The sequence below is a fragment of the Paenarthrobacter sp. E2MeOHC11 genome, from assembly GCF_058744955.1.
This window is the reverse complement of record NZ_CP196673.1, coordinates 2,341,839-2,397,512: the sequence shown is the minus strand read 5'-3', so window position 1 is coordinate 2,397,512 and position 55,674 is coordinate 2,341,839. Positions and strand designations below refer to the sequence as shown.

General features: G+C 63.9%; 54 protein-coding genes (2 of these 54 running past the window's edge). 19 read left to right on the top strand and 35 right to left on the bottom strand.

Annotation, left to right across the window (positions count from 1 at the left end):
* The 4 genes in view from ACSSVG_RS11200 to ACSSVG_RS11185 are tightly spaced (at most 59 nt apart) and all read right to left on the bottom strand, a layout consistent with a single transcriptional unit that may run on beyond the window.
* A protein-coding gene (locus ACSSVG_RS11200) for an AMP-binding protein (RefSeq protein ID WP_492418933.1) crosses the window boundary here: on the bottom strand, positions 1-810 show its beginning. 885 nt of this gene lie to the left of the window's left edge; only the first 810 of its 1,695 coding nucleotides appear in the window; its start codon is at positions 808-810; its stop codon lies beyond the left edge, outside the window.
* 59 nt (positions 811-869) lie between these two features.
* Complete coding sequence (locus ACSSVG_RS11195; RefSeq protein WP_253465103.1) at positions 870-1,742, bottom strand: acyl-CoA thioesterase; 873 nt, start codon at positions 1,740-1,742, stop codon at positions 870-872.
* A 3-nt stretch (positions 1,743-1,745) separates the two neighbouring features.
* Positions 1,746-2,228 (bottom strand): cupin domain-containing protein, encoded by a 483-nt coding sequence (locus tag ACSSVG_RS11190; RefSeq protein ID WP_026541145.1) that lies wholly within the window; start codon positions 2,226-2,228, stop codon positions 1,746-1,748.
* A 26-nt stretch (positions 2,229-2,254) separates the two neighbouring features.
* Positions 2,255-3,118 carry a fumarylacetoacetate hydrolase family protein gene (locus tag ACSSVG_RS11185; protein ID WP_492418930.1) on the bottom strand — a complete coding sequence of 288 codons (864 nt, stop codon included), beginning with the start codon at positions 3,116-3,118 and terminating at the stop codon, positions 2,255-2,257.
* 136 nt (positions 3,119-3,254) lie between these two features.
* On the opposite strand from ACSSVG_RS11185, the gene ACSSVG_RS11180 reads away from it, so the two are divergent.
* Both ACSSVG_RS11180 and ACSSVG_RS11175 read left to right on the top strand, forming a co-directional pair.
* The gene (locus tag ACSSVG_RS11180; RefSeq protein WP_159708016.1) at positions 3,255-3,653 is read left to right on the top strand and encodes a RidA family protein; all 399 of its coding nucleotides are present in this window, start codon (positions 3,255-3,257) and stop codon (positions 3,651-3,653) included.
* 131 nt (positions 3,654-3,784) lie between these two features.
* Positions 3,785-4,654: an alpha/beta fold hydrolase gene (locus ACSSVG_RS11175; RefSeq protein ID WP_492418929.1), complete on the top strand. Its 870-nt coding sequence runs from the start codon at positions 3,785-3,787 to the stop codon at positions 4,652-4,654.
* Between the two features lie 130 nt (positions 4,655-4,784).
* Here ACSSVG_RS11175 and mhpA read toward each other — a convergent pair whose 3' ends face one another.
* Complete coding sequence (mhpA, locus tag ACSSVG_RS11170; RefSeq protein ID WP_492418927.1) at positions 4,785-6,485, bottom strand: bifunctional 3-(3-hydroxy-phenyl)propionate/3-hydroxycinnamic acid hydroxylase MhpA; 1,701 nt, start codon at positions 6,483-6,485, stop codon at positions 4,785-4,787.
* 108 nt (positions 6,486-6,593) lie between these two features.
* Entirely contained in the window at positions 6,594-7,169 is a 576-nt protein-coding gene (locus ACSSVG_RS11165) for a helix-turn-helix domain-containing protein (protein WP_253465115.1), read from the bottom strand.
* Between the two features lie 133 nt (positions 7,170-7,302).
* Between ACSSVG_RS11165 and ACSSVG_RS11160 the strand changes: the two genes are divergently transcribed.
* A complete protein-coding gene (locus ACSSVG_RS11160) occupies positions 7,303-8,115 on the top strand; it encodes an IclR family transcriptional regulator (RefSeq protein ID WP_231340380.1) in 813 nt (270 codons plus the stop codon).
* A 2-nt stretch (positions 8,116-8,117) separates the two neighbouring features.
* Here the strand turns inward: ACSSVG_RS11160 and ACSSVG_RS11155 are convergent, their stop codons facing one another.
* From ACSSVG_RS11155 to ACSSVG_RS11125, 7 genes are all read right to left on the bottom strand, one after another.
* Positions 8,118-8,579 carry a hypothetical protein gene (locus tag ACSSVG_RS11155; protein ID WP_253465118.1) on the bottom strand — a complete coding sequence of 154 codons (462 nt, stop codon included), beginning with the start codon at positions 8,577-8,579 and terminating at the stop codon, positions 8,118-8,120.
* Positions 8,580-8,585: 6 nt separating this feature from the next.
* The gene (locus tag ACSSVG_RS11150; RefSeq protein WP_492418925.1) at positions 8,586-10,148 is read right to left on the bottom strand and encodes an acyl-CoA synthetase; all 1,563 of its coding nucleotides are present in this window, start codon (positions 10,146-10,148) and stop codon (positions 8,586-8,588) included.
* Positions 10,149-10,156: 8 nt separating this feature from the next.
* Positions 10,157-11,008 (bottom strand): 3-(cis-5,6-dihydroxycyclohexa-1,3-dien-1-yl)propanoate dehydrogenase, encoded by an 852-nt coding sequence (gene hcaB / locus ACSSVG_RS11145; RefSeq protein ID WP_253465124.1) that lies wholly within the window; start codon positions 11,006-11,008, stop codon positions 10,157-10,159.
* Positions 11,009-11,074: 66 nt separating this feature from the next.
* Positions 11,075-11,644 (bottom strand): aromatic-ring-hydroxylating dioxygenase subunit beta, encoded by a 570-nt coding sequence (locus ACSSVG_RS11140; RefSeq protein WP_231340376.1) that lies wholly within the window; start codon positions 11,642-11,644, stop codon positions 11,075-11,077.
* 27 nt (positions 11,645-11,671) lie between these two features.
* Positions 11,672-12,883: an NAD(P)/FAD-dependent oxidoreductase gene (locus ACSSVG_RS11135; RefSeq protein ID WP_492418922.1), complete on the bottom strand. Its 1,212-nt coding sequence runs from the start codon at positions 12,881-12,883 to the stop codon at positions 11,672-11,674.
* A 31-nt stretch (positions 12,884-12,914) separates the two neighbouring features.
* The gene (locus tag ACSSVG_RS11130) at positions 12,915-13,256 is read right to left on the bottom strand and encodes a non-heme iron oxygenase ferredoxin subunit (RefSeq protein ID WP_492418921.1); all 342 of its coding nucleotides are present in this window, start codon (positions 13,254-13,256) and stop codon (positions 12,915-12,917) included.
* Complete coding sequence (locus ACSSVG_RS11125) at positions 13,249-14,610, bottom strand: aromatic ring-hydroxylating dioxygenase subunit alpha (RefSeq protein ID WP_492418919.1); 1,362 nt, start codon at positions 14,608-14,610, stop codon at positions 13,249-13,251. Before ACSSVG_RS11125 ends, ACSSVG_RS11130 begins: the two co-directional genes overlap by 8 nt.
* A gap of 378 nt (positions 14,611-14,988) precedes the next feature.
* Between ACSSVG_RS11125 and ACSSVG_RS11120 the strand changes: the two genes are divergently transcribed.
* From ACSSVG_RS11120 to ACSSVG_RS11090, 7 genes are all read left to right on the top strand, one after another.
* Entirely contained in the window at positions 14,989-16,356 is a 1,368-nt protein-coding gene (locus ACSSVG_RS11120) for an MFS transporter (protein ID WP_492418917.1), read from the top strand.
* A gap of 135 nt (positions 16,357-16,491) precedes the next feature.
* Positions 16,492-16,944 carry a PaaI family thioesterase gene (locus ACSSVG_RS11115; RefSeq protein ID WP_231340371.1) on the top strand — a complete coding sequence of 151 codons (453 nt, stop codon included), beginning with the start codon at positions 16,492-16,494 and terminating at the stop codon, positions 16,942-16,944.
* A 116-nt stretch (positions 16,945-17,060) separates the two neighbouring features.
* Positions 17,061-18,002 (top strand): 3-carboxyethylcatechol 2,3-dioxygenase, encoded by a 942-nt coding sequence (locus ACSSVG_RS11110; protein ID WP_231340370.1) that lies wholly within the window; start codon positions 17,061-17,063, stop codon positions 18,000-18,002.
* Positions 18,002-18,814, top strand: a complete 813-nt coding sequence (locus ACSSVG_RS11105; protein WP_231340369.1) for a 2-keto-4-pentenoate hydratase — start codon at positions 18,002-18,004, stop codon at positions 18,812-18,814. The genes ACSSVG_RS11110 and ACSSVG_RS11105 overlap by 1 nt, the downstream gene beginning before the upstream one ends.
* 8 nt (positions 18,815-18,822) lie before the next feature.
* Positions 18,823-19,761, top strand: coding sequence for an acetaldehyde dehydrogenase (acetylating) (locus ACSSVG_RS11100; RefSeq protein WP_492418914.1), 939 nt, complete (start codon positions 18,823-18,825; stop codon positions 19,759-19,761).
* Positions 19,762-19,763: 2 nt separating this feature from the next.
* Entirely contained in the window at positions 19,764-20,786 is a 1,023-nt protein-coding gene (gene dmpG / locus ACSSVG_RS11095; RefSeq protein WP_492418913.1) for a 4-hydroxy-2-oxovalerate aldolase, read from the top strand.
* A gap of 103 nt (positions 20,787-20,889) precedes the next feature.
* The gene (locus tag ACSSVG_RS11090) at positions 20,890-21,234 is read left to right on the top strand and encodes an iron chaperone (RefSeq protein ID WP_231340366.1); all 345 of its coding nucleotides are present in this window, start codon (positions 20,890-20,892) and stop codon (positions 21,232-21,234) included.
* On the opposite strand, the gene ACSSVG_RS11085 is transcribed toward ACSSVG_RS11090, so the two are convergent.
* The 12 genes from ACSSVG_RS11085 to ACSSVG_RS11030 all read right to left on the bottom strand — a co-directional run bounded on the left by ACSSVG_RS11085 (position 21,235) and on the right by ACSSVG_RS11030 (position 32,791).
* Positions 21,235-22,038: an IclR family transcriptional regulator domain-containing protein gene (locus ACSSVG_RS11085; RefSeq protein ID WP_231340365.1), complete on the bottom strand. Its 804-nt coding sequence runs from the start codon at positions 22,036-22,038 to the stop codon at positions 21,235-21,237.
* A 191-nt stretch (positions 22,039-22,229) separates the two neighbouring features.
* Positions 22,230-22,898 (bottom strand): 3-oxoacid CoA-transferase subunit B, encoded by a 669-nt coding sequence (locus ACSSVG_RS11080; protein WP_492418910.1) that lies wholly within the window; start codon positions 22,896-22,898, stop codon positions 22,230-22,232.
* Between the two features lie 2 nt (positions 22,899-22,900).
* Positions 22,901-23,587, bottom strand: coding sequence for a 3-oxoacid CoA-transferase subunit A (locus ACSSVG_RS11075; RefSeq protein WP_231340363.1), 687 nt, complete (start codon positions 23,585-23,587; stop codon positions 22,901-22,903).
* Between the two features lie 14 nt (positions 23,588-23,601).
* A complete protein-coding gene (locus ACSSVG_RS11070) occupies positions 23,602-24,816 on the bottom strand; it encodes a thiolase family protein (protein ID WP_492418908.1) in 1,215 nt (404 codons plus the stop codon).
* A gap of 36 nt (positions 24,817-24,852) precedes the next feature.
* A complete protein-coding gene (gene pcaC / locus ACSSVG_RS11065; protein ID WP_231340361.1) occupies positions 24,853-25,299 on the bottom strand; it encodes a 4-carboxymuconolactone decarboxylase in 447 nt (148 codons plus the stop codon).
* A complete protein-coding gene (locus ACSSVG_RS11060) occupies positions 25,296-26,099 on the bottom strand; it encodes an alpha/beta fold hydrolase (RefSeq protein WP_492418906.1) in 804 nt (267 codons plus the stop codon). The genes pcaC and ACSSVG_RS11060 overlap by 4 nt, the downstream gene beginning before the upstream one ends.
* A complete protein-coding gene (locus tag ACSSVG_RS11055; protein WP_492418904.1) occupies positions 26,092-27,510 on the bottom strand; it encodes a lyase family protein in 1,419 nt (472 codons plus the stop codon). Before ACSSVG_RS11055 ends, ACSSVG_RS11060 begins: the two co-directional genes overlap by 8 nt.
* A complete protein-coding gene (gene pcaG / locus ACSSVG_RS11050) occupies positions 27,507-28,100 on the bottom strand; it encodes a protocatechuate 3,4-dioxygenase subunit alpha (RefSeq protein ID WP_231340358.1) in 594 nt (197 codons plus the stop codon). Before pcaG ends, ACSSVG_RS11055 begins: the two co-directional genes overlap by 4 nt.
* A 4-nt stretch (positions 28,101-28,104) precedes the next feature.
* Positions 28,105-28,974 (bottom strand): protocatechuate 3,4-dioxygenase subunit beta, encoded by an 870-nt coding sequence (pcaH, locus tag ACSSVG_RS11045; protein ID WP_231340357.1) that lies wholly within the window; start codon positions 28,972-28,974, stop codon positions 28,105-28,107.
* A gap of 53 nt (positions 28,975-29,027) precedes the next feature.
* The gene (locus ACSSVG_RS11040; RefSeq protein WP_492418901.1) at positions 29,028-30,902 is read right to left on the bottom strand and encodes a bifunctional sugar phosphate isomerase/epimerase/4-hydroxyphenylpyruvate dioxygenase family protein; all 1,875 of its coding nucleotides are present in this window, start codon (positions 30,900-30,902) and stop codon (positions 29,028-29,030) included.
* Positions 30,902-31,816 (bottom strand): shikimate dehydrogenase, encoded by a 915-nt coding sequence (locus ACSSVG_RS11035; RefSeq protein ID WP_492418899.1) that lies wholly within the window; start codon positions 31,814-31,816, stop codon positions 30,902-30,904. The genes ACSSVG_RS11040 and ACSSVG_RS11035 overlap by 1 nt, the downstream gene beginning before the upstream one ends.
* A 204-nt stretch (positions 31,817-32,020) precedes the next feature.
* Entirely contained in the window at positions 32,021-32,791 is a 771-nt protein-coding gene (locus ACSSVG_RS11030) for an IclR family transcriptional regulator (RefSeq protein WP_231340354.1), read from the bottom strand.
* Positions 32,792-32,994: 203 nt separating this feature from the next.
* On the opposite strand from ACSSVG_RS11030, the gene ACSSVG_RS11025 reads away from it, so the two are divergent.
* A complete protein-coding gene (locus ACSSVG_RS11025; RefSeq protein WP_231340353.1) occupies positions 32,995-34,332 on the top strand; it encodes an MFS transporter in 1,338 nt (445 codons plus the stop codon).
* 140 nt (positions 34,333-34,472) lie between these two features.
* Here the strand turns inward: ACSSVG_RS11025 and ACSSVG_RS11020 are convergent, their stop codons facing one another.
* Together ACSSVG_RS11020 and ACSSVG_RS11015 are read right to left on the bottom strand one after the other, a co-directional pair.
* The gene (locus ACSSVG_RS11020) at positions 34,473-36,356 is read right to left on the bottom strand and encodes an S-layer homology domain-containing protein (protein ID WP_492418896.1); all 1,884 of its coding nucleotides are present in this window, start codon (positions 36,354-36,356) and stop codon (positions 34,473-34,475) included.
* A gap of 110 nt (positions 36,357-36,466) precedes the next feature.
* Positions 36,467-39,190 (bottom strand): FG-GAP-like repeat-containing protein, encoded by a 2,724-nt coding sequence (locus ACSSVG_RS11015; protein ID WP_492418894.1) that lies wholly within the window; start codon positions 39,188-39,190, stop codon positions 36,467-36,469.
* A 229-nt stretch (positions 39,191-39,419) separates the two neighbouring features.
* Here ACSSVG_RS11015 and ACSSVG_RS11010 point away from each other — a divergent pair, with 229 nt between their 5' ends.
* The gene (locus ACSSVG_RS11010; RefSeq protein WP_089597727.1) at positions 39,420-39,656 is read left to right on the top strand and encodes a hypothetical protein; all 237 of its coding nucleotides are present in this window, start codon (positions 39,420-39,422) and stop codon (positions 39,654-39,656) included.
* A 23-nt stretch (positions 39,657-39,679) separates the two neighbouring features.
* On the opposite strand, the gene ACSSVG_RS11005 is transcribed toward ACSSVG_RS11010, so the two are convergent.
* Both ACSSVG_RS11005 and ACSSVG_RS11000 read right to left on the bottom strand, forming a co-directional pair.
* Entirely contained in the window at positions 39,680-39,967 is a 288-nt protein-coding gene (locus ACSSVG_RS11005; protein ID WP_159707990.1) for a MoaD/ThiS family protein, read from the bottom strand.
* Between the two features lie 7 nt (positions 39,968-39,974).
* Entirely contained in the window at positions 39,975-41,222 is a 1,248-nt protein-coding gene (locus tag ACSSVG_RS11000; RefSeq protein ID WP_492418892.1) for a WD40/YVTN/BNR-like repeat-containing protein, read from the bottom strand.
* Positions 41,223-41,764: 542 nt separating this feature from the next.
* On the opposite strand from ACSSVG_RS11000, the gene ACSSVG_RS10995 reads away from it, so the two are divergent.
* Both ACSSVG_RS10995 and ACSSVG_RS10990 read left to right on the top strand, forming a co-directional pair.
* Positions 41,765-42,976 (top strand): GGDEF domain-containing protein, encoded by a 1,212-nt coding sequence (locus ACSSVG_RS10995; RefSeq protein WP_492418890.1) that lies wholly within the window; start codon positions 41,765-41,767, stop codon positions 42,974-42,976.
* 158 nt (positions 42,977-43,134) lie between these two features.
* On the top strand, positions 43,135-43,914 hold the full coding sequence (locus ACSSVG_RS10990; protein WP_231342822.1) for an isocitrate lyase/PEP mutase family protein: 780 nt from the start codon (positions 43,135-43,137) through the stop codon (positions 43,912-43,914).
* 54 nt (positions 43,915-43,968) lie between these two features.
* On the opposite strand, the gene ACSSVG_RS10985 is transcribed toward ACSSVG_RS10990, so the two are convergent.
* Entirely contained in the window at positions 43,969-44,892 is a 924-nt protein-coding gene (locus tag ACSSVG_RS10985; protein WP_492418888.1) for a LysR family transcriptional regulator, read from the bottom strand.
* Positions 44,893-45,074: 182 nt separating this feature from the next.
* Here ACSSVG_RS10985 and ACSSVG_RS10980 point away from each other — a divergent pair, with 182 nt between their 5' ends.
* Together ACSSVG_RS10980 and ACSSVG_RS10975 are read left to right on the top strand one after the other, a co-directional pair.
* Positions 45,075-45,419 (top strand): CBU_0592 family membrane protein, encoded by a 345-nt coding sequence (locus ACSSVG_RS10980; protein WP_492418886.1) that lies wholly within the window; start codon positions 45,075-45,077, stop codon positions 45,417-45,419.
* Between the two features lie 109 nt (positions 45,420-45,528).
* On the top strand, positions 45,529-46,560 hold the full coding sequence (locus ACSSVG_RS10975; protein WP_492418884.1) for an LLM class flavin-dependent oxidoreductase: 1,032 nt from the start codon (positions 45,529-45,531) through the stop codon (positions 46,558-46,560).
* A gap of 9 nt (positions 46,561-46,569) precedes the next feature.
* Here the strand turns inward: ACSSVG_RS10975 and ACSSVG_RS10970 are convergent, their stop codons facing one another.
* A complete protein-coding gene (locus tag ACSSVG_RS10970) occupies positions 46,570-46,770 on the bottom strand; it encodes a hypothetical protein (RefSeq protein WP_231342827.1) in 201 nt (66 codons plus the stop codon).
* Positions 46,771-46,937: 167 nt separating this feature from the next.
* Between ACSSVG_RS10970 and ACSSVG_RS10965 the strand changes: the two genes are divergently transcribed.
* Genes ACSSVG_RS10965 through ACSSVG_RS10955 form a run of 3 tightly spaced genes read left to right on the top strand, consistent with a single transcriptional unit; the run spans position 46,938 to position 50,498 of the window.
* Complete coding sequence (locus tag ACSSVG_RS10965; RefSeq protein WP_492418882.1) at positions 46,938-49,595, top strand: CHAT domain-containing protein; 2,658 nt, start codon at positions 46,938-46,940, stop codon at positions 49,593-49,595.
* On the top strand, positions 49,592-49,933 hold the full coding sequence (locus tag ACSSVG_RS10960) for a CU044_2847 family protein (RefSeq protein ID WP_231342830.1): 342 nt from the start codon (positions 49,592-49,594) through the stop codon (positions 49,931-49,933). The genes ACSSVG_RS10965 and ACSSVG_RS10960 overlap by 4 nt, the downstream gene beginning before the upstream one ends.
* A 58-nt stretch (positions 49,934-49,991) precedes the next feature.
* Complete coding sequence (locus tag ACSSVG_RS10955; RefSeq protein WP_231342833.1) at positions 49,992-50,498, top strand: universal stress protein; 507 nt, start codon at positions 49,992-49,994, stop codon at positions 50,496-50,498.
* A gap of 306 nt (positions 50,499-50,804) precedes the next feature.
* Here the strand turns inward: ACSSVG_RS10955 and ACSSVG_RS10950 are convergent, their stop codons facing one another.
* The 4 genes in view from ACSSVG_RS10950 to ACSSVG_RS10935 are tightly spaced (at most 23 nt apart) and all read right to left on the bottom strand, a layout consistent with a single transcriptional unit that may run on beyond the window.
* Positions 50,805-52,196 carry a GntP family permease gene (locus tag ACSSVG_RS10950; RefSeq protein ID WP_231342835.1) on the bottom strand — a complete coding sequence of 464 codons (1,392 nt, stop codon included), beginning with the start codon at positions 52,194-52,196 and terminating at the stop codon, positions 50,805-50,807.
* A 23-nt stretch (positions 52,197-52,219) separates the two neighbouring features.
* Positions 52,220-52,855: a bifunctional 4-hydroxy-2-oxoglutarate aldolase/2-dehydro-3-deoxy-phosphogluconate aldolase gene (locus ACSSVG_RS10945; RefSeq protein WP_159707966.1), complete on the bottom strand. Its 636-nt coding sequence runs from the start codon at positions 52,853-52,855 to the stop codon at positions 52,220-52,222.
* Complete coding sequence (locus ACSSVG_RS10940; RefSeq protein ID WP_492418879.1) at positions 52,852-54,495, bottom strand: N-acyl-D-amino-acid deacylase family protein; 1,644 nt, start codon at positions 54,493-54,495, stop codon at positions 52,852-52,854. The genes ACSSVG_RS10945 and ACSSVG_RS10940 overlap by 4 nt, the downstream gene beginning before the upstream one ends.
* A gap of 10 nt (positions 54,496-54,505) precedes the next feature.
* Positions 54,506-55,674: the 3' portion of an alanine racemase gene (locus ACSSVG_RS10935; protein ID WP_231342838.1), read on the bottom strand. The gene runs 151 nt beyond the window's last position; 1,169 of the gene's 1,320 nt are visible here — the last part of the coding sequence; its start codon lies beyond the right edge, outside the window; the stop codon is at positions 54,506-54,508.

The window sequence follows — 55,674 nt, the reverse complement described above, 5'->3', positions numbered from 1 at the left end:
CAGCGAGGACGCGCCAAAGCGGAGCGGGAAGACCACCAGGCCGCCGAGCCCGAAGGTGAAGGCAAGCGGTGGGGATCCGGCGAAAACGTCATCCGCGGTGGGCTGCAGGATGTACCGGGCGAAGGTGTCCGCATTGGCCAGGATGTCCCGGTGGAAGTGCATAGTCACCTTCGGCACGCCGGTGGTGCCCGACGTCGGACCCAGCAGGGCAACGTCGTCAGCGGCTGTGTCCACCGGGGTGAACATGCCGCTCTTGTGCCCGCAGCGCGAGGCGAGGTCGCCGTCGTCGTCGAATCCGTTATCGGCACCGTAGGTCAGGACGGTGACGTCTTCCCCGGCCGCAACCAACAGCTCATCCACGAACCGGTGATCAGAAATAGCCACCGCCGGCTTGGTGAGTTCGATCAGCGTGGAGACCTCGGTGGAGCGCAGCATGGGCATGGTGGTCACCACTACGGCGCCTGCTTTGAGAACGCCCAGCCAGGCGGCCACGATCCAGGGGTTGTTGGGACCGCGCAGCAATACGCGGTTGCCGGGAACAACTCCGAGGTCCTCGGTGAGGACCTGCGCCACCTGGTTGGAGCGCTTCTGGAGCTGACCGTAGGTCCAGACCGAGCCGTCAGGGGTCCACAGGGCCGGGCGGTCCGCGCCGTACTGTTCGACAGCGTCGTCGATCAGTACCGCGGCAGCATTAAGCCGTTCCGGGTAATGGAGTTCGGGAAGGGTAAATTCAAGCGCAGGCCAGGTATCGGCGGGCGGCAGGTGGTCGCGGGTGAACGTGTCCACGTGGGCCGATGGCATCATGCTCATGGCCGTTCCTTTCAGTGGTGCGTCGTTGAAGCTGCTGGTTGGTGGGGTTAGGAAGATGTTTAGGCGCCGGCCCGGATCATGCCCTCTTGGGCCACCGTGGCGAGGAGCCTTCCTTGCTGGTCGAAGAAGCGGCCCATGGCCAGGCCCCTGTTGCTCTGCCCGGATATGGCTTCCTGGGCATAGAGGATCCAGTCATCCGCCCGGCCGTCGCGGTGGAACCACATGGAATGGTCCAGGCTTGCGGTGGCGAGTCCCGGGCTGGACCAGTTGAGTCCGTTGACCCTGAGCAGAGGCTCCAAAATCGTGTAGTCGCAGACGTAGGCCAAGGCCGTGCGGTGGAGGTCGGCGTCGTCAGGCAGGGCGTCAAAGGCCTTCACCCAAATCGCTTGCTGCGGTACCGAACCGCCTTCCAATTCGATATATACCGGACCGGGAATATGCCGCATGTCGAAACTGCGGCCAGAGGACCAGTACTCTGCGGCCGGTCCGTCAGTCCCGTCCAGCACTTCGGCTGCCGTCCGCAGCGATTCAGGCTCGACGGCGGCGGGGGCGTCGGGTTGGAAGTCCGGCCCCTCTTCGGGAACCTGGAACGAACCCATGGCGGCATAGACGGGCTTGCCGTTCTGGAAGCCCCGGACCGTGCGGGTGGAGTACCCGCGACCATCGCGCAGGCGCTCCACTTCATAGCGGACACTGGAACCGATATCCACGGGACGCATGAAATAGCTATGCATCGAGTGCAGAGTCCTGTCAGCATCAACGGACCGCATCATTGCGGCCGCAGCCTGTGCCACCATGTCTCCACCATAGGCTTTTGGCCACGGCACGTACTGGGTGGTTGCTTCGTAGGCTTCGTCAAAAACCTCGGCCGTTGCGGGCGTGAGCTCAACGGCCTTGAGGAACGTCTCCGACGTCAGGGTTCCAGTGATCATGGCTTAGGCCCGGCGGTAGTCGGCGAGCGTTTCGTCGGCGACGTCTTCGAGGTTGACCACCAGGTTTTCCGGCGTACGGGCCGTCAGCCAGACGAGTTCCTCAGTGACGGACATGTTGGCTTCGACGTGGGGCATGAAGGGCGGGACGAAAACCCAGTCGCCGGCCTTCATGTCGAGGAACTCCGAGTAGTTCTCGCCGAAGTAGATACGGCCGTGGCCCCGGAGCACGTAGCCGCCGGTCTCAGCCTCGCCGTGGTGGTGCGGGAGCGAGCGGTAGCCGGGAGTGTTGGACACCTGGCCGAACCAGATCTTGGTTGCTGGGGTGTGCTGGATGCTCACGCCGGAGACGCGGATGCAGTCCCCGGACTGGGCGGTGTTGGTGTCCTCCGCACCGGCGCGGGTGACGACGGGAACGACCTTGCCATCGGCCTGGGCGTAGATGGAGTTGTCGCCTTCGAGGACGTATTCGGTGGTGCTCTGGCTCATGGGGTTCTCCTTCGGGGTGGTGTGGTTCAGGCGTTTGCCGGGACTGGTACGTGGATCCGGAACTGGTTTTCCAGCCGGCCGATCCCGTCGATTTCGGTGGTGAGGACATCGCCGTCGTTGAGGTAGCGGGGCGGGTTCATTCCCATGCCTACACCCCCTGGCGTACCCGTCAGGACGAGGTCGCCGGGGCGCAGGACGGTGAACTGCGAGATATAGGACAGGAGCTGCGCGGGGCCAAACACCAAGGTGCTGGTGTTCCCCTGCTGCACCAGCTCGCCGTTGACATAGCCGCGGACCTCGAAGCTCTGTCCTGCCTCGTCGGCCGTCAGCATGACCGGCCCCACGGGAGTGCTGCCGTCCCAAGCCTTCCCCTGGAACCACTGAAGGGTTCGGCTCTGCCAGTCGCGCATGGAGACATCGTTGGCCACGGTATACCCGGCAATTGCCTCGCTCGCTTGGTCTTCGTCCGCGCGGAACAGTTCAGAACCCACGACGACGGCGAGCTCGGCTTCCCAGTCGACGCGGACGCTGCCGTGGACTTCTACAGCGTCGTTTGCTCCGACCAGGGTGTCTGCGTATTTGGCGAAGAGCGTGGGGTACTCAGGAAGTTCGCGGCCCATCTCTTGGATGTGGTCGCCGTAGTTCAGGCCGCAGCAGATGACCTTGCCTGCACGGGGCAGGAGTGGCGCCAGGTCGGCGTCGGCTGCAGCGATGACGGCCTGCCCGTTGGACGCTGCAGCCTCTGCTGCCTTCTCGACGACCAACCGCCACTCCGGCTGGGCCAGGAGGGCCCCGACGTCAGTGGCGGGAAGCGCGAGGTAGGAGTCGGCGCCCGTGGCGAGCGCCGCCGTCGTACCTCCGTTGGCCGTGCGCAAGGTGGCGAGTTTCATTGCGGGATCCCTTCGAGTCTTTGTGATGTGTCGACTTTTTTACGATCGTCACATATGCTCAACGTAGCACGGCAGAAATGATCTGCACAGAGGCTTTCCAAAAGTTTTTGCAGTTGCCACAACGAGGAGGAACAGCATGAGCCACCAGACGATCAACCCGGAATCGCTGCCCAAGCCATCGGGTTTCGCGCACGGCATTCTTGCCGGAAACACTGTTTTCCTGGGCGGGCAGACGGCCTTGGACAAGAACATGAACATCGTTCCCGGCGGCATCGTGGAACAGTTCACACAGGCGTTCTCCAACGTCATCACCACCCTCCGAGAAGCCGGCGGACAGCCCGAAGACCTGGTCAACGTGACGATCTACCTCACGGACGTGGACGACTACATGGCCAATGGCCGGGAAATCGGGCGCATCTGGCGTGACATGGCAGGCTCGCAGTACCCCGCAATGGCGGGCATCGGCGTCACGCGCCTGTGGCAGAAAGAGGCCCTGATCGAAATCCAGGGCATTGCTGTGATCCCGGAGCGCTAAAGCTGACCCCGGCGGGGCGGGCGTGCCGGGCAGCGGAACGAGCAGCCCCAATGGCGGTGCAGGGTGCATAACGTGAGACGGAACCCTTGCAGGGCATGACCCTGCGATTCCAGCAGTTCAGGAGCCACGCTATGTCTGTTTCAGTCCCCATTCCCGCCTACACCACCGATACCTTCTTTGGCCTCGACGACAAATGGCTGGAGACAGCCGAGGGCGAACTCACCCACTATCACGACGTCGGCGAAGGCACCCCCGTCCTCTTCCTGCACGGTTCAGGGACGGGTGTCACCGCCGCCGCAAACTGGTGGCTCAACCTTCCCCGGATTTCCGAGCAAGCACGGTGCATCGCCATCGACTCGATTGGCTACGGGCAATCCGTGGTGGCACCGGGGACAGAGTACGGGATCAAGGAATGGGTGCGCCACGCAGTCCGCACCCTTGACGCGCTGGGCATCGACAAGACGTGGATAGTGGGCAATTCGCTGGGCGGCTGGCTTGCCTTTCAGTTCGCCATCGACTTCCCGGAGCGCCTTCTTGGCATCATCTCCATGGGCACTGGCGGCGCCAAGCTGACGGGAGCCCTTGCAGGGCATTCCACGCCCGATCTGTCCGAGGCCGGCATCCGCCGCACCTTGGAGCTCTTTGTGGTGGACAAATCATTGGTGACCGATGAGTTGGTTTCGCTCCGCTACCAGGCAGCACTGAACGATACCGCCTCGGACCGCTTGGCAGACGTGGTCAGCGCGCGGGACCGGGACCGTACCGGGCTGCCCCTGGATTTTGACGTATTGTCACGCTTGGAAGTTCCGGTGCTCTTGATTCACGGTGTGCAGGACGTGGTGATTCCCGTGTCGCGTACGTGGGAGCTCTTGAACGTTGTCCCGTCCGCAGATGCGCATATCTTCAGCCAGTGCGGTCACTGGTCCCAAGTGCAACGGGCCAGCGACTTCAACGCCGTAGTGACCCAGTACCTGGCCTCCCACGGAGTCACCCGTCCATAGACTCCGCCGGCAGGGTCCACCCTGGCAGGGCAGACCCTGGCAGCACGCGCAATGGACAGCGTGTTATGGACAAGGATGGCCGGCTCCCCCAAGACGCCGGCCATCCTCTTGTTTGCCTGCGCCAGCGCCTCTAGTGCTGAGGAAGCACGGGGCTGCCGGCGAAGGACATTGATGCCAGGATCGCGTCGAGAGTTTCGGGCGCGTGCTGGATGAGGCAGGCACCTGCCACAAAGCGGTCCGGGCGGAGGAACACCATGGGCGTGGGCCTGTCGTCAAACCACTTCTTGACGGTGCCCGTATGGTCACCCAGGACCAGGACGTCCGGAGACATGTACGCCTCCGCCCATTCACGCTGGGTTTCCGGCAGGATGCACACCAGGCGGGCGCCCAGGGCTTCCAGTTTGGCCAACGCCTCCCCGGGGAGGACATCCCGGGGGCTGTTGCCCCACAAGATGACTGTCCACCAGTTGCCCACAGCGTCGTCCAACAACAGATTGCGCCCGGCCCAGGAGTTCACCCGGGGCTGGGGAAACTGCAATCCCACTGGTGACACCTTGTTTCTGGCTGTCCGGACGGCTACCAGATTGCTGCTCAACCTGGGGGCTGCGCGGCCCGCCTCCCGCGTGCTGGGATCCGCCAGGACTCCCTCGGAGTACCGCGGCATGGGTTTGAACCGCATGTCCGCAAAGTAGCTCTTCACCTGGGGGAATAGATTGAGCACTGTGGCGGCGGCATCGCGGGCAGCCACGGCCACCGGATGCGTCAGTTTGATCACAGATCCCATGGTCAGTGACAGATCCACCATGGCTTTCGCATGCGCCCGCCGCTCCGACGTGTAGGTATCCAGAATGTCGGCGTCGGCTGTACCGGCCAGCACTGTGGCCAGTTTCCAGCCAAGATTGGTGGCATCCCTGATGCCCGAATTCCACCCCTGGCCCATCCACACGGGCATGAGGTGGGCAGCGTCGCCGGCAATCAGTTGGCGGCCGCCGCGGAAGGAGCCGGCTACCCGCCCGTGATGGGTGAAGACCCGGCGCCGGATGTAGTCCAGGCTGGCTGGATCCGGAACGTGACCCTTGAGCATGCCGTTGACGAAGTCCGGATCCGTGACCTGGTCTTCGGTCTCGTGCGGATGCAGCATGAACTCAAATCGGCGGACGGCATGCGGCAGTCCGATCGAGACATAGGGGCGTTTGGGGTCGGCCCCCAGGAAGACATTGGGAGTTCCCAAAGGATCGTTGTTCACGTCCACAACCAGCCAACGGGTAGACGGGGAACGTCCCTCGAAGGTGACACCCAACCGCTTTCTGGTGGGCGACTTACCGCCCTCACAGCCCACCAGAAAACGTGCCCGGAACCGCTGCTCAGTTTCTGCCCCTCCTGCGGTCACGCGGGCTACGGCAGTCACGCCCCCGGCATCCTCCTCAACCACATCCACCTGGTGCCCGAACAGGACGCGTACGTTCTCGAAACGCCCCAACCCATCCAGGAGCACCCGGTCAACATCGGGCTGGATAAAACCATGCTTCCGGTCCCAGCCGAATTCGAGCGTGCGGGGGTTGTTCTCAAGGATGACCTTGCCGGCTCCATTGACCAGCCTCATGATGTGCTGCGGGGTGGTGTGGGGCTTTACCTGTTCGGCGAGGCCTATGGTCTGAATGGTCCGGAACGACTCATCGTCGAGTCCCACGCCCCGGGGGTAATCGATCAGTTGGTCACGGGCCTCCAGGACCGTCACAGAACGGCCGTACATACCGAGGATGTTGGCAAGCATCAGTCCGGCCGGACCGGCACCCACGATCACGACTTCGCTGTCCGCAGTGGTTTCCATCGCTCAATCCTCGCGACGGGCAGTCACAGCAGCCAGCGTGTGTTCCGGCAGGCGGCATGCAAACCGTAGCGCGCCAACACGCTGCCGTAGCCTACTGGCCGGGTGCGCTCACTGCTCAGGGGGCGCCGTGAACTGGGGAACCTCGGGCGCCGTGGTGGTCAGGTGAATCACTGCCTTCCCGTCAACACCCCGGAATCCGTGGTCAACATCGCCGGGGAACCTCACAAAATCACCCGCGTTCAGGGTCAGGAGCTCCTGGAGGGGGCCGGCCTCAAGCTGCCCCTCGATGACGTAGACCTGGTGCAACGTGCCCGGACTTTGCGCAGGCACCTTCTGTACACGTGGAGTGTCGTGGAGCTCTATGACCTGTGTGCGGACGTACCCGGAGCCGTAAATCTTGTCCAGGTTCCGCTCGTTACCCGCGGCCGAGTCCTCCCAGGTAGCATCCGCGGCGCGGGAAACATAGGTCTTGGTCCCCCACTCAGTCACTAAACGCCGGAAACTCAGGCCCAGCGCCTCGCCGATCAACTCCAAGGTACCAATGGTGGGGTTGCCCTCGCCCTGCTCGATTTTGGAGAGCGTTTGCTTTGACAAGTTGGCTCTCCGGGCGAGTTCACCCTGGGTGATGTTTCGCTCTGCCCGGAAGCGGCGGATGTTGCGGGAGACCAGATCGTTGAGAGTCACAGCTCAAGTGTCACTTATAAATGACGAAGTGTCACGTTTGACATACCTGTGATCCGTCGGGACACTTTAAAAAACCGATCACCGGCCCATCTGGCTCCATTCTGGTCAAAGCTGCCCATACCTGGAGGTTTCCGTGACATCCACCCTTTCCACGCCACCCCGAGACGATCGCGCCGCCGTCGACAAAGCAATGGCGCTGCTCAGCTCCTTCGGCAACGATGCCTTCACGGGAGTGGGCGTCAGTGAACTCGCCCGTAGGGCGGACATGTCCAAGTCCACCGCCTTCCGGGTACTCGGAATGCTGCAACGCAGCGGTGCGGTGGAGCGGGCCGGGAACGCCTACCGTTTGGGAAAACTGATTCACAACCTGGGCGCAGGACAGGAAACTGCAGCCCACGGCAGGATGCGGGATGCGCTGACGCCGTATCTGGCAGATCTCTACGAGCTGAGTCGCCAAACCGTGCATCTGGCCGTGCTCGTCGGAACTGAAGTGGCCTATTTGAACAAGCTGTACGGACACCTCCAAGTCAAAAGTCCCTCGCGCATCGGCGGCCGGGCGCCTGCCTACTGCACCGCCGTAGGCAAGGTACTGCTCGCCTACAATCCTGAGGCAAGCGAACAAGTCATGGCCTCGGAACTCGCGGCATGGACGCCGTCCACCATCACCGATCCCGAAGCATTGCAGGTGGAGCTCCAACAGGTCCGCCTCAACAATCTGGCCTACGACCGTGAAGAAATCCTGCAGGGCCTCAACTGCATCGCAGCGCCCGTTATGGGGCCGAACGGACGGCCGGTTGCTGCCCTGTCCGTTTCCGGACCGGCTGGAAAATTCATCCCGGAGTCCCAGTCAACCGCCCTGCGCAAGGTTTGCTACGCCGCCAGCCGGGCGGTGGCCGCCGCCACTGCCAGGCGTCAACATCAGCTGCGCCTGATCAACGGCAGCTAGCTTCACTTGGTAGGAACGTCGTCAAGGTAGCGCGAGGCTTCCATGACCCATCCTGGTTCGGCTGCCAACAGGGCAAGCGAGCGCCCGGGGATGTCCACGTCCACCACATAGCGGTAGCCGGCCGCTTCCCCCAGGGCAATGGCAGCAATGTCCCCCTCATCCACGGCCCTCACCAACCGCCGGCAGGCCGGGTCCATCTGCAGGATTCGTTCGGAAACCAGCTGCAGCGCCTCAGCGCCAGCCCCGGCATCGGGAGTCACCAGGCGGTCGCGGGCGCTGACAGGGTAGCTCGCCGCCAGCGGAGTAGCCACAACGAACTCCACCGCAACCGTCCCAGCCGGCCGGCCGTCGTCGAACACTGCGTATCGGGTGACCTCAGCGTCCGCTGCAGGACTCACGACGGCGGTCCACGAACCGGGCAACGGGTCCGGCCACTTGAGCAGGTCTACTTCATTGGACGACACGACGCCTCACTTTCCATCAACCGCGAGTTGGCGGATGCTCTGCTTGTCCAGCTTGCCGGCACCGTTCCGCGGAACGCTGCCCACCAGGACCAGCTTCTTGGGGAGTTTGTAACGCGCCAGATAATCACCGGCAAAGGCCCTGACATCCTCGATCGCGGGAACTTCACCGTCCCGGCAGCTCATCACCGCAACCACGGATTCGCCCCACTGCGCGTCCTCAACTCCCACCACAGCTACGTCCAGAACCCCCGGGAATTCCATCAACGCGCGCTCCACTTCGGCAGGATAGACGTTCTCCCCGCCGGTGATGATCATGTCCTTCAATCGATCCACGATGTAGAAGTAGCCCGATTCATCCTTGTAGCCGATGTCACCGGTGCGGAACCAGCCCTTGTGGAAGGCCTGCACGGTTGCTTCAGGATCGTTCCAGTAGCCGCTGGTGACGTTGGGGCCTTTGACCCACATCTCACCGCGGGCGCCGGGTTCCGTCACTTCCGCGAACGTCACAGGGTCCACGATGCGTACTTGGGTGTACGGCATGGGAATTCCACACGATCCAGCCTTCTGATGCGTGAGCTCGGCAGGAAGATACGTGGCAAAAGGAGAGGTTTCGGTGAGTCCCCACGCCTGCTGCACGAAGACGCCCTTGGCTTGGTACTGCCGGAGGAGGACCGGTGGCACCGGAGCTCCCGCGCAGATCAGTGCCCGCAGGCTGGATATGTCCCTGACCGGAAAATCCTCAGTCTGTTGCATTGCAGAGAGCTGGGCCGGCACTAGAAATGCCTGGGAAACTCCGAACTCCTCGATGTCACGGAGCGCCTGCCGGGGGTCGAAGGCCCGCCGGACCACGGTTGTCCCGCCCCGGACCAGCGAACGGATAGTCAGGGCGTTGAGCGCGCCGATGTGGAACAAAGGGGCCACAGCAAGGTTGACGTCTCCCCGGCGGGTGTCCACCAGGGAATCGACATTGACCGAATTCCACCAAAGGTTCCCAAAAGAGATGCACACGCCCTTGGGCTTGCCAGTGGTTCCGGAAGTAAACATCAGCACCGCAAGGTCCTCATCCCCGGCCGGCAGTGGTTCACATGCTTCCGTGGTTTCGCCCACAGCCAGGAAACTGCTCAGCGACACCCACTGGGAGCCAAGCTCAGACCGCAGGGGCGTCAGGCCGTCATTGTCCACCAGCACCACGGTGGGCTCGCCTGGGAGGGACTGGCCGATCGCTTCCACGATTGCCTGGTGGCCCGGTTCCACCACCAGGATGGCGGGGGTGGACCTTTCCAGCAACCCCTCCACTTCGCGGGGTGCCAACCGGAAATTCAGTGGCTCAAACACGGCGCCCACCCACCAGGACGCCATCATGGTTACAAGGAAGGTGCTGCTGTTCAGGCCTAGATACGCCACCCGGTCACCCCGCTGTGTCCCCTGTGCCAGCAAGGCCTTGGCCATGGCTTCCACGGTTTCGACGAAGGCCCGGTAGTCCATCTTCTGCTCTTCATAGACCACGGCGATGCGATCCGGAAAGTACGCCGCCTGGCGTCGGATTCCGGTGGCAGGATTGAGATCCACACTGCACGTCACAGCTCATCACCGCCCGCCGCGGTCGTCCCGAAACCGCGAACAGCGATGCCGCCATCCACCGGAATGATGGCACCAGTAACGTTGCTGGAATTCTGCCGGGAAGCCAAGAGGACGTACGGGCCCGTAAAGTCCTTGGGATCAACCGAGGCGTCGTGCAGCGGAATCAATGGATTGTTTCCGGTGACAGTGCTCCGCGCAAAGGACTGCGAGATGGAGCGGTCATTGAGGCCAATGGACTCCGGTCCGCGGAGGTCGGTGTTCATCCCGCCCACCGCCACGCCATTAACCCGGACCTTCGGGGCAAGTTCGTAAGCCAACTGATTGACCAGGCCACGGCAAGCAAACTTGGACGCCGTGTAGACAGGACCACCGCCGGCCGTATGGAAGGAGGCGTTGGATAAGGTCATCACAATGGAACCCCGGGTCTTGACCAGTTCGCGCCACGCCGCCTCCACGGACAGGAGGTAGCCCTTGACGTTGATGGCAAAGAGCTCATCAAACGCTTCCGAAAGCTCTGCACCCGTCAGCTTGGTGACCGAGCGGTTGTAGTCCCAGATTCCTGCGTTGGGGACCAGCACGTCCAGCTTGCCGAAGTGCTGGACCGTTCGTTCCACAGCCTCGTGCAGCGACCCCGAATCCCTGACATCTCCTGCCAACGGCAGAATCCGCTCACCAGCACCAGTGGCGTCAGCCATGGCCTTCAGTTTGTCCAGGTCCCTCCCGAAAATCGCTACTGACGCACCCTCGGCAAGGAACCGTTCTGCCACTGCCCGGCCAATGCCCGAGCCTCCACCGGTGACCAAGGCAACATCGCCGTTGAGCCACCCCGCGGATTGGTTTTCACTCATTTTTACCTCTCTGCCGCAGCAACGACCCGCCCAGCGCCGGGCCTCCTGTGAAATTAGTGAAGGACGCTAGAAGAACGTGCTGAGGTTTTTGGCCTGAAGAACATTTGCGTCGAAGAGCAACTCGCGCCGCGCCACGCGGAAACTGCCGTCCGGCTGAATCCGGAGAATATCCGTCCGGCCACCAGCGTAGATGTCAGTTTCCGTCTGGAGGCGGTTCCTGTAGACCAGGAATGCGCTCCTGACCTTGAGCTCTCCCCCAGCAGTAATCCGCACGGTGACATTCGAGATCAGATGGCGGGTACGTGAGGGCGGATCTTCTGCCCATGCCATCCCGGAATCGTAGCGCCGGATGCGCCAGGCAAGGGATTCCTTGGTCTCGTCGAAGTACGCGGCTTCGCCCGGGGCCCCAATGGACAGGGCCGCTTGGCGGCGGAGCCGGTTGGTGCGCAACGGAGCCCAGTAGCTGAGGTCTTCGTCGAAGATTTCCAGCCAGTCGGCAAACCGTCCATCATCCAGCAGTTCCGCCTCATGGAAATAAAACTGTTGGACGCGGTAGGCCAGCGTTGCATCGGCCAGGCCACCCTCGATGTCGTCCACGGCTTGGGCAGCCGCCGCCGCAATAACATGTTCGGTCATGGGTTCACGCTTCCTTAAGCTGTGGGACTACCGTGCGAGTTTCTTGAGATCAATGGACGGATCCGCCAGCTGCTTCGGATCCACTCGAATCCGGCGATCAATGATGCGGCGGGCGGCCCGAACAGCCAGGCCCCCGTCCACCGCGGCGCAGCCAGCCAAGTAGCCCCCGACGTCGAGCTTGAAGACGACGGCGGGTTCGCCGTCCTTCTCGCGGACGATCGTGGCCCCTTCTCCTGTCATGCTGCCCACGCCCTCAACATGGACCCCGTGGCGATCGGACCAGAACCAGCTGGCGCCGTGCTCCGGCAGATCGTCCCCCACAAGTGCGGCAGCCGCCGTCGCGCCTGTTTTCATGGCGTGCTCCCAGTGCTCGGCCCGGCGCAGCAACGTTCCATTCGCGAGCCGGACGCGTGAGCTGTCCCCCACGGCGTAAACGTTGGGGTGCGTGGTCCGCTGGGACTCATCCACCAGCGTTCCATTGTCCGTCTCCAGGCCCGCAGACTCGGCCAAAGCGGTTTCGGGAACGATGCCGATGCCCACCAGTACAGCGTCGGCCGTGATGGTGTGTCCCGATTCAAGAGTGACCTTGTGGCCCGTGGCATCAACAGTGATGGACGTGGGTACTCCCGTCACCACCTCAACACCATTGGCCGGGTGCATCGCGTGAAGGCGGCGGGCCAGCTCGGGGCCAACCGCAGGAACCAACGGAGGATCCACGGGATCGATCAAGACAACATCGGCACCGAAGGGCAACGCCGATGACGCTACCTCGGCGCCAATCAGGCCGGCCCCAATGATCGCCAGGCGGGAACCCGGAACCAACAGGGAACGCAGGCGGTCGGCATCTTCGCGGGTACGCAACTCCAGAACCGAGGGGAGGTCTCCGCCCGGAATGGGCAATCGACGCGCAGTCCCCCCGGTTGCCAGGACAACCTTGTCACTGGTGATCCGGCGCCCATCCTCGAGGACAACAGACCCCTCATCCGGCCGGAGGGCAGCAACCGTGCCCGTGACGATCTCCACGTGGTGTTCAGCGAACCAAGCCCGCCCAGCCAGCTGGATATCCTCTCCGCTGCGCGCGCCGAGCAGGTAGTCCTTGCTGAGCGGCGGGCGGTCGTAAGGAACCCCGGCGGGGTCGATGATGGTCAGGTCGCCCGAAAACCCCCGGCCCCGAAGCTCCTTGGCAACGGTGAAGCCGGACATTCCGCCGCCCACGATCGTGACTGATGCCAGCGTCATGGTGTTGTCCTCTCAAGGGTTCCACGCACGTCTAAACCACGGCGTCGATGTTGGGGTACAGGAGAAGCTCGCCATCCCGGACTTCAACCTTGTGGGTGCGGGCCGGAAGAGTGGCCGGCATGCAAAGGGCTGTGCCGGACTTCAAGCAGAACTTGGCCGAATGCACGGGACATTCCACCTCCGTACCCTCGACCCAGCCGTCAGCCAAGGACGCCGTCTCATGGGTGCAGGTGTCGTTCAAGGCGTAGAAGTTGCCATCCTCGGCATGAAACACCGCGATGTCCTGGTCCGTGCCGTTGGTACCGGCGGGAACCACTGTTGCTTCGCCCTGCTCGATGTCCCCGGCGGTACCGATGCTGATAACTTCATTCATTGCTTGCTCCTGCAGTGTTCTCGTGCCAGGCGGGTTGGTTCATCAGAGCCGCCCAATGTCGGTAGAAGGACCGTCCTGCGGCGTCTGAATACAGCTCGCTGGTCTCGCCTGGATAGGTGCCGTCATGGCGTTCACTGCCAATCCCCATCTGGAAGTTCAGAGGCACCTGGTTAGTGACGAAACCACCGGAAATGGCTTGGATCTCGGACCAGTTCTCGCCGTCGTCGGCCTCGAAGATTCCCGACGGCCCGAAGGTTCTGAGGTTGTAGAGGCGCTGGGCATCCTTGACGTCGTCCGGCATTGACTTGTCCACCAGAATCCACGCCCACACCTCGATCTTGTTGGGGCCCTTGGGGTGCCACACACGGATGGAGCCGTTGACGGGCAGGTACGAGAAAGACGGAAACACCGTTGCGTGGCCGGTAGTCAAAGGGCCCTCCACGGCGGCATCACCCAGCCGCTCCCGCAGGGCCTGGTAATCGTAGTAGTCGTGAACGGCCTCGGCGTCGAAGCGGGACTTGGGGTGCGTAGGAAAACCAGCCCCGTGGCCCTTCGGAGAGAGGAACTGGCGGCCGGGAGTCTCAGCAACCTCCGGTTTTGGTCCGCGCCCGGTGGGGGACATCACCATGAGGGCCGAAGCATGGGACATATTGACGTGGTACCAGTCTGTGGCGAACTGTTCAGCGGCCAGCTTCCAGTTTCCTTCCAGCTCCCATTTCATGACCCCGCCCATGACCTCGGTTCCCTCCGGGTCCCTGTCCAGCATGGCGTCCAGGTAGTACCGCATGTCTCCCAGGGCTTCTTCGAGGGGTTCCGCAGCGGGGTCCCAGTTTCCAAAGAGCAAGCCCTTGTACTCAGCAACGTTGGGAACATCGATGAGTCCCCAGTCCTTCTTGTCGAAGTCCTCTGGATAGGCCTTCTCATTCGGCACCGATTGAAGGGCACCCGCAAGGTCGAAGGACCACCCGTGGTAAGTGCAGGTGAACATCTTGGTGGCGCCGGCATCTGCCCGGCACAGCCTGACACCGCGGTGCCTGCAGGCATTCAAGTAGGCCTTGATGGACTTGGATTTGTCCATGGTGACGATCACAGGATCCTCGCCCATGAAGGTGGTGAAGAAGTCTCCGGGTTTGGTGAACTGGCTCGTGTGCGCCAGGAACAGCCAACTGCGTGCAAAGATGCGGCGCAGTTCCTGCTGGTAAATGCCGGTGTCCGAATAGATGGACCTGTCGATGAGCCCGGCTTCGGCGTCCACCAGTGGCGAGACGTCAATGTTCGCCGTCATGGAAGCCGGCCGGGGCATCCGGCCGATGGCTGCATGTGCTTGTGACGGGCAGGAGTCCGTGGTGGTCATGGGTGGGCCCTTCGTTCACATCGAAGAATTGGGTGTTCGTCCCATGGGACACGAAAGCCGACACCCCGCACTAGCTGCCGTGCCGAACCCCGGAACAGCGGGCACTGTCAATCACGCATGCCCGGCATGGTTCCCCACCTAGCGGCCCGCCTATCGGAGCCCACGCCGCTCCTTGAACGCTGCCACTCCCTCGGCACCATCGGCTGAACCCAGCACGGCGGCTCCGGCCGAGGGCGTCGATGAGCTGGCTGGCCAGCATGTATGCAGCATTTGTGCCGCCGTACGGAACGTGGCATTGGTCACACGTGCCGTCCGGACCCATTGTCAACGTGATCTCTGAATCCGTCCACTGATAGATCCCACCCCCTGGAGCATGCAATGACGCAATACCCCACTCCCCCGGCGCCTGCGGCCACCGGGAAGAAGGACACCCGCCGCGCGCTGGTCTCCAGCTTCCTTGGTTCCACCGTTGAGTACTACGACTTCCTGTTGTACGGTGCGGCTGCCGGCTTGGTCTTTCCCAAGCTGTTCTTCCCGGCGGACATGGACCCGGGCCTGGGTACCGCGCTTTCGTTCGTGATTCTCCTTGCCGGATACCTCTCCCGGCCTATCGGTGGTGTCCTGTTTGGCCACTTCGGTGACAAGTTCGGCCGCAAGAACATGCTCTTCATCACGCTCATGATGATGGGCTCCGTATCCATCGCCATCGGCCTCATGCCCACCTACCAGGCCATCGGCGTGGCTGCGCCGCTCACCCTGGTGCTGCTCCGGGTGGTCCAGGGCCTGGCCGTCGGAGGCGAATGGGCCGGCGCCACACTCATGGCAGCAGAACACGTCAAAGAGAAGAACCGCGGCTTTGCGGCATCCATCGCAGTGACTGGCGGGCCCACGGGATCGGTGCTGGCAACCTTGGTCCTGGGAATCTTCGCGGGGCTGCCCGATGATGCCTTCCTTAGCTGGGGGTGGCGTATCCCGTTCCTGCTCTCCGCCGCCCTGGTGGTGATCGGCCTCTACCTCCGATACCGGGTCACTGAATCACCCGATTTCGAGCGGGCCAGGGCTGCCGGCGAGGTCCACACCGGGGTTCCCATCGTCCGGGTGCTCAAGAAGTACCCTCTATCCACGTTCTACGGCATCATGGCTGCTGCAGGACCGTTGTTCATGCAGGCCCTCCTCGCGGTCTGGGCAGTTCCCTACGTCGCGGCCCAAGGCGTGGTGTCACGCCAGGACGCACTCATGATGCTGACCTTCTCGTCATTCCTGCATATCTTCGCCATCCCGTTCTTCGCCTGGCTTTCGGACAAGTTCGGCCGCCGGCCCGTCATGCTGGCCGGAGCTGCCGTGTCAGTGGTCCTCGTCTTCCCGATGTTCGCCCTCTTCAATTCCGGCAGCTACTGGTTGGTGGCGTTGGCGTTCGTTGTGGGAAATCCGATCATTCAAGCGTCCATGTATGGCCCCATCGGAGCCTTCCTGGCCGAAAAGTATGAGACCCAGGACCGCTACACGGGCGTTTCGCTCAGCTTCCAACTGGGCTCAGTAATTGGCGCGGGAACGGCACCCCTCATGGCAACCATGCTCATGGGCCTCTCCAACGGCGCCACAACGGACAACATCGCCTGGTACTTCATCCTTCTGATCGCCATCGCTGCCCTGTGCGTCTTCCTGTCCAAGGAAACCAGAAGCAGTGCGCGGCAGCAGGCTGAAGAGCCCTCCACGGGATCCGGGGAACAGGCCTCCGTCCGCTGACGACAGCGACGATCGGCGGACGCAGCCGTGTTCCGCCTACCGGCACCCGCCCTGCCACGGCGGGTGCCGCCGTCGTTAGCCTGATCCCGAACCACGGGGGCCGCCGGACGGCCCCACTCACACCAGGAGCACACCATGGGCCACCCCGCTTCCCTTGAGGAATTCCAAACTTTCGTAGGCGAGTTCACCTCCAAACGAGGTTTCGATGACATCGCTGCGACTCTTCAGCTGGAACCTCACGCCGTCACCGAAGACACCGTGAGCATGTCCATGCCGCTGCAGGAGTCATACGCCCAAGCCTCCGGGCTGTTCTCTGCCGCTGCGCTCTTCGGCGCAGCGGACATCACCGGCACCCTGCTGGCCATGCAGACCTACGCAGGCAGCGGGCAGTTCCCCTTGGCTGTGCAGTCGAGCGTCAACTTCCTGTCCAATTCCCAGGCGTCTCCGGCCATCGCCACGGCACGGATCCTCCGCGGCGGCAACACCGTAGCCGTGGCCGAAGTGGGCGTGACGGACGCGGACGGAAAAGCCCTGATGCACTCCACCTTTACCTACGCCATCAAGGAGCGCCGCCTGGGCACCACGTAGGCCCCCGCCCGCCGTACCACCCTGCGGAACATACGCCTGACGGATGGTTATCCGCAGGGGTGCAATGGAACCCACAAGCAGCTGCCCCGGCAGCACATCCCACAAAAGGAGTCGTCATGAACCAGGCACTGGTGTGCATGTCGCACAGCCCCCTGCTGGAACACACGAACCCGCCCGCCGACGTCAAAGCCGCCGTCGAGTCAGCCTTCGATCACGTCCGCGGGTTTGTTTTGGATTTCGAGCCCGACCTCGTGGTCAACTTCGGCCCGGACCACTACAACGGCTTCTTCTACGACCTGATGCCACCCTTCTGCATCGGCTACGAAGCTTTTGGGACCGGTGACTACGACTCCTTCGCCGGGAAGCTGGACGTCCCCACGGACATCGCGGAACGGCTGGCCCAGTATGTGATCGATCAGGACATCGATACCGCCATTTCCCGCCAAATGGAGGTGGACCACGGCGCTGTGCAGCCCCTGGAAAACATCTACCGCGGCGATGTCGGCGGCCGCCAGGTGATCCCCATCTTCATCAACTCTGTAGCCCCGCCGTTCTCCAAAATGGCCCGCGTCCGCCGCTTCGGCACCGCCGTCGGCGAATTCTTCAGGGACCTCGACAAGAGGGTACTGTTCATTGGCTCCGGTGGCCTCTCCCACGACCCTCCTGTTCCACAGATCGCCACGGCCACGGAGGAACAGCGCGCGTTGCTACTCAATGGACGGCACCCAACAGCGGAGGCCCGTGCCGCCCGGCAAGCGCGAACCATCGCCACGGCAGAGGCGTTCGCGCGGGGCGAGGCGGACATCATGGACCTCAATCCCGACTGGGACCGGGCCTTCCTGAAGGTCTGTGCATCAGGCGACGTTGCCGGTTTCGACGCCTACGAAGCGGCGGAAATGAACCGGGTGGCCGGCCATTCCTCACACGAAGTCCGCACATGGGTTGCCGCTTACTCGGCACTGCGTGCCTGTGGTGAGTACAACGTCACCTACGAGTTCTACAAACCCATCAAGGAATACATTGCCGGCTTCGGAGTCACGACGGCGGTGCTGCGGTAATGGCCAACGTCACCACCGCCACTGGTCGCCAAGAGGACCAGCTGGCCGCCGTGGGCGCGGAGCTGCTGGCAGCCAGCGAGTCGTTGATCCCCGTTCCCCCCTTGCGGGACCGGGTACCCGGCATGACCCTTCAGGATGCGTACACCGTCCAGCAGTACCAACTTCACCATCACCTTGCCCGGGGCCGCGTCCTGGCAGGCCGCAAAGTGGGGCTGACGTCGCGGGCCATACAACAGCAGTTGGGTGTCGATTCACCGGATTTCGGGTACTTCTTCGAAGACATGGTCCACCACCACGGGGCGGAGATCCCGGCGTCGCACTTTATTCAGCCCAAGGTGGAACCCGAGTTTGGCTTTGTCCTGAAGACGACACTGGCAGGCCCCGGGGTGACCCGGGGTCAAGCCGCGGCCGCGATCGAGGCGGTCTATCCGGCCATTGAAATCATCGACTCCCGCATCACCGATTGGGACATCAAGCTGGTGGATACCGTGGCGGACAATGCGTCCTGTGGAGCGATCGCGGTGGGCTCGGTCCCCCTGCCGGTGTCCGTGGATGCCCTGGGCTCAGTCACGTGCGATCTCCTGATCAACGGTGAGGTCCGCGAAAGCGGCACCGGCGGGGCCGTCATGGGCGATCCCGTCATTCCTTTGGCCTGGCTGGCAAACATCCTGGGCCAGCAAGGTGTGCCCTTGGAGGCCGGCCAACTCATCCTGCCCGGTTCCTTCACCAAGGCGCTGCCGGTGGTAGCCGGAGAATCCGCGACGGCCGACTTTGGTGCGCTGGGCGCGCTGACAATCCATTTCACAGATTAGGGAATTCCATGGCTAAGAAAACCGCCGCGATCGTCGGATCGGGCAATATCGGCACGGACTTGATGTTCAAACTCATGCGCCGCAGCAACAACGTCGAGGTCAAGTACATGATTGGCGTAGACCCCGCGTCGGACGGCCTCGCCCGTGCAGCACGCTTGGGCATCACTACGTCCGCAGAGGGCGTCGACTGGCTGCTGTCGCAGGACGAACTCCCGGACTTCGTCTTCGAATGCACTTCAGCCAAAGCCCACCAGGCCAACGCTCCCAAGTACAAGGCTGCGGGGATCCACGCGATCGACCTGACGCCGGCCGCCGTCGGCCCTTACCTATGCCCGGTGGTGAACCTGGACTCCTTGGAAGACGTGCTGAACGTCAACATGATCACCTGCGCCGGACAGGCAACCACGCCGATCGTCGCCGCGGTGTCCTCCGTGGTCCCCGTAGACTACGCCGAGATTGTTGCCTCCATCGCCTCCAAATCCGCTGGCCCCGGCACCCGGGCCAACGTGGACGAGTTCACCGAAACCACGGCCAAGGCATTGGAGGAGGTTGGTGGGGCTGCCCGCGGTAAAGCCATCATCATCATCAACCCTGTGGAACCGCCCATGATCATGCGCAACACGATCTACGCCTCCATTCCCGCTGAAGCTGCCCAGGCTGGTGAATTGCGGGACAAGATCCGTGCCGCCATCAGCACGGCCGTCTCAGCCATCCAGGAGTATGTGCCCGGTTACTCGCTCCGCGTCGAGCCTCAGTTCGATGCCGCTCGTGAGGACTGGAACGGCAACGGCCGTGTGGGTATCTGGGTGCAAGTGGTGGGGGCGGCAGACTACCTTCCCGAATACGCCGGCAACCTGGACATCATCACGGCTGCGGCCACGAGGACAGCTGACCTGCTGGCCGAGCGTATGGACGCCGCCGTTACCCCTTCAGCCGTAGGAGTATGACCATGACCAGCGCACCCGAACTGAGTGTCCGACTCACTGACACCACCCTGCGCGATGGCTCCCATGCCATGAGCCACAAATTCACCGAAGAACACGTCCGGTCAGTGGTCCGGGCCTTGGACGACGCCAAGGTGGAGGTCATTGAGGTCACCCACGGCGACGGCCTGGGTGGTTCCTCCTTCAACTACGGGTTCTCCCTGACCCCCGAGCTGGACCTGGTGCGGGCAGCGGTGGATGAGGCGAAGAACGCCAGGATCGCAGTGCTCATGCTCCCCGGTTTGGGAACTATCCACGATCTCAACGCAGCCCACCAGGCCGGCGCCCAGGTCGCAAGGATCGCCACCCACTGCACCGAAGCTGACGTCTCCATCCAACACTTCCAGCACGCCCGCCAGCTTGGCATGGAGACGGTCGGATTCCTCATGCTCTCGCACCGCATCACCCCTGCGCAGCTCGCGCAGCAGGCCCGGATCATGGCCGATGCCGGCTGCCAGTGCGTCTACGTGGTGGACTCAGCCGGTGCCCTGATCCTGGACGACGTCACGGAACGGGTTTCCGCCCTGGTGGCGGAGCTCGGAACTGACGCCCAGGTGGGCTTCCACGGCCACCAGAACCTGAGCTTCGGGGTGGCCAATTCGGTGTACGCGGCCCGCGCCGGTGCCAAGCAAATCGACGGGACACTCCTTGCCTTGGGCGCCGGGGCCGGTAACTCCCCCACGGAAGTCCTGGCAGCGGCTTTCGAGCGCCTGAATATACAGACCGGCGTGGACGTTCACGCCGTGATGGCGGCGGCCGAAGATGTGGTCAAACCCTTTGTCACCCGCATGCCGGTCATGGACCGCGCGTCCATCATGCAGGGATACGTGGGCGTCTACTCATCTTTCCTCATCCATGCCGAACGCGCAGCTGAACGCTATGGCGTCCCGGCATGGCAGATTCTCGAGGAAATCGGCAAGGCCGGTTACGTTGGCGGTCAGGAAGACATGATCGTCGATGTCGCGGTGAGCCTGGCGGGAGCGAGCTAAAAGCCCGCTCAACCGTTGACGCCGGGTGGCTGCCTCACAAAGGCCGCCATCCGGCGTCGTTCATCTCTGGCTTCGCGGGCGGGCGTGGTGAACCATGGTTCCTATGGGTACCGTCACCGAATATCTCGAGAGCGTCAGCGAGGGCAACCGCGCCATTCTAGAGCGGATCGTTGGGATCGCCCGTGAGTTGGCCCCCGATGCCGAAGAAGGCGTCAGCTACGGCATGCCCGCACTGATGGTTGATGGCAAGGGCTTTCTGAGTGTGCTCGAAACCAAGAAGCACCTGGCACTGTATCCGTTCAGCGGACAGATCCTGCCGGAAATGTCGGAGGAGTTGGGCGGTTACTCCTGGTCCCCCGGGACGTTGCGGTTCTCGGCGGACAATCCCGTGCCGGACTCGTTGGTGCGCCGGATCCTCGAGACGCGGTTGGCAGCGATCCGGAAGTAGTCAGTGTTTTGCCGACACGTCCTGCGAGATCGCGTTGGCGGTGGCCACGACTTCCTGTCGCACTGACTCGAGGTACTTTTCCGGGTCAGGTTGCGCGGCGACGGCTTGGGCCTGCAGTGAGACGTTGATGGCCGCAACGTTGTCGCCGTTGTTGTGGTTCCACACCGGGGCTGCGATGGACATCAGCCCGATTTCGAGCTCTTGGTCGAGCAGGCACCAGCCTTGCGCACGGACGCGTTCGACGGCGGCCCTCAAGTCGGGCACGCTGGCGACGGTTCGCGGCGTGAGCGGCGTCAGTTCCGCCGTCGTGAGGTAAGCCTCCAGCTTGGCCTGCGGCAATCCGGCGAGCAGGACGCGGCCCATGGACGTGGCATACGCGGGGAAGCGCGTGCCGACGGTGATCCCGACGTTCATGATCCGGCGCGTGGCCACGCGGGCCACGTAGAAGATGTCCGGGCCGTCCAAGACCGCCGCGGACGTCGACTCCCCCAGCTTCAAGCTGAGCTGCTCCAGGTGCGGCTGGGCCAACTGGGGCAAGGACAACGCCGACAAGTATGAGTACCCGAGCTGCAGCACCTTGGCCGTCAGGGCGAAGGTCTTGCCGTCGGTGCGGACGTAGCCCAGCTCAACCAAGGTGTGCAGGAACCTCCGTGCTGTGGCGCGGGTCAGGTCCGTGCGGGCAGCGACTTCGCTAAGTGTCATCACGGGGTTGTTCGCGTCGAATGCCCGGATCACTGCGAGCCCACGGGCCAGCGACTGAACGTACTGGTCGCTGGCCTGCGGGGTAACTGCGGAATCGCTCATGGATACCAATCCTAGGGTGCGTTGCGGGGCCCAAACTTGCGGGGCCTACTCTGCAGGCTACGTACACCAAATAACGCGCAAAGCGGGCCTCGCAACGAGGAGCCCGAACTTGCGGGGCCCACTCTGCAGGCTACGTACACCAAATAACGCGCAAAGCGGGCCTCGCAACGAGGAGCCCAAACTTGCGGGGCCTACTCTGCCTTTTTCAGGGGCAGCGGCACGAGTTCCTGGATTTCCTCGAAGGTGCAGCCGAAGGTCTCCCGCACGGTGACGCCGTCGGGCCCTGTGAGGAACACTGCTTTGTCCGTGTACACGCGCGTCACGCAGCCGACGCCGGTCAACGGGTAGGTGCACTGCTCCACCAGCTTGGACACGCCCTCACGTGTCAGGAGCGTCATCATCACGAAAACGTCCTTGGCGCCCGTTGCGAGGTCCATGGCTCCACCAACGGCCGGGATCGCGTCCGGGGCGCCGGTGTGCCAGTTGGCGAGGTCGCCGGTGGCGGATACCTGGAAGGCGCCGAGCACGCAGATGTCCAGGTGCCCACCGCGCATGATCGCGAACGAGTCGGCGTGATGGAAGTACGAGGCTCCGGGCAGTTCGGTGACGGGGATCTTGCCGGCGTTGATGAGATCGCCGTCAATCTCCTCGCATTCAGCGGCCGGGCCCATGCCGAGCATCCCGTTCTCCGTGTGGAGCGTGATGTTCTGTTCCTCGGTGAGGTAGTTGGACACGAGCGTCGGCTGGCCGATGCCCAGGTTCACGAACGAACCCGGGGCGATGTCGCGGGCCACCAACTGGGCGAGCTCATCGCGGCCCAGCGGCTTCTCGGAGGTCTGGATGCTGGTTTCGGTGCTCATGATCAGGCCACCTGTTCTTTTGTTCCGGCAGAATCGACGCGGACCACGCTGTTGACGTAAATACCGGGTGTCACCACGTTCTCCGGGTCCAGGGAACCCGTGGGCACAATCTCCGAAACCTGCACGATGGTGTGCTTGGCAGCGGCGGCCATGATGGGTCCGAAGTTCCGGGCGGTCTTGCGGTAGACGAGGTTGCCCTTGCCGTCGGCTTTGAGTGCCTTGATGAGGGCGACGTCGGCGTGGATCGGCGTTTCGAACACCTGGCCCCGTCCATCGATAATGCGGGTTTCCTTGCCCTCAGCCAACGTGGTGCCGTAACCGGTCGGAGTGAAGAATCCACCAATACCCGCGCCCGCGGCCCGGATGCGCTCGGCCAGGTTGCCCTGCGGGACCAGTTCCAGCTCGATCTCACCGGCGTGGAACTTGGCGTCGAAGTGCCAGGAATCGGACTGCCGCGGGAAGGAGCAGATCATCTTGCGGACCCGGCCTTCCTTGATCAGCAACGCCAGGCCTTGGTCGCCCTGGCCGGCGTTGTTGTTGACCACGGTGAGATCCTTTGCGCCGCAATCCATGAGGGCGTCGATCAGTTCGAACGGCTGCCCGGCGTTGCCGAACCCGCCGATCATCACGGTGGAACCGTCCTTGATGCCGGCGACAGCCTCGCCCACAGTGTCAATGAAATTCAACATGACTCTTTACCCTTCTATGCCGACGCGCCGGCAGTAACGTTTTCGAGCACCACGGCCAGGCCTTGGCCCACGCCGATGCAGATCGCCGCGACACCCCAACGCTGGCCGGAGGCCTGCAGGGACCGGGCGAGCGTGCCGAGGATGCGGGTACCGGAAGCACCGAGCGGGTGGCCCATGGCGATCGCGCCACCGTGCTGGTTCACGATTCCGAGGTCGATCCCCCACGCATCAACGCACGCCAGCGATTGCGCGGCGAACGCTTCGTTAAGTTCGACGGCGCCCACCTGGTCCCAGCCGATGCCCGCCTTCGCGAGGGCCTTGTTCGCGGCCTCCACCGGGGCGAAGCCGAAGAACTGGGGGTCGTTGCCATGCGCACCGCGGCCAGCGATGCGGGCGAGGGGCTCCATGCCGAGGATCGAGGAAGCAGCTTCCGAACCGATCCACGCCGCCGAAGCACCATCAGACAAAGGCGAGGCATTCCCGGCGGTGACCGTGCCGCCGTCGGACGCGTCAGACTCGGCCCGGAAAACGGTCTTCAACCCGGCAAGCTTCTCAGCGGAAGAACCGGCACGGATGCCCTCGTCCCGGACAAGGTCGGTGCCCGGCACCTGCGACACAAGGTTGTCGTAGAAGCCTTCGTTCCACGCAGCGTCGGCCAGGTTGTGCGAATCCGCAGCAAACTGGTCCTGGCGTTCCCGGGTGATCCCGTACTTCTCGCGCAGCCGTTCCGTGGCCTCGCCCAGGGAAATGGTCCAGTCCTTGTTCATGGCCGGGTTCACCAGGCGCCAACCGAGCGTGGTGGAGGCCAAGGTCATGTCACCGGCCGGGTACGGCTTGGACGTCTTCGGCAGCACCCACGGCGCACGGGACATGGACTCGGCGCCACCCACGAGCATGAGGTCGGCGTCGCCGGCGTTGATCTGGCGCGAAGCGATGATCGCCGCATCCAGGGACGAGCCGCACAGGCGGTTGACCGAGGTGCCGGGAATCGACACGGGCAATCCAGCCAGCAGCGTCGCCATGCGGGCAACGTTGCGGTTTTCCTCGCCAGCACCGTTGGCGTTGCCGAACACCACCTCGTCGATCCGCTCAACATCCAATCCCGGCGCCCGCTTGACGGACTCACGGACCACGTGGGCGGCAAGGTCATCGGGACGGACCGCTGCAAGGCCGGAGCCGAACTTGCCAAAGGGCGTGCGCACGGCGTCGTACACAAAAGCCTGATTCATGGGTTTCACTTTCTATCTGCCCAACTAGGGAGGAAATCAGTTGGGTTCGTTGGAGGGGGAAGCCGCGTCGATCTCGGCGAATACTTTCTGGGCCGTCTTGAAGGCCGAGTTGGCCGACGGAACACTGCAATAGATAGCGGTCTGCAGCAGGATCTCCTTGATTTCGTCCCTGCCCAGGCCGTTGTTGAGGGCAGCCCTGACGTGCATGGCGAGCTCCTCCCAGTGACCGTGCGCCACCAGCGCCGTGAGGGTGACGGCGGAGCGCATCTGCCGGCTGAGGCCTGGCCGCGTCCAGATGCCACCCCAGGCGATCCTGGTGATCATGTCCTGGTAGTCCTCGGTGAAGGAATCCTTGTTGGCATTGGCCCGGTCGACATGGGCATCGCCCAGTACTTCACGGCGGACCACCATGCCGGCGTCGTAAATGTCCTGCGCAGTTGCGTCGGGCTGCACGGCACCATTGTGTTCAGAAACAGGGCTCACAGTCCGTTCTCCTTCATGAAGTTGCGCATCAGTTCCGCTACTGCGGCGGGCGCCTCTGCGGGCGCGAGGTGACCGACGCCGTCGAGCGCCACGGCCTCGGCGTAGGAACCGCCGGCGCGGATGGCGGCGGCAGTCTCCTCAGCCATCGACGGCGGCGCTACCTCGTCCGCTACGCCGGCGATCACCTGGGTGGGCACGGTGATGCTGCCGAGGTGCTCGCGGACGTCGAAGGCGGCAAGGGCTTCGCAGCAGAATGAGTAACCAAAGCGGTCGGCATCGCGGAGGGCATGCAGGAGTCGGCTGCTGATCTCCGGCTGGCGGTCCATGAACCCCGGGCCGAACCAACGCTCGGCGGAACCTTGGATCATCACAGGCGTGCCCAGCGTGCGAACCGTTTCGGCGCGTTCCAGCCAGCCCTCGGGGGTGCCGAGCTTGGCACCGCTGCACTGGACGGACAGGCTGCGGAGGCGGTCGCCGTGCTTGATTCCGAGCTGCAGGCCAGTGGCCCCGCCCAGCGAGACGCCCGCGTAGTGGAAGTTCGCGCCCGGGAGGACAGAGTCAACAAGGTCGACGACGGCGTCAGCCAGTTCCGCGACATCGAAACCTTCGGTGGTGGTCGGCGAGATGCCGTGGCCGGGGAGGTCCCAGCCGATGACGTCATAGTCGTCACCCAGGAGGGCGGCGGTTTCCGTCCAGAGAATAGTGGAGGTGCCCAGCGACGGGCCCACCAGCAGGAGCGGCTTCGCTCCCAGTTCGCGTTGCGGGGAGAGCAGCACGGCCTTGACAGTTGGCTTAGCCACGAGTGGCTCCCTTCGTTGAGGTTCCGGTGAATTGCGGGTACGCGGCCAGGATCCGTCGGCTGATCTCCTGGGCTTCGCCGAGGTAGCTCGCGGGATCCAGCAGTACTTCGAGTTCGGCGTCCGTGAGTTTGTCCGCGGGGACGGTTTCGCGCAGCAACTTGGTGTAGATGCGGGACTGTTCCGCAGCGGGCGCCTTCAGGGTTTCGTCGACGACGGCCTGCAGCTTCTGCTTTCCGTCCTCGCCCAGGAGCGGAGCGACGGCGGCCGCCACACCCTCGCTGAGCAGCAGCGGTCCCGAGATCTCCAGGTTCCTGCGCATGGATTCGGGGAAGACCCTGAGGCCCTCCGTGAGCTCGCGAAGATGTCCAGCGGCTCCCAATGCCAGGGCGAGCAGCTGGCGCAATGCCGGCCATTCGCTGTGCCAGGCACCGTCGGGTCGCTCGTCGTTGAAGGTTGCCGCCGCGAGGTGGAGCTGGGATGCGAGTCCGGGCGCCTGCAATGCGGCACTGCGGATCAGCACTGACAGCACCGGATTCTGCTTCTGCGGCATGGCCGAGGAAACTCCGCGGCCGGCAGCCAACGGTTCGCCGAGCTCGGCAATTTCCGGGCGGCTCAGGAACAGGAGATCGGCGGCGATCTTGCCACAGGAATCGATCAGGGCAGCGAGCCCATCGCCGAGGGCCGTCACGGCCAGGCGGTTGGTGTGCCAGGGAGCGGGAGCTGGCGCAAGGCCCAGCTGAGCAGCCAATGCATCGGCAAGCGTAAACGCCGTGGCGGCAGTGCCCGCAGTCAGCTTCGTCGCCGAAGCCAACGTTCCACCCGCTCCGCCACACTGCACCGGCAGTTCCAGGGACCCCAACCGGGCTGCCGCAGCGGCCACACCGTGGAACCACTGCGCAGCCTTGAGCCCGAAGGTATACGGAAGCGCATGCTGTGTCAGGCTCCTGCCCACGCACAGCGTCTCCGCATGCTGTTCCGCCAAGGCGGCGAGCGCCGTCGTCGTGCCTTTCACGTCGACCAGCAGCGCAGCAATTGCGCGGCTGGCGAGCAGCATGAGGGCGGAGTCCAGGACGTCCTGGCTGGTCAGCGAGGTGTGGACTGCCCTGCCGGCGATTCCTGCAGAATCCAAGGACTTCACGCGGGCCCGGAGATCCCCGAGAAGGGGGATCACCGGGTTGGCGCCGCCTTGGGCGCGCTCCGCTACCGAAAGAACGTCGTAGGAACCGGCATCGGCGGCTTCGGCCACCACGGCGGCGGATCCGGCGGGGACAAGTCCCGCGTCCTCGAGGACGGCAGCCCAGGAGGCTTCGACGTCGAGAATTGCCGCGATCACGGCACGGTCGCCCGTCAGCGCCGCCACAGCGGGCGACGCCGAGACGGGGCTAAGGAGGCCGAAGTCGCCGTCGGTCATGCCTGGTTTTCCGTAGTGATGTCGAGCGAACCGTCCTGCTGGAAGTCCAGGAACACGGTCTCGTCGCCGCCCTGCAGGCGGATGTCCCAGGTGAGGCCGCCATCGGCATCACGGCGTGCAATCAACGTCTTGCGGCGCTCCGGATCCAGGGAGCTCAGCAGGGGATCGTTGGCCAGTGCTTCCTCATTTTCCGGCAGGTACACGCGGGTGAAGAGGCGGTTCATGAGGCCGCGGGCGAAGACGGCTACCGAGATGAACGCCGCAGCGCCGGGAGCCGTGGGCCCTGGGTTGACCGTGGTGAAGGTGTACACGCCGGAGTTGCCAACGGCGCCGCGGCCCCAACCGGTGAATGTGTAGCCGTCGCGGACCAGGGAGCCGGTGCGCTGGACGATGTTGCCCTCGGAGTCCGGCTGCCAGATCTCGAGGATGGCGTCCGGAATGGTGTTTCCGGCGCCGTCATACACGGTGCCCTGGAGGCGGATGCTTCCGGGGCTGCCCGGTGCCAGGAGTTCGTTGTCCTTGTCATAGGGAAGGGCGTAGCCGTAGAAAGGGCCTACGGTCTGGCCCGGTGTGGGTGCCAGCTTGCTCATGCGCTTACTCCTCGTCCCCGGCGTCGCCGTATGCTTCGTTTTCGGTCCAGGTCCGCTTGGAACCGGTCAGGATGATGTCCCACTTGTAGCCGAGGGCCCATTCGGGGCTGGTGAGCTCGTGGTCGTACTGCGCCACCAGGCGGTCGCGGGCGTCCTGGTCCACGATCGACTGGTAGATGGGGTCCAGCGGGAAGAGCTGGTCGCCCGGGAAGTACATCTGGGTGACGATGCGCTGTGTGAACTCCGAGCCGAACATGGAGAAGTGGATGTGCGCCGGGCGCCAGGCGTTCAGGTGGTTCTTCCACGGGTACGCGCCGGGCTTGATGGTGGTGAAGCTGTACGAGCCGTCCTCGCCCGTGATGCAACGGCCGACGCCGGTGAAGTTCGGGTCCAGCGGTGCAGGGTGCTGATCGCGTTTGTGGATGTAGCGGCCGGATGCGTTGGCCTGCCAGATCTCCACGAGCTGACCGGCCACCGGGCGGCCGTCGCCATCGAGGACACGGCCGGCGACGATGATCCGCTCGCCCTGCGGTTCCCCGTTGTGCTGGATGGTCAAGTCCGATTCCAGCGCGTGCACGTCCTGGTGTCCGAAGGCCGGTGAGTAGAGCTCGATGGTCTCCGGGTCCGCGTGGTGCAGGCTCTTGGTGGGGTGGCGCAGGATGCTGCTGCGGTACGGTGCGTAGTCCAGGCGCGGCATGGTCTCGGGACTTTTGCCGTTCTTGAGGGCCTCGGCGTAGCGATCCCCGATGCCCTTGATCTCAGCGCTGAGATCCGCCTGGGTTTCCACTTTCTTGGAATCATGCGCGGCGTGAGGCTCAGCGGCTGGCACGAGTTCCTCGGATTCAAGCGCCTGTGCTGTCTGTTCTTGCGGCACGGCCGGCTCCTTTCGGTTGATGGGTTCTCTTTGTTTGCGGGGCGGCGGCGGGGTTACACCCGGTGGAGCGAGTCGTATTGGACGGCGTGGCGCACCGGGGCGTTGGGCGCCCCATAACCGTCATAGCTGCCCCGACGTTCCACCATTTCGAAGAACACACTGCCCACGGTGGCGGTGTAGAAGTGGAGGAATTCGCCGTTGGCGTCCCGGTCATACAGGAGGTTGAGCTCCTTGAGGGTGCCCAGGAACCCGGGTTCAAGATCGAACCGGGCGTCCAGGTCCTCGTAATAGTTGGCCGGAATCTGCAGGAACTCAAGGCCACGGTCGCGGGCTGACCTGGCCGTGGCCACGAGGTCGTCCACGGCGAAGGCGATGTGTTCCTGATACGTTTTGCGAGCTGTTTCCTGGGCTTGCTGGGCGGGCGCAAGGTTGAGGACCAGCCTGACCGCGCCGTTGCTTGTCTCCATGACCTGCGAGCGAACCAGTCCGCTGGGGCTGGGAACCTCCGCGAACGGCTGCGGTTCCAAGGCCAAAGCGCTGGTGTAGAAGAGGACGGCTTCATCGAAGTGCTGCCACGGCTGGGCGAGGTTGACGTGGTCGATGACCGCGTTCCGTTGCGCTGCGGAGTGTTCCAGGCCCTCGCCGAACTCGTGCGTCCATGCCGCGGTGCCGTCCGGGCTGCCCTGGCAGAGGAAGATCTCGGTGGAGTCCGGGGCTGAGATGCCTTGGAAGACTTCCTCGTCTGCCTGGACTTTGCGGGCCACCACGGGCGCCTTGAGTTGCTGGGCGCGAGCGGAGGCAATCACGGGAGAGTCGACGTCGAACCCCAAAGCGGCGATAGCCGGTTCCGAATGCGAGGCCGCTTGTTCGTTGATGATCACGCGGGCCTGGCCCATGGTCCACAGCTGGACATCCTTGGTGCGGTGGCGGCCCTCGAAGCCGAACCCGAGCTGGCCCAGGAGCTTCTCGAGCTGCGCGGTGTCGTCAGCCTTGACTTCGGCGAAGTTGAAGCCGGCGGGTTCGTTCACCTTGGGCAGCGTGGCCAGTTCCATGGGATAACGACGGCGGGACGAGCTACCGTTGCCGGCGGCGGTTTCACTGGAGGTGCTTGCGAGCCATTTGGCGCTCTGCTCCTCCAGCCAGATCAGGGAGCGCATGGCGTCCACGGCGGTGCGTTCGGTGTCGGACTGCCGGAAAACGTCATTGAAGACTTCCAGGGACACCGGGCCCGTATACCCCGCGCGGACCACGTGGCCCATGAACTTGGCGAGCTCGAACTGGCCTTCGCCCGGGAACACGCGGTAGTGGCGGCTCCAGGACAGCACGTCCATGGAGAGCTTGGGGGCGTCTGCAACCTGGACGAAGAAGATCTTCTCCGCGTTGATGTCCTCAATGGGCGCAGTGTCCCAGTCGCGGGACAGGATGTGGAAGGAGTCCAGGCACGTGCCCAGGTTGGGGTGGTCCACCATTTCCACCAGGCGGTACGCGTGCTCGTAGTCGTTGACGTACTTGCCCCAGGCCAGCGCTTCGTAGGCGACCTTGACGCCGTGATCCCCGGCCAGCCCGGCGAGTTCGGCCAGCTGGGAAGCGCGGAGTTCGTCGTCGTCGATTGTTGCCGTGGCTACGTTGGAGCACACCAGGATGGTGTCCATGCCCAGGCGGGACATGAGCTTGAACTTGGCCTCCGCCCGGCGAAGGTTGGCCTTCAGCAGGTCCGGAGTGACGCCGTCGAAATCCCGGAACGGCTGGTAAAGATCAAGGCCCAAGCCAAGATCTGCAGCCATGCTCCGGACTTCCTCCGGACTGTGCGGGGACGTGACGAGGTCTTGCTCGAAGATCTCGATGCCGTCGAATCCCGCAATCGCGCAGGCCTGCATCTTCTCCTTCAGCGTGCCGGACAGGCAGACCGTGGCGATTCCGGTGCGCATCAGTGGCCCGCCTTCGTCAGCTCGGGGGCCAGCGCGGCCGCGGCGTCTTCCACGGCGATCAGTTCCAGGAAGTGCGCCCGCATGCGTTCGCGGTTGGCTTCGCGCCCGGTGATGAGCTGGAAGGCATCCGCCGCCTGGCCGACTGCCATGCGACCACCGTCCAGGACATCGCAGCCCTTGGCGCGTGCTTCGCGGACCAGTTGCGTTTCGATGGGGCGGTAGACGATGTCGGCCACCCAGTGGCGCGGTTCCAGCTGTTCGATGTCCAAGGGAAGACCCGGGTGGGCCGCCATGCCGATGGGAGTGCAGTGCACCAGGCCGTCGGCGAGGGGCATGACCTGGCTCAGCTCGTTGGTGCTCCGCGGCGTGACGGTGGCTTCCGGGAAGAGCCCGCCGAGTTCGGAGGCACGTTCTGCGGCGCGGGCGGGATCCATGTCCACGAGGTCCAGCGTGCTGACGCCGGCCTTGAGCAGCGCGTACGCAACGGCGGAGCCGGCACCGCCTGCACCGAGCTGGACCACGCGGTCCAGCTTCGCGGCCGGCAGCCCTGTGGCGAGCGCCGCGCCGAAGCCGGAGAAGTCCGTGTTGTGGCCGATCAGCCGACCGTCCTGGATGAGGACCGTATTGACGGCACCCAGGCGACGGGCGTCGTCGGAAATTTCATCAAGGTGCCCAAGCACCAGCTGCTTGCACGGGTGGGTGATGTTCAGGCCGTTGAAGCCCATGCGCTGTGCTGCGGTCAGGAGATCACCGACGGCGGTGGCCGGCAACGCGAGTTCCAACAGGTCGATGGGGCGGTACAGCAAGCGAAGGCCCTGCACATCGGCTTCACGTTCGTGCATGGGCGGCGTGAGCGAGGGCATGACGCCTTCGCCTATGAGGCCCACCAGAACGGACTCGGCTCGGTTGCTCATCCTAAAGCTCCTTTGACTTCAGCACCGCGGGCTTCTTGCGCTTTTCTGGGGCGCCGCCTGACCGGGTGTTATTTAGATTACTACAAGTGTTCATATTCCGCACGCATGTTCTTATCGCGAACATTTGCTGGGAGCGCACCCTCTCAAGTCGCAGCTCAAGGCGTTATGAGGCCCTAAAACGGCTTTAACTGCGACTCAGTTGGGTCAGCGCTGGGGCAGGCGGGCCGCGAGTTCCGCCGCAGCCTCCTGCAGAGTGGGAACGTGGGCGATGAGTTCCTCCAGGGTCAGGCGGAAGACGGGCACAGCGACGGCCACGGAGGCGAAGGCGTGGCCCTGGGAGTTCAGAACCGGCACAGCAACAGCACGCATGCCAATCTCGTTCTCCTCATCCATCACCGCGTAGCCCTGCCGGCGTACCTGCTCGATCTCCGCCCGGAACGCGTCGCGGTCAGTGATGGAATGTTCCGTGAGTGGATCCAGGGGCAGCTCCTCCAGGAGGCGCTTCCGCTCGATCTCTTCTTCGAACGCCACAATGGCCTTGCCTACCGACGTCGTGTGCAGTGCACCCAGATGGCCGGGATCGCTGGTGACGCGGAAGGTCTTGGGGCCATCCACCTTATTGACCGTCAGATGATGGTTGCCGTCGCGGACGGACAGGATGGTGGCCTCATGCGTGCGCTCGGTAACGCGCTGCAGGACCGGCAAGGCAGTGGCGGCGAAACCGTGATGATTGGAAACCCTCTGACCGAGCTGGAACACGCGCAATCCCAGGTGGTAGCGGCGGCCATCAGGCTCGTAATCCACAAAGCCGTCGCGCGTCAGCGAGCCCAGCAGGCGATAGGTGGTGCTGAACGGCAGGCTGGCGCTCCTGGCCAGGTCAGCCGCACTTGCACCCCGCGGTTCATTGCCCAGAAGTACCAAAAGGCTTAGGGCTTTGCCGACCATGTCGGTCTTTGTGTCCTCTTTCACACTCATAGCTCGATGCTCTCACATAGTGAGAGCTATTTCTAGATGGTGGTGACATCTCTTGACAAGTGACCCCACTCACAGCCAGTATTGCTGTATTGCACAAGTAGCTCTCACCATGTGGTTACTTTCGGGATGATCCGGCCGCACCTCGTTCTGGTCTTCCCTTTGAAGCTAGATCCGCGACATCGTCGTCACAGAAGGAACCTCCCATGAGCCAAACAATGCCGTCAGCGACGCCAGGCACTGAAACAACCACCGGAACACCCAAGAAAGCCGCGCTTGCCAGCTTCCTTGGCAGCGCCGTCGAGTACTACGACTTCTTCATCTTCGGTTCTGCCGCGGCCCTGATCTTCCCCCACGTCTTCTTCCCATCGGCCGACGCCAACGCGGCCATCATGTCCTTCGCAACCTTCGGCTTCGCCTATGTTGCCCGGCCCGTCGGTGCCGTGATTCTGGGTCACTTCGGCGACCGTATTGGCCGGCAGAAGGTCCTGATGTTCACGCTGGTCCTGATGGGCGCAGCCACGTTCGTCATCGGCTGCCTCCCGGACTTCAAGACCATTGGCTGGTGGGCGCCCGTCCTGCTGGTCCTTGCCCGTCTTTGCCAAGGTCTTTCCGCGGCCGGCGAGCAAGCCGGCGCTTCCTCCATGACCCTTGAACACGCCCCGGACAACCGCCGCTCCTTCTTCACCTCCTGGACCCTTACCGGCACCCAGGGTGGCCAAATCCTGGCGGCACTGGTGTTCATCCCTGTGGTGGCACTGCCGGATGAGATCAAGTACGGCATCGGCTGGCGCATTCCGTTCTGGCTCAGCGCAGTGGTTGTCCTGGTGGCCTTCTTCATCCGCCGCACCCTCCACGAGCCGCCGGCCTTCGCGGAAGCCAAGAAGAACAATGAGATCTCCAAGCTCCCCGTTGCCGATCTCCTGCGGCTGCACTGGCGCGATGTTCTCCGCGTGGTCTGCTGCGCCTTCATCGCCGCAGTCAGCACTGTCTTTGGAACCCTGGCCATCAAGTACGCCCAGGATGTTGCCGGCGTCAACAGCACCATCACGCTCTGGCTGGTGGTCGCAGCAAACGTTGTTGCCCTGGGAACCCAGCCCCTGTTCGGCATGCTCGCGGACAAGATCGGCCGGAAGCCCGTCTTCATCTACGGAGCCTTCGCCAGCGCCATCATGACTCCGGTGTTCCTGCTGACCCTCGAGTCGGGCATGGTGCCGCTCATGTTCCTCGTCTCCGTGGTGTTCTTCTCCTTCGGATACGCCGCAGCAAACGCAGTATGGCCGTCCTTCTACGGTGAAATGTTCAGCACCAAGGTCCGCTTCTCCGGTCTGGCCATCGGCACGCAGCTCGGCTTCCTCATGGCAGGCTTCGCCCCGGCCATCGTCACCGCGCTGGGCGGAACCAAGCCCGGCGGATGGGTTCAGATCTCCATCTTCACCGCAGTCATCTGTGTGATCGCAGCCGTCTCAGCGATGACGGCCCGCGAGTCCGCAAAGACACCCACCGCAGAGCTCGGCCTTCACAAGCAAGCCCAGCACGCCTAAGTCTGACGCTCCCGCTTTGTCTGGTCTGGAGCACGGAAAGCCCGGGATGTCACCTGACATTCCGGGCTTTTCGCTGTGCCTGAGACGCGACAGGCCGAGACAACTGGGACGGAGCGCGCCGCGCCACCTGAGAGGAGCGTCTAACTGTCCTGCGCGTTGAACCTGTACATGAAGGCGGCCATGGCATCACGATTGACGGGCGTCAGGGGCCGGAAAGTGCGGTCATCCCAGCCGGTACTGATCTCCGTGGACGCCAACCACGCGATCTCCTTGTAGAACTGGGCGTTGGCCGGGACATCCACGAACGGGGAAGCGGCTGGCGGAACGAAGTCCGTGACCTTGGAGAAGCGGTACAGGAACGCGGCCATGGCATCCCGGTTGACAGGCTGCAAAGGCCGGAACGTCTGGTCCGGCCAGCCACCCGAGATCTTGGTTGACGCCAGCCAAGCAATTTCCTTGTAGAACTGGCTGGTGGTCGGAACGTCCACGAACGGCGACGAAGCCGGGGGCGAGAAGGCGGGTTGCCCTGCCAGTCGATAAAGGAACGCCGCCATGGCATCACGGTTCACAGGAAGGAAGGGGCGGTACGTAGCGTCAGGCCAACCCTTGGAGATACCAGTGGATGCCATCCAGCTGATCTGGTGGTCGAACTGCTGCCCCTCAACGATGTCCGCGAACCGCGTGGGCGACCAGTAGGTAAGGTCGGCACTTGTCTGCGCGCCGCTGGTCACGGCAATCTCCTTCGCTTCCGGCTCTTCAGCCACATTTCCGGAGAAGGTGGTGCCGGCCAACCGGACGTTGGTGGTGTTGCCCCGGAGACGGTACGAACCCGTAGTCAGCCCGGTGATCTCGTAGCGTCCTTGGGCATCCGTGACAGCCTTTCGGGTGCTTAGCGAACTATCGCGCGTGTAAGCCTCTACTACCGAGAACGGCAAAGGATGGGCTTGCTGGTCGCGGAGCGTCCCTGTAATGGTTCCACCATTGGTGGCAGTGAAGTCGAATCGTGTCTTTTCCTCATTTCCGGCGAGTGTGATGACCTGCGCGGCGTCAGCACCCTCATGCTCAAGGACTCCGCTGTAGAACTGCCCCTCGAAAGCCCTCCGCCCCGTGAAGATGTCCAAACCGAGCTTGTATTGTCCCGGCGCCAGGCCACTGACCGTGTAGCTTGTTCCGGTCTGGCCTACGATGATCTCCTTCACGACGTTTCCGTCCAGGTCCCACACGGAAATCTGGTGGCTTATGGTTCCAGCCGAAGGCCAAGGCCCGTCCACATACCCGCTGATGCTGGCTCCTGCGTCAGCGGTCATCGTGGCGTTCCAGACGTCCTGTTCCCCTGTGATGGAGACAGTTTCTGCTTCAGCGAAAGACGCGCCACCGCCATACCAAGCGGGCAGGACACCCCCGGTGACTCGAATTTTGTAGTCTCCGCTGGGGAGGCCCCGGAGATCATAGTTGCCGGTGGAGTCTGGGTATTCGGATGCTGCGACACCGCCCGAGGCGTCGATGGCCTCCACTTTCACCGTATTCGTGTCGACGTGGAAGGGCATGTCGACCCTGCCTTGGATCCGGCCGCCACCCATACGCAGGTCAATTCCGGTGACAGGCTGCCCCTCATTGACCAGCACGGGAACAAAGGTGTCGAAGTTTGAGCCGCCGTAGATTTCCTCGGGAAACCACGCGGCCTGGCTGGAATGGAAATAGATCTTGTACTCCCCCGCCGGCACGCCAGGAATTGTGTACGTACCATCGCGGTTCACCGTTCCCATCGGAACGGTGGAGGACGGGTTATAGAGATTGATGGCCCAAACGGCCACCTCGCCCAGGTCCACTCCCGAACGGACGGAAATGGTTCCGCTGATCGAACCGCCCGTCGTGCTGCTGAGCGTATCCGTCTCCGCCGGAACCGTCCTTTGGCCCGAGCCAATGGCGTGCGCCGGAACCATTCCCAACACCAACGAAGCAAGCAGTGTTGCCATCATCGCCAGGACAGCCACACGCCAACGCCGGATCCTCAAAAAAGACACGGATTCCCCCAAGATCAAGAGTGGATCGCCGTCCTCATCGCAGCGAATACGGCAATGCTAACGTTCGCCTCCGACAGAAATGGAATCCGTGTCTCAGCTACGACAGATAGCTACCGCGGGTTCAGCGCCACCGGTTTGAACGCGCCCCGGCCCGTCCCGGAGTACATCAACAACGTCCCGTCCCCTGCGACGCCCACCAGGGACGGATCGCCTGTACCGGTAAACGCGTTGCCGATGGCCGCGAAGGTGGTGAACATGTTCCAGCCCGAGCCCAGGTACTGCCGGGCGAGGAAACCTCCGCTGCCGTTGCCCGGGTAGAGCCAAAGTGCGCCGTCAGTCCCCCGAGCCAGCACGTCTTCCCTGCCATCGCCGTTGAAGTCGCTGCCCTGCATCACCGCATTGAAGATGTTCCAGCCGGTACCGATCTGTCGCCACGGCTGGAATCCGCCCGCACCGTTGCCCGGGTACAACCACATGCTGCCGTCAGCGGCCCTCGCCAAAATATCGGCGCGGCCATCACCCGAAAAATCGCCGGGTGCCAGCAGTTCTGTGAACCCTTGCCAGCCCGTCCCGATCTGCTTGCGGGCCAGGAATTGTCCCTTCCCGTCGGTTGGATAAAGCCACAGCGTCCCATCGGAGGCCCTCGCCACGAGATCCGGGTGCTTATCGCCGTCGAAATCCCCGGCACTGAGTACCGCCGTGAAGACGTTCCAGCCCGTCCCGAGCTGCACGCGCGGCAGGAAGCCACCCGACCCGTTGCCTGGGTAGAGCCACAGGACGCCATTGGTGCCACGCGCCAGGACGTCAGCGACAGCATCGCCGTCGAAATCCCCCGCCTCCCACACTTGGCTGAATTGGTTCCAGCCGGTTCCAATTGCCAGGCGGTCCGCGAAGCCGGCACCGTCACCCGGGTACAGGATCATGGACGCACCCGCGAGGACGTCAGCACGCTGATCGCCCGTCAGGTCCTGCCCGCCGACGATGTCGCCGGCGCCGTTCCAACCACTTCCGACGGCGGCACGCGGCAGGAAGCCGCCCCCACCATCGCCGGGGTAGACATAGAGCGTGCCGTCAGCAGCGCGGGCAAGGAGCCCGCCGGACCCGCCACCGAAGGAACCGGCAGGGGCGAGGCTGTTGAACGAATCCCAGCCCTGGCCGGCCAGCACCCTGGCAAGGAAACCACCCGAGCCGTTGCCCGGGTAGAGCCACAGGCGACCGTCCGTATCGGAGGCGATCACGTCCGCGCGACCATCGCCGTTGAAGTCACCCGGAGCTACTAACTGGGTGAAGCCCTGCCATCCGATGCCAACCTGGCTTCTGGGCAGGAATCCGCCCTTCCCGTTGCCCGGGTAGAGCCACAGGGCACCGTCGCTGCTGCGTGCCAGAATGTCCGCAAAGCCATCCCCAGTGAAATCGGAAGTGCCCAGCACTGCGTTGAAAATATCCCAGCCGGAGCCGATCCGCACCGAATCCTCCAGGCGGTTCCCGGGCAGGCCCGCGAAAAGAAGCAAGGAGCCGTCGGCTTCGCGGGAAATGACATCGGCGAGTTTGTCGCCGTCGAAATCACCTGCTGAGAACCGCATTCGCGTCTTGAGCTTGGGATCGGCGTTGATGGTGACCGTCGCCGAGGTCGACGAGACGGAATTGATGGTCACCTTGGTACCCGTGTAGGTGGTGAACGTGCTGCCGGCCTGCCACGCGTGGTTCTTTGCGTAGTAGGGCTCAGTGAACGGAACGGTCGACGGCATGAGGATCAGTGACGAGGCAATGGTGGCCCCGCCGCGCTGGACGATTTTGACGCCCTTGTTACCGCTCTGCGTCGATGCCGAGAGGTAGTTGTCGTAGCCCACCGGTTGCCGAAGTTCCAGGTAATAGACCTCGCGGCTGATGGGATCCGTGAACTTGATGGCCCGCTGCGCCTCAGTGCCGCCCCATGGCTTGAGGGTGTAGCTCTTGACCCCCGCGGCAACGCCCACGTCTCGGATTTCGTCGCCGCGTCCCAGCCCGGCGAAGTCCCACAGCGTGGAACTCACCACGGGCGAGGCGTACTGCGCTGCACCCATGATGTCCGTGGTGTCGCCGTACTCGCGGATGTAGCAGGAAGAGTCGGTGAAACGCCCGTTGCTGTCCACCCCAACGTCGGAAGCACCGCTGCGGCACTGCAGCGCATCGGCGTGCATCAAGCCGATCACGTGACCGAATTCGTGGCTCATCACATTGTTGGAGAAGTTGCTGATCTGCGGCATCAGGACGCGACCACTGTAGCTGCCGCTGCTGTAGCCGGCGCCCAGCGCATTCCCGGACAGCGTGGCCGTGGGAACGAAGATCACCAACGCCGTGTAAGGGCTCGCGGACCACTTCAGCTCGCTGGTGATGGTGGACATGATGGTGCTGTAACTGTCCGTGGACTTCGCCTTGGACTGGTGCCCGGCCACCTTGCTGGCAACGGACATGGACAGCTTGTTGGCCGTCATCGCTTTCCAGTAGCTGCTGGTCGCAGCCACGGCCTGCTCGGCACCCGCCATCGAAACCGGGTTGGTGTTGTCCGCCAGCTTGGCCGTCACCAGGCGGACGCGGATATCTCCGCCCGGACCGGCGGCCAGCGCCCCGTCGCGGAGGAGGGAGTCGACGTCGGCCTGTCCCTTGGGTGCGTTGTCGACGGGAGGCGTCTCGAACGTATGCTCCGAGTGCGGTGTTCCTTCCACGAACTGGACGTTCGGATTGTCCGGCCCCGGCAAGGGAACGGCCGTGGCCGGCGCCTGGACGAAAAACAGGCCCGCGGCAAACACCACCAGGCCTGTAGACAACGCGATCGATCGCCGCAAAACACCCATTGAATCTCCCCGGGGATGGAGCCTGTTGGTTCCTGTGAGTCTCAGGAACCGAGATCAGGCTACAGCCGCGGCCGCAGTGCACCCGGAAGGCGGGGCGGGGCCACCGGAAATGCAAGCAACCCGGAATGCTAACCGGACCCTAACCGCCCCGAAATACCGTGGCAACATTGGCCCGCCACACTGGAATAGCCGGCAAGTGCAGGCACAAGCTCCAGCCCAGGAGGCCACAATGTTGAAGGAAGTCACAACACACACAACACGTATACGCGCGATCAGCCAGCTCCACCGTGGAGACGAGATCGAAGCCCGCCTGTCCGTGGGACCCGCCTACGATGACGTGGTCATCCGCCGCGGACAGGTCCAGGAAACCGCGCCGGGAATCGGCGTCGTCTGGATCATGGATCACGCCTCAGGTATGAGGAAGGCCATCAATACCGACGAATGCAGTGTTTGGCGCGTCGCCTGAACCGGCTTGACCCCAAAACCCACTCAGCCACCGGCCACGGACTGGACAATCAGGACCTCCTGGCCGGCCGCGACCTCCGTATCAAGACCCTTCAGACGCCGGACCTCATCACCGTTCACGTAAATATTCACGAAACGGCGGAGCGCCCCGGTTTCATCACGCAAACGCCTGGCCAGCACCGGATAATCTCCGGTCACAGAATCCAGCAACTGTCCCACGGTCACAGCCCCGTCGGCGGACGCAGTCAGATAGGACTGTCCGCCGACGAGCGGCTGCAGGACACCAGGCAACAGGACCGTAAAGTCAGCCACAACGCACCTAACCAGGTACCGGGGCGCTGGATTGATCGTCCGGAGTGGGGTCAATCGACCGGGCCGCTTCCTCCACTATCACTGCGGCTTCGGCAATCACAGTGGCTTCCGCCGCAGCCAGCGGGGCTTCCACGCCTGCGGCGTTGCCAACCACGACGGCGGCACGCACGCACAGTACGTCCGGTAGGTGCGAGGCCACTTCAGTAAAGGTCCCGCCCTCGTCGGCGCTGGCGTACACGGCACCGCCGCGGGTTCCGAAATACACCCCAACGGGTTCGGCTTTGTCTACGGACGCCGCATCGCGCAGGACGGCGTTGTATTCGTGGTCCGGAAGTCCCGTGTGCAGTTCAGTCCACGAGTTTCCTGCATCGTTGGTTCGGTGCACGCTGAGCTTGCTGTCAGGTGGGATGCGTTCGCCATCGGCCTTCAACGGAATGACCCAAGCCGTGCCCTCGCGGCGGGGATGCGTCAGCATGACGAAGCCAAAGTCCGCCGGCAGCCCCTCCGCGATGGAATCCCAATTCTCACCGTTATCGTCCGTGCGGTACACGCCGTGATGGTTCTGCGCATACAAGCGGCCCTCGACGGCGGCATCCGCTGCGATCTTGTGAACGCACTGGCCGAACTCCGGATTGGGATCGGGCATGAAGTAGGCCGAGATTCCCTTGTTGCGGGGCTCCCAGGACGTCCCGCCGTCGAGCGATCTGTAAACGCCGCCAGTGCTCATGGCGATGTGGACCTTTTCGCCGGACGGATCAACCACGATCGAGTGCGCAGCCGCGCCACCATAGCCGGCGCCCCATTCGCTGCGATGCGGGTGGTCCCACAGCCCGCGGTTGAGCTCAAAGTGCTCGCCGCCGTCGGTGGATTTCCACACGGAAATCGGTTCGCAACCAGCCCAAACGACGCCGGGGCGGGAGTCGGCGTCGGGGTGGATCTGCCAGATGCGTTCCAAGGCGGCGTCGGTGCCGTCCGGGAATTTGATGGCGCCTAGCTCAGGCTCGGTCCAGGTGGCCCCAAGGTCGTCGGAGTGGGCCACGGTGGGGCCCCAATGCTCTGATCGCACACCCACCATGATCCTGGTTTTGCCGTCCCGCGTGTCTATCCCGATGCTGGGTATCTCGCTCATCAGGAAGTGCGGGCCGGAGAGGGACCATTCCTTGCGGTCCGGGCTGGTAGCCAGCCACAGGCCTTTCTTGGTCCCGATCGCTAAGACATAGCTCTCTGCGGTATCTGCGGTTGCCATGAGTCCCATCGAACCATCAGGGCGGGTGGGTGGCAAGGGTGGGATACTGGCCGATTTTGCGGGACGGCGGCCGGCATATTCCATCGCCGATAAATCAGTATCGATTCCGTTATTGGCGTGCCTGGGAAAATCTGCTGTTTCCTCGACTGCTGGGCCCTTCGCTGGTTCTCGTGTTTTTTATTTCGGCCGCAGGCAGCATTGCAGGCATGGCAGCGGTCCGCATTAAAAGGCCCGCGGAACCTTAGAAGGCCCCGTGAAATCAGCCGCAAACAAGAGCCAGTGCAGGGCGTCCCCGAACGGGCGCTGACCCGCGAGGCAGCGCCCAACGCCGAACAAACGTGGCTCACGTCCGGGTTCGGATTCCTCCGGGTTCGGATTCCCCTCACTGATCCCTATTCACTAAAGTGAGAAAACATGCTTGACTGTTGGCTTTGTGGCCAAAAGCCAGTTGAGCAACAAATGCGGGGGATTAAGTGAAGCACGGAGATAGCGATCATTCGAGGGTAACAAATGAGGGATATTTGGTGCTCGGAAGTTAGCGGCGCAGCGCCATGATTGCACAATCAGTTCAAGAGGGAGCCATAGTCCTGGACCCCTTCTCCGTCAGGATCGTCCTCGGCCTGGTCACTCTGACCTTGATCGTCATTTCCTGTGCCTCGTCCCAACGGAGACGCTCGCCCTACGCCGAGTGGTGGCGGGTAGCCCTGTGCCTCTTTTTCGTTGGCAATGCAGCCTTCCTGCTGAACGGTACGGCCGCCCAGCTGTGGGCCAATCCCGCCGGCAAGACCCTTGTTGTCGCGGGGACATTCTGTGTCTGGGCGGGGGCACGCACCCTCCGCGACCGCCGGGCAAGCGCGTGGCTGCTGTTGCCGGCTCCCCTTCTCAGCGGCTTTGCATCCGTTCTGGACGATCCGGGAAACAGCGTGTGGTCCGGCGGCTTGGTGTACCTGTGCCTGACGACGCTGGGAATCACGTTGGCAGCGATGGAACTGTGGTTCGCGAAACCTGCCCGGTCCAGGATCACCAAATTCCTGTCCATCGTCGCCGGGCTGACGGCCTTGTACTACCTGTTCCGGGCAGTGACCTTCGTTCTGGCCGGACCGGGCAACGAGGTTTTCCGGACCTTCTTTGGCTATGCGCCGGCTGCCCTGATGCATTTGATGCTGCTGGTGGCCGTGTCCTCCACCATGAATACGCTCAGCAACAAGCAGTTGATCAAACGCCTCCGGGAACGGGCGGATCGTGATCACCTGACCGGGTTGCTCAACAGGGGTGCTTTCCTGGAGCTGGCCTCCCGGCAGTTGGCGGGCCCTGCGTCCCATCACGGTGCGGCCCTGGTCCTGGCCGACCTGGACCATTTCAAGGCCGTCAATGATGAACACGGGCACTCGGCCGGTGACGCGGCCCTCCGCGCCTTCGCCACAGCCTGCACTGCCTCGGTCAGGTCGACGGATCTCGTGGCCCGATACGGTGGGGAGGAATTCATCCTGTTCCTGCCTGGAGCTACCCAACAACGGGCTGAGGTCATCGCTTCAGAAATCAGTAGCCGCCTATCGGCGATGCAGGGCCCGGATGGCTTGCCGTTCCCAACAGTCAGCTACGGCGTCACCTCGACAAGCACCGACGTTCCGGACCTGGCCTTCATGATCAACGTGGCAGATGCCGCCCTTTACAGTGCGAAAGCCCAGGGCCGGAACAGGGTCGTAGGCGCAGAGCCGGCGGAAACGGAACCAGCGGCAGAAGCCGGCCACCCGACGTCGTAGTTTCCACCGATACGTAGTACATGGGCACACGATGCAGGGCGTCGCGCCTCACCCCCCAGGCTGTTTCCATGGCCCGACGTTATGCCTAGGCTGTGGGGGGCAAGTGAGACTGGTTCCCACCCGTGGATCACGGAGAACAACGACGACGGAGAACGACGATGACTGACGCAAATATCAACGCCCGTGCACAGCAGCTCAAAGCCCTGCATGAGGCACCGGAAATCCTGAGTGTGGTCAATGTGTGGGACGCCATCAGTGCCCGGACAATTGCAGCACTGCCTGAGACGAAGGCCATTGCCACTGCGGGGCATTCGATTGCTGCAGCCTTTGGCTATGCCGACGGAACCATGCCCTTGGACGTCGCACTGGACGGCGTGAAACGCATCGTCGACGCGGTGGATCACCCGGTCACTGCCGACCTGGACGATGGCTACGACAACCCGGCCGAGACCATCCGCCGGGCGATGGGGATCGGCGTAGTTGGTGCCAACGTCGAAGACCGGCTTCGGCCCTTCGACGAGGCCGTGGCCCGCGTGCAGTCGATCATGTCGGCAGCCGCCGACGAAGGCATCCAGTTCCAGCTGAACGCACGCACCGACGCGATCGCCCGGGGCGGGGACCGGCCGATCAAAGACAGCATCGAGGACGCCATCGCCAGGGGACGCGCCTTCCTGGACGCCGGCGCTGCGCTGGTTTTCGTGCCAGGCGCCATGACCCGTGAAGTCATCGAACCGCTGGTTGAAGGCCTCGGTCACGGGAAGCTCTCCGTGATCGGTGCACCTGGAGCCCTGCCCGCTGCCGAGCTCCAGAAACTGGGTGTGGCCCGCGTGTCCTACGGCCCGTTTACCCAGCGCGTGGCCCTGCGTGCACTGCAGGACCTCGCCACCGACCTGTACGGCTCGGGAGTGATCCCTACTGACACCCCGGCCCTCAACTAACCTGAAGCAGTCGCCGGCTGCCTGACCTGCCCTGCCTGCGAAAGGCGCGGCAGGTCAGGAGCCCGAGCGGGTGTCGAACGCCGCCGCAGACTCCCGGAGCAGCCGGGCCACCGTGTCCACGGGCAGGCTCGCCGCCCTTCGCCGGTCGAAGCGTCGCAAGGCGATGTGCCGGGTCCCCAAACCGGGAACGTCCAGGATGTCCACTTGGTCATGGACCACGCCGGTGAGCGCCAAGGTGGGCACGATGGCAACCCCCTCGCCGGCAGCGACGAGTGCCAGCGCGGTGAGTGTGTCGTGGTACTGATGAACAGTCTCAATCCGGGCACCCGTCGAGTGGCGGAGACGCCCGAGCACTGCTGTGTTGGCTGCTGACGGCTCGACTCCCAGCCACGGCAAGTGCAAACGGGTCAGGTCGATGTTGTCCGTGCCCAGCAGGGTTCCTGTGGGCACCACGAGCTTCCATGGTTCGTCCAGCAGGGGTTCCTGCACCATTCCGGCCGCCATCGGATGCTGCTCGGCCGCCGTCGAGTCCTGTTCAATCACCACAGCATCGAGCTGGCGTTGGCGGAGCAGCCGCATCAGCGCGGGATAGGAATCCTCCACGATCTGAATCTGCAACTGGGGGTATTGGTTGCGCCACTCCGGAAGACGCGGGATCACCACTGTCCGCATGAAACTGGTGAATCCGCCCACGCGCACAACACCTGCGATGTTGACCTCGCTTTGCATCCGGGCGCGGGCCACGTTGAGGGCTCGTTCTATCTCTTCCCCCGCCTCGGCCATGGCCAGGCCTGCGGGTGTGAGCACTGAGCCTTTAGGGGTTCGCAGGAGTAGCGCCTGCCCTGCCTCGTTCTCGAGTTTGCTGAGCTGCTGCGACACCGCGGAGGGCGTAATCCGCAGTTCATCAGCTGCCGCGAGGACGCCGCCGGTACGGGCAACAGCGAGAAGAACCAGCAGTCGACGCGGGTCCATATCCATGTTAAGCGCTCCTAAACACGGGCTTCAGAATATTGCAATTGAACTAAACGGCTTACTCACTCAATATTGACTCAAAAGCACGATTCCGTCGCCCAACACCGACTACCGAATCAAGCCTCCACTCCGGACTACACGCCGCCCGCCGGCTTCATCCGAGTGCCCAAAATCATGAAAGGACTCCCATGGAAATGCTGTTCGAAATCACCGGCTGGGCCGGCGCAGTGGCAATGCTCGGCGGCTACATGGGAGTGTCACTGGGCTGGTTGCAGGCGGGCAGCACCTTCCAGACGGTCAATCTTTTTGGTTCATGCGCGTTCATCGTCAATGGCACGCTCCATGGAGCCTGGCCCTCCGTCGTGACGAATGTCGCCTGGTTCCTGATCTCGGCAGTGGCTCTTCTCCGGATGCGGGCCAAGCAGCGGCCTGCGCGGGTCGCAGCCCAGGCTCCGGAAAGCCCGTCACTGCGCCCGGACACTGCCGCCCAGGTCATCGTCGCGGCAGCCCGCCCGGCCGCCAGCTGCGCGTAGTCCTGGCACCAGAAGCAGTCCTCCATCACAAAAGGTAACGTCCCGCCGTCGCCCCCGGGACCGCAGCCTATTCTGGGCAGTAGCCGCCGCCCGACCGTGAAGGAAGCCCATGCCCATCCCCGAACACCCCCTGCGCAAGCTTGGTTTCCTCACTATCGGCCTGTTCGATCCAGCTGACCCAGCCGCCGGGCACCAATCGACGTTGGAGATCATCGAGCTCGGCGAGCGGCTGGGGTTCGACAGCGCCTGGCTGCGGCACCGCCACCTGCAGTTCGGGATCTCCTCACCTGTTGCGGTCATGGCCGCGGCAAGCCAGCGCACCTCCAGGATTGAGCTCGGCACCGCCGTGACGCCGTTGGGTTGGGAAAACCCCTTGCGGCTGGCCGAAGATCTGGCCACCGTGGACCTGCTCTCCGGTGGGCGGATCAACCCGGGGCTGAGCGTCGGCGAACCCATGAACTTCGACACTGTGAAACATGAGCTCTATCCGGACACCGCTGACGTGGAGGACTTCAGCTACGCACGGGTGGACCGGCTTGCCCGTCTGATAGCCGGCGAAAAAGTGCGGGACTTCTCCGGGAAGCAAGGCGTAGTGGAGGAATTCTCCAACCGCGTGGAGCCGCACTCCGCCGGGCTTCGTTCGCGTCTTTGGTATGGGGCGGCAAGCATGAAATCGGCCATGTGGGCCGGAGAAAACGGCTTCAATCTGCTCTCCAGCAGCGTCATCTTCCCCGACAAGGACCAGGAGCCGGATTTCGCCGGGGTCCAACAGTCACAGATCCGCGCTTACCGCGCGGCCTCCGCCCTGGCAGGGAACACTGCCCGGGTATCGCAGGGCCTGGTGGTAATTCCCACGGATTCGGCATCACCGGCCCAGCGGCAGAAGTACCAGCGGTACGTGGACGAACGCACACCACGCACACGCACACCCCAAGGACCGAAGCGCATGATGTTCGCCCAGGACATCATCGGTACCAGCGATGACATCGCCGAGCAGCTCTACGCCCATCAGGGATTCCAGGAAGTCGACGAGGTTGCCTTCGCGCTGCCCTTCAGCTTTGACCAGGAGGACTATGTACAGATCCTCACCGACATCGCGGGCAAGCTGGGACCGGCCCTGGGATGGAAACCGGCCGGCTAAGCAGCCTCGTCAGTCCACGAACTCCGACTGCGTCTCAATGAAGTCCCAATCGGCGACGGTCAGCACACCGCTGACCTTGTCCCGGTGGGGTCCGCCGGCTTCGGCAATATGCTGCAGCACTTGCAGCGGAAGTTCGTCGGCACGCAGGTTTTCGCGCAGCCATTCCTTGCTGTCCAAGTGCAGATCGAGCCACCACATGTAAATTTCCATCGCAGACCGCCTTCCTTCGAATTAACCGTAGGCCGGGGCAGTTGCGTCTACAAGGGTCCCGGCCTACGGGCTCTTGTGGCGGGGCGGGCTTAGGGCCAATCTATTCCTAGGGGCACTCCCGACTCACTGGATGTGCGGCGGATTGCCCTCTGCACAAGGGATCCGCGATGGACTGTGACATCGAGCTGGAAATTGATACCGGCTCCGCACGCGGCGAATATACGGTGCACGTGGTCCGTGCCCCGGCGGGAGGCCACGCTTCGGGGGCATTCACCCTTGACGTGGACGGCATCCTGGACCGGCTCCCCCAACTGGAGGCCACCGTACTTGCTTCCGCTGTTGCCGCCCGCAGGACCATGCCCGTGGCCGAGATGGCCGTCCGCGAGGTTGGCCAGGAGCTGTTCCAGGCGCTGTTCACCCGCGAGGTCTACGGCACGTACCGGGCAAGCCTGGGTGCGGCGCAACACGCCGGCCAGCAACTGAGGGTTGTCCTGCGACTGGCAGCCCCGGAACTGGCCACCATGCCTTGGGAGACCCTGTTCGATCCGGAAACCGAAACGTACCTCTGCCAGACCGAGCCCCTGCTCCGGCACGTCCCCGCCCCCGATTACAACCTGAACCCCTTGGATGTGGCGCCTCCGTTGCGCATCCTCGGGATCGTGGCCTCACCCCGGGACCTGCCCACTTTGGACGTCGATGCGGAGAAGGACCACTTGGGCCGGGCTCTTGCCGGTCCGGTCTCCGAAGGCCGGGTGGAGCTGGTTTGGGCAAAGAGCGGCACTTGGGATGACGTGCAGTCCATGCTGCTAACCGGCCCCTGGCATGTGGTCCATTTCGTGGGACACGGCGACTACGACTCCCGTACCGACGAAGGCCGGATAGCGCTGGTGGGGCCGGATGGCAGGGCCGCGATGGTCCGTGCCGTCCGACTCATGGCCCTGCTCAGCGTCGCCGCACCCCGTCCCCGGTTGGTGGTGCTGAACTCGTGTTCCTCCGGCGAAATGGGGCAGTCAGACCTCTTCTCAGGCACCGCGTCGGCCTTGGTCCGGAGCGGCATCGGAGCCGTGGCAGCAATGCAGTTCGCCATCAGCGACTACGCCGCAATCGCCTTCGCCCACGGTTTCTACGCCGCCATCGCAAACGGCCGCACAGTGGACGAGGCAGCACGGATCGGCAGGATCTCGGTCATGGCCAGCCCGGACGGCACCCTGGAGTGGGTCACCCCTGCCCTCTACGTCCGCGGCGGCTCCACCCAACTGTTCACCTTGAAGGGAACGCCCCGCGCGCCCGGTTTCGTTGACGGGACAGGTTCGGTTGCGGGCACTGGTTTTGCTACCGGCACGACGGCGGCAACATCAGCGGGTGGCCAGGCTGCGGGTTCGACGGCGGTCACCCCGGCGGGCGGTCGGGCGGCAGTCCTACCGGGATTTGCCGGTGGTTCCGGAAGCGGTGCTGCGCAGGCCATGAAACGCGCCCAACTGCGTGCGTTGTATGTTCAGGCATCGGCGGAACTGCGGGCACGGCGCTTCGAGCAGGCCGTAGAGCTGTTCGAAGACCTCCTGACACTGGAACCCGGATATCGCGACGCCACAGCCTTGAAGGACAACGCGCGGCACCGGCTTGAGTTGGCCCGGACGTACAGCGAAGCGCTTGAAGCTGAAGAAGCGGGCGATTGGTTGGCTGCGGCAGATGGCTTCGCCGTGGTCCAGGACGACCCCGCGTACCCAGAAGCCGCGGCCCGGAGGCAGGACTCCGAACGCCGGCAACGGGTCTCGGACCTGCAGGGCGAGCTGCGCTATCACTCCTCCCTCGGCTCGTGGGAGGCGGTGCTGGACGTCTCGGATGAGTTGGCAGCCGTGGACGCCGGCGCAACGGATCCCGACGGACTCGCCACGGCAGCGCGGGCAGAAATCGAGAAGGCCAGGCCCAAGGAGCCACCCCCGGCTGAGGTGCCTGTGGTTGCCGGGGCCACTGAAGATGAGACACCACATGGCTCCTACACAGCGGCCGATCCACCGTTGCGGCCACTACGGAAACCGACGCCGGCACACACCGTCGCCGCGGACCAAAGTCCCGGCCCTGGGACTGGCGCCAGGGAACGCTCCCGCACGAACCCCGCCCCAACTACCGGCCTCGAAGCACGTCCGGCCCCTGACCCAACCCCGGACGAAACCAAAGCTGAGGCACCCGACGGCGTCCCGGCGTCGGGCGCTGGCGTTTCAGCACCCGACCCCGGAGGCGGGCCGGAGCCGCTGCTGTGGACGCCGTTGGCGTGGGGCGGCGCCGCGCTGGCTGTTGCAGGCGGCGTGGGAGCGTGCTTCGCGGTGTTCTTCATGTGGTTCGACGTCGAGTTCTGGCAGGACAACGGCGGCGACATCGTTCTTCGGGTCCTTTATGGGCTGTTGGCTCCTATCGGGTTCCTGCTGTTGGCCGTCGCGGGCCTCCCGGAGCGATCAGCCCAAGGAAGGTTGGCCATGGCGGGCGTTGTGGTTTCCCAGGCCGTTTTTGGCTTGGCCGGCCTCAACTACACGGTGGAGGTAACCGCAGTCGTGTCCAGCTTTATCCTGTGCGTTTTTGGGCTGTGGGCGGGCGTCCTGGCACTCCGGAATCCGGCACAACGGACTCTCGCATGGTTCTTGCTGCTGCCCCCTGTGCTGCAGCCCATCATCTGGATTCAAGGGAAAGGCGTGTTCATGGAGAGCTGGTATATGACGCAGGCGCTGCCATTGCTCCTTCATTTGCTGCTGCTTTGCTCGGTGGGCATTGGAATCATGGTGACTGCCCGCAGGCTTCGTCCGGTTGCTGAAGCGGGGACCGCGCCATGAGCAGGCTGGTTGAGTTCACTACCGACGACGGCGGCACGGTTGTTGTGGAGGTCGCGAGCGCTGCGGGGAGCCTGGTGACCAGGGGCGGCGATCATGCAGGGGATCATTCCGGCATTTTCGCGCGGGCCCAGCAGACCTTCGAGCGGGCGTTGGCGCATGTGCGCCCAGCGGTTCAGGGGGTCATCGATGAGCTCCTTAGCCTGGAGAACCGTCCGGATGAGGTGAGTGTGGAATTCGGCATCGACCTTCATGCGGAGGCGGGCGCGTTCATTGCATCGGCGAGCACGGGCTCCAATTTCACAGTGCGCCTCACGTGGAACAGGCCCTCTGAAAGCTAACCCGCAGTAGCCCCCAAACAGCCTGTTCATTGGATCGCCCCGGCGCAACAATAAGGGTATGGCTGCGGAAAATTTCAGCGGACCGATTCCCTTGGTTGTAGGGGTTCTGCCGGACCAGCATGTGGAGGTCCTCCAAACTGCCCGGACCTTGGCCGAGCGGCTCGGCGTGCCGTTGGTGTGCGCGTACGTGGACGAGGCCAGCTACCTCGTGGAGTGGGACCCCTCCCGGGAGACACACCGCATGTCGCTTCATCCCGAGAAGGACGATGCCGACGTCGAGGCCGTGCGCGGCGATCTTGGCAGGGTTATCGCAGAGGCGATGGACGGCGGCACGGCTGATTGGACCTTGCGTCTGCTGGCAGGCGATCCGGCCCGGGCCTTGGGCAGGCTCGCCGCGGATATCAACGCCTCAATGATCATCGTTGGGACGCCGGAGCCGGGTTTGGGGCATCGGATTTCGGAGGCCTTGAATGGTTCGGTGGCGGCGTGGCTCAGCCATCACCAGCGCCGTCCCGTACTGATCGTGCCCCGGAAAAAGAGGCCTGACGGTGCCCATAAAAACTAAAGCGAAAGTACTTATTCAAGGTGGTGGCAAAGGGGTTCCCCGCAACGTAGAGTAATTACTGCAGGTCGGCCAAAGCCCCTGCTCAAAGACCGCTCCGGAGTGCGTATCCCCCAATAACGCACTCCGGAGCTCTTTGCTTTAAGCGGCCTGCCCACATGTACCGCCACCACCTTCTTTGACGCGACAACGGCCCCGACACACCTTTTCCAAGGCGTGTCGGGGCCGTTTCGATTTCATAGTGGGTGGCAGCGGTTCAGGCTCAAACGGACGGGCACGACGCCGGCGCCTGGGTTGGGTGCCGGAACGTCACCTGACGAAGGTGTACAGCAGGGCCGCCATCCCGAAGCCCACAATGGAGAGCACCGTTTCCAGCACGGTCCAGGTCTTCAGGGTGTCCTTGACGGACATGTTGAAGTACTTGGAAATGATCCAGAAGCCGCCGTCGTTCACGTGGCTGGCGATGATGGAGCCCGAGGAAATGGCCACCACGATCAAAGCGAGCTGCGGCTGCGAGTACCCGGAGGCCAAGCTGGGAGCCAGGATGCCGCCAGTGGTCACAATCGCCACGGTGGCCGAACCCTGCGCGATGCGCATGCCGGCGCTGATCACGAAGGCGGAGAGGATGATCGGCAGGCCTGCCTGGGACAACGAATCCGCAACGGCCTTGCCCACGCCGGTGGCCGAGAGGACTGCACCGAAGAAGGCGCCGGCACCGACCACCAGCAGGATCATGCCCACGGGACGCAGCGAAGAGCCCGTGATTTCACTCAGCTCGGCCGAGGTCATGCCGCGTCGGATGCCCAGGAGCCACATGGCCAGCAGCACGGCCACGGTCAACGCGATGGCCGGGTTGCCGAAGAACTGGAGGATGTCCCGGAACGTACCCGCGGGAGCGAAGATGTTGCCAAAGGTGCCGCCGAGGATGAGGATCATGGGCAAGCCAATGGCCAGCAGGACCAACCCGATGGACGGTTCATTGCCCTTGGCCTGATCAGATTCCGGAACAATCCGGTCCTCCGGCACGGAAACCATCACGCGCTTGCCGATGTACGTGCCCCACAAAATGCCGGAAGCGAACCAGGCCGGAATGCCGCAGATGAGGCCCATGAGGATGATCCATCCAAGGTCCACGCCGAACAGGCCGGCCGCAGCAACGGGGCCGGGGTGCGGCGGAAGGAAGGCGTGGGTCACGGAGAGGCCGGCGAGCAAGGGCAGCGCGTAGAGGGCCAAGGACTTGCCGCCACGGATCGCAGCAACGTAGACCAGCGGCGCCAGGACGAAGATGCCGATGTCGAAGAACACCGGAATACCCAGCACGAAGCCGGTGATACCCATGGCCAGCGGGGTGCCCTTTTCGCCGAAGATCTTCACCAGCTTCCCCAACAGCACTTCAGCGCCGCCGGACCGCTCAAGGATGGCGCCAAGAACGGTGCCGAGGCCGATGATCACGGTGATGTGGCCCAGGATGCCGGCGAAACCCTTCTCAATCAGGGCGTCGCTGCTCTTGGTGGCTGAGCCCACCAGGGCCTCCACGGAGATCCCGCCCACCAGGGCAACGATCACACCGGTTCCCACCAGGGCGATGAACGGCTCAAGTTTGACCTTGATGATCAGGAACAGCAGAAGGGCAATGCCTGCACCTGCAAGGAGGAGCAGCCCGGCAGTATCGTGCCGCAGCCAGTCAAGGAATTCATTCATGGGCGTTTCTTTCTGGGTGAGTCCTACTTGAGGGTGCCGGTGAAGGCGGCGGCACGTGCCGCAATGTCTGCCCAGTCGCCTGCTGCAACTGCTGCGGGCGGGACTACGCTGGTGCCGCAGCAGACTGCGGCAGCACCGGCGTCGAGGTAGCTCTTGGCGTTGGAGGCGTCGATGCCTCCCGAAGGCAGCAAGCGGATGCCCGGGTACGGGCCCTGCAGGTCCTTCAGATACGCCGGGCCGAGCTGCCGGGCGGGGAAAATCTTGACGGCGGCCGAGCCCAGGTCCAGGGCCTGCGCCACCTCGGTGGGGGTCATGGCGCCGAGGCTGAACGGGATCCCCGCAGCCACGGCAACGGCGGCAACCTCCGGTCTGAGGCCGGGGGTCACCAGGAACTGCGCGCCTGCGTCGATCGCCGCGCGGGCTTGGTCCGCTGTCATCACCGTGCCGATTCCGACGGCGGCACCGTGCTCCGCTGCCGTCTCCGCCGCACGCTGTACGTGCTTGAGCACATCCGGGGTGGTGAACGTCAGCTCGACACTGCGGATGCCGCCGTCGGCCAGTGCCCGGCAGAGATCCGCGGCGTCGGTGATGGACGGGGCGCGGACAACCGCGAGGGTACGGTCGGCTTCGAGCTGCTGGAGGAACTGTTCAGGGGTCATTGTTGTCCTTCTCTGGTGAGGCCGTCGCTGCTGCGGCGCAGGGCGCGGCCGGCGCGTGCGCCGGTGGGTTGGCCGGCGTCGATCGCTGCCGCGCCGTTGACGAAGACGTACTGGATACCGCTGGCGGCTTGGCGGGGGTTCTCAAAAGTGGCTTCGTCGCGGATGGTTTCGGGATCGAAGAGCACGACGTCGGCCGCGTAGCCTTCGCGGACCAGCCCCCTGTTGTGGAGCTTGAGCCGTGCGGCAGGACGGCCGCTGAGATGGTGGACCGTTTCCTCGAGGCTGAGCAGTCCGAGGTCGCGGGAGTAGTGGCCGAGGTAGCGCGGGAACGTGCCCCAGGCCCGGGGATGTGGCTTGGCGCCGACCAGGAGTCCGTCGCTGCCGCCGGTGTGGGTCCGGTGCTTCATGATGGCCTGCACGTTTTCTTCATGGCCTACGTGCTGCAGGATTCCGGTTCCGAGGCGGTCTTCGGTGAGGATGCGCGCGAAAACGTCGAAGGGCTCTTGCTGGGTTTCCGCAGCAATGTCCCTGATGGTCTTTCCCACGTGACCCGCGAGCGCCGGGTTCTGGACGCCGCTGATTTCCAGGGTGTCCCACTCGGCCACTACGCCGTGGCAGCCATCGGAGCCGTAGACCTCCACGGCTTCACGGATCTTCGCGCGGGTTTCAAGATCTGCCAGGCGCGCGAGAGTGGCTTCCGTGCCGCCGGAGGAGGCCCAGCTCGGCAGGATCGCCGAAAGAGTGGTGGCTCCCGGGAGGTATGGGTAGGTGTCCAGGGTGATGTCCACGCCTTCATCGAGGGCGGAGTCGATCAGGTCCAGGAGTTCCCCGGCGCGGCCCTTGTTCTCCGCGAAGTTCATGGTGGCGTGGGACAGGTGCAGTGCGCAGGCGGTGTCGCGGCTCAGCCCGATCATCTCGGCGTAGGCACCAAGCGCTCCCTTGCCGTAGGAGCGGTGATGCGGTGCGTAGAAGCCACCCAACTCCCCCACCGTCCGGCAGAGCCCGGCAAGTTCCTCGGTTTGGGCGTACATGCCCGGCGTGTAAGTCAGGCCCGAGGACATTCCCACGGCGCCCTCCTCCATCGCCGCGCGGATGACGTCCTGCATCTGCTGCTGTTGCTCCGGCGTGGGGTCGCCTTCGGCGAAGCCCATCACCATGGCCCGGACGGTTCCCTGTGGGACGAGGTACGCGGCGTTGGTGGCGATGCGGCCACCGTCGTGTTCTGCGTCAAGGCGGTCGAGGTACTCGCCCACGGTCCGCCAGTTCCAGTCGAAATCGGCCGGGTTGTCGTTCCAGCCGGCGATCTTCTCCCGGACACCGGCCAACGTCGCATCGTCCACCGGCGCGTAGGACAATCCGTCCTGGCCGAGCAATTCCGTGGTGACGCCCTGGCTGAGCTTGGCGTAGTGGTCCCTGTTGACCAGAAGCTGGAGGTCCGAGTGCGCGTGCATGTCGATGAACCCGGGGCTCAGGACAAGTCCCGTGGCGTCGATGACGCGGTCGGCTCCGGTTTCCGCTGCGGTGAGGGTCCCGGCGTCGACGACGGCGGCAATCACCGCACCGTCCAGCAGGACATCCGCGGGGTGGCGGTCGGATCCGGTTCCGTCCACCAGGGTGGCGTTGCTGATGAGTGTCTTCATGGCATGGGTCCTAGAAGAAGGTATGGATGAGGTCCACGACGGTCTGGTCGCCGGCGGTATCCGCGAGGACCGGGATGACGGTCCATTTATCGAAGGCGGTGCACGGGTGGGACAGGCCCAGCCGGACGACGTCGCCGGGGTTCACCGTGGTGGTGTTGGCGTCGTAGGTCATGAAGCTGTGCTGGTCATTGACCGAGGTGATTTCGGCGCCCACCAAGGGGTCCATGGCTCCGCCCAGTGTTGGGCCGATGAGCTGCGGTTCGGGCAGGCCTTCGTCGAACGGGAGGTCACGCTTGCCGGCGTCGAGGATGGCCAGGCCGGGTTCCGTCTGCGAAACGACGCGTGCCCAGCCGTACATTCCAGCGCTGAACGGCTGATTGCCTTCACGGGAAAACGGCGAGATTCCGCGGTAGAAACCGTCGTCGTGGATGATGTACGCCCCACTGCGGATCATGAGGTCCACAGATACGGAATCAGACCCAGTCTCACCGGCCGCTCCTGTTTTTCCGATGTACGGCGACAAGACGGTGACAACATCGTCAAAGTAGGCGCTTCCCCCCGCGGTGAGGATCACCTCGCTGGAGCCGTACAGCCCTTCGGTGAGCAACTGCTCATGAAGCAGCCCCATCCGGGCGAGGTAGCCACGGACGGCGGCCAGGCCGGCGTCGTCCGCTGTGTGCGCGAGCGAGCCTTCGTACCCACTGACGCCTACCAGGCGGAGGTTCGGGGAGGACGAAATCGCGCGGGCCACGTCCATGGCGGCTTCGACGCCACGGGCGCCGGTCCGGCCGCCATGGGCACCGAGCTCCACCAGGACGTCCAGCACGGCCCCACTGCCGGCGAGGGTCCGGTCGATGACATCCACGGTTCCCAGGGAGTCGATCCAGGACAGGATGGTGGTCCCGGCGGGCTGGCCGGCTACCCACTGGATCGCCTGCGGATCCGTGAGGCTGTTGGCCAGCTGCAGGTTCCGGACCCCGAACTCCCGGGCAACCCGGAGCTGCGCGAAGTTGGCCAGCGTGATGCCCCAGGCGCCCCGGTTGAGCTGCTCGGTCCAGAGCTGCGGCGACATGGTGGTCTTGCCGTGCGGCGCGAGGAGGACTCCGCGTTCCGTGCACCACCTGGCGAGGCGATCGGCGTTGGTTGCGAGCGCTGAAGCGTCGAGCGTCAGCAGCGGCG

What these genes read in the sequence shown, in the direction of transcription:
- ACSSVG_RS10960 (WP_231342830.1), top strand. Translation starts at nt 49,592, where the DNA reads ATGAGCAGGCTGGTTGAGTTCACTACCGACGACGGCGGCACGGTTGTT.
- ACSSVG_RS11025 (WP_231340353.1), top strand. Translation starts at nt 32,995, where the DNA reads ATGAGCCAAACAATGCCGTCAGCGACGCCAGGCACTGAAACAACCACC.
- ACSSVG_RS10965 (WP_492418882.1), top strand. Translation starts at nt 46,938, where the DNA reads ATGGACTGTGACATCGAGCTGGAAATTGATACCGGCTCCGCACGCGGC.
- ACSSVG_RS11100 (WP_492418914.1), top strand. Translation starts at nt 18,823, where the DNA reads ATGGCTAAGAAAACCGCCGCGATCGTCGGATCGGGCAATATCGGCACG.
- ACSSVG_RS10945 (WP_159707966.1), bottom strand. Translation starts at nt 52,855, where the DNA reads ATGACCCCTGAACAGTTCCTCCAGCAGCTCGAAGCCGACCGTACCCTC.
- ACSSVG_RS10955 (WP_231342833.1), top strand. Translation starts at nt 49,992, where the DNA reads ATGGCTGCGGAAAATTTCAGCGGACCGATTCCCTTGGTTGTAGGGGTT.
- ACSSVG_RS11090 (WP_231340366.1), top strand. Translation starts at nt 20,890, where the DNA reads ATGGGTACCGTCACCGAATATCTCGAGAGCGTCAGCGAGGGCAACCGC.
- mhpA (WP_492418927.1), bottom strand. Translation starts at nt 6,485, where the DNA reads ATGGAAACCACTGCGGACAGCGAAGTCGTGATCGTGGGTGCCGGTCCG.
- ACSSVG_RS11195 (WP_253465103.1), bottom strand. Translation starts at nt 1,742, where the DNA reads ATGATCACTGGAACCCTGACGTCGGAGACGTTCCTCAAGGCCGTTGAG.
- ACSSVG_RS11135 (WP_492418922.1), bottom strand. Translation starts at nt 12,883, where the DNA reads ATGACGCTGGCATCAGTCACGATCGTGGGCGGCGGAATGTCCGGCTTC.
- ACSSVG_RS10970 (WP_231342827.1), bottom strand. Translation starts at nt 46,770, where the DNA reads ATGGAAATTTACATGTGGTGGCTCGATCTGCACTTGGACAGCAAGGAA.
- ACSSVG_RS10940 (WP_492418879.1), bottom strand. Translation starts at nt 54,495, where the DNA reads ATGAAGACACTCATCAGCAACGCCACCCTGGTGGACGGAACCGGATCC.
- ACSSVG_RS11115 (WP_231340371.1), top strand. Translation starts at nt 16,492, where the DNA reads ATGGGCCACCCCGCTTCCCTTGAGGAATTCCAAACTTTCGTAGGCGAG.
- ACSSVG_RS10985 (WP_492418888.1), bottom strand. Translation starts at nt 44,892, where the DNA reads ATGGATATGGACCCGCGTCGACTGCTGGTTCTTCTCGCTGTTGCCCGT.
- ACSSVG_RS11175 (WP_492418929.1), top strand. Translation starts at nt 3,785, where the DNA reads ATGTCTGTTTCAGTCCCCATTCCCGCCTACACCACCGATACCTTCTTT.
- ACSSVG_RS11185 (WP_492418930.1), bottom strand. Translation starts at nt 3,118, where the DNA reads ATGAAACTCGCCACCTTGCGCACGGCCAACGGAGGTACGACGGCGGCG.
- hcaB (WP_253465124.1), bottom strand. Translation starts at nt 11,008, where the DNA reads ATGAGTGAAAACCAATCCGCGGGGTGGCTCAACGGCGATGTTGCCTTG.
- ACSSVG_RS11075 (WP_231340363.1), bottom strand. Translation starts at nt 23,587, where the DNA reads ATGTTGAATTTCATTGACACTGTGGGCGAGGCTGTCGCCGGCATCAAG.
- ACSSVG_RS11085 (WP_231340365.1), bottom strand. Translation starts at nt 22,038, where the DNA reads ATGAGCGATTCCGCAGTTACCCCGCAGGCCAGCGACCAGTACGTTCAG.
- ACSSVG_RS11035 (WP_492418899.1), bottom strand. Translation starts at nt 31,816, where the DNA reads ATGAGCAACCGAGCCGAGTCCGTTCTGGTGGGCCTCATAGGCGAAGGC.
- ACSSVG_RS10975 (WP_492418884.1), top strand. Translation starts at nt 45,529, where the DNA reads ATGCCCATCCCCGAACACCCCCTGCGCAAGCTTGGTTTCCTCACTATC.
- ACSSVG_RS10980 (WP_492418886.1), top strand. Translation starts at nt 45,075, where the DNA reads ATGGAAATGCTGTTCGAAATCACCGGCTGGGCCGGCGCAGTGGCAATG.
- pcaG (WP_231340358.1), bottom strand. Translation starts at nt 28,100, where the DNA reads ATGAGCAAGCTGGCACCCACACCGGGCCAGACCGTAGGCCCTTTCTAC.
- ACSSVG_RS11105 (WP_231340369.1), top strand. Translation starts at nt 18,002, where the DNA reads ATGGCCAACGTCACCACCGCCACTGGTCGCCAAGAGGACCAGCTGGCC.
- ACSSVG_RS11110 (WP_231340370.1), top strand. Translation starts at nt 17,061, where the DNA reads ATGAACCAGGCACTGGTGTGCATGTCGCACAGCCCCCTGCTGGAACAC.
- ACSSVG_RS10990 (WP_231342822.1), top strand. Translation starts at nt 43,135, where the DNA reads ATGACTGACGCAAATATCAACGCCCGTGCACAGCAGCTCAAAGCCCTG.
- ACSSVG_RS11055 (WP_492418904.1), bottom strand. Translation starts at nt 27,510, where the DNA reads ATGACCGACGGCGACTTCGGCCTCCTTAGCCCCGTCTCGGCGTCGCCC.
- ACSSVG_RS11140 (WP_231340376.1), bottom strand. Translation starts at nt 11,644, where the DNA reads ATGACCGAACATGTTATTGCGGCGGCGGCTGCCCAAGCCGTGGACGAC.
- ACSSVG_RS11015 (WP_492418894.1), bottom strand. Translation starts at nt 39,190, where the DNA reads ATGGGTGTTTTGCGGCGATCGATCGCGTTGTCTACAGGCCTGGTGGTG.
- ACSSVG_RS11130 (WP_492418921.1), bottom strand. Translation starts at nt 13,256, where the DNA reads ATGAATGAAGTTATCAGCATCGGTACCGCCGGGGACATCGAGCAGGGC.
- ACSSVG_RS11125 (WP_492418919.1), bottom strand. Translation starts at nt 14,610, where the DNA reads ATGACCACCACGGACTCCTGCCCGTCACAAGCACATGCAGCCATCGGC.
- ACSSVG_RS10950 (WP_231342835.1), bottom strand. Translation starts at nt 52,196, where the DNA reads ATGAATGAATTCCTTGACTGGCTGCGGCACGATACTGCCGGGCTGCTC.
- ACSSVG_RS11000 (WP_492418892.1), bottom strand. Translation starts at nt 41,222, where the DNA reads ATGGGACTCATGGCAACCGCAGATACCGCAGAGAGCTATGTCTTAGCG.
- ACSSVG_RS11040 (WP_492418901.1), bottom strand. Translation starts at nt 30,902, where the DNA reads ATGCGCACCGGAATCGCCACGGTCTGCCTGTCCGGCACGCTGAAGGAG.
- ACSSVG_RS11120 (WP_492418917.1), top strand. Translation starts at nt 14,989, where the DNA reads ATGACGCAATACCCCACTCCCCCGGCGCCTGCGGCCACCGGGAAGAAG.
- ACSSVG_RS11010 (WP_089597727.1), top strand. Translation starts at nt 39,420, where the DNA reads ATGTTGAAGGAAGTCACAACACACACAACACGTATACGCGCGATCAGC.
- ACSSVG_RS11070 (WP_492418908.1), bottom strand. Translation starts at nt 24,816, where the DNA reads ATGAATCAGGCTTTTGTGTACGACGCCGTGCGCACGCCCTTTGGCAAG.
- ACSSVG_RS10995 (WP_492418890.1), top strand. Translation starts at nt 41,765, where the DNA reads ATGATTGCACAATCAGTTCAAGAGGGAGCCATAGTCCTGGACCCCTTC.
- ACSSVG_RS11180 (WP_159708016.1), top strand. Translation starts at nt 3,255, where the DNA reads ATGAGCCACCAGACGATCAACCCGGAATCGCTGCCCAAGCCATCGGGT.
- dmpG (WP_492418913.1), top strand. Translation starts at nt 19,764, where the DNA reads ATGACCAGCGCACCCGAACTGAGTGTCCGACTCACTGACACCACCCTG.
- ACSSVG_RS11080 (WP_492418910.1), bottom strand. Translation starts at nt 22,898, where the DNA reads ATGAGCACCGAAACCAGCATCCAGACCTCCGAGAAGCCGCTGGGCCGC.
- ACSSVG_RS11190 (WP_026541145.1), bottom strand. Translation starts at nt 2,228, where the DNA reads ATGAGCCAGAGCACCACCGAATACGTCCTCGAAGGCGACAACTCCATC.
- ACSSVG_RS11030 (WP_231340354.1), bottom strand. Translation starts at nt 32,791, where the DNA reads ATGAGTGTGAAAGAGGACACAAAGACCGACATGGTCGGCAAAGCCCTA.